Genomic DNA, 56,130 nt, shown 5'->3' with positions numbered 1-56,130 from the left:
CGACGAGATCGCCAGCGAGTTCGAGAAGTACCTGCGGCGCCGGGGCGGCTCGGCCGGCCCGACCGCCGGCTCCTGGTAGGCCCGAGGGGTCGCCGGCGTCATCGATGCCGGCGACCACGGTGAGCGTCAGGCCGCCGGCTCCGGACTGCCCGGCTCCTGGTCATCAGCCGCCGGGGGAACCTCGGCCGCAGGTCCGGCCAGAAGGCGCCGGCCGATATCCGTGGCCAGGGCGATCGCGGCCACTCCCGAGTGGCCGTAGGTGAGCACGGATTGCAGGACTCCCCGGCCGCCACGAGGTCCACAATGCTCCCGCCGGCGTGGACGAAACGCGGACAGGGATGCCGCAGGTCCCCTGCCGTCGCGGACCAGGACGGTGTCGCCGCACGGCGCGACCTCGACGCACGTGGCCGCTTCGCAGAACAAGCTCCGCCGCCGCTCCATCATGGTGTCGTTCATTCCCGACGACCCCTTCCTCTCGCTGTCTTCGACATGTGACGCGGGCAGCCTCCGATCACTCGCGTAGGCCCACCGCTCTCAGGAACCGCCGGCCCCTGCCGGACTCGGCTCGCGTGCGGCGGGCTCTCAGCCAGTGGGCGCGGGCCAGGATGAGCACCCGGCTCGCCTCCTCGGCCAGTGACCGCCGCCAATAACGCGCGAAGACCCGCTGGTGCACCGCAACCTCTCCCGGGCCCTCGACCAGCTCGTCACGGACGTAGATCTCGCGATGGAGGACCGCGTCCTCGCCCAGCTCGATGCATTACAGCTTGCAGAGGGACCAGGAGAGGTCTCATCTCGCGGGCTTGCGGAGCGCCAAGCGGACCCGTCGCCGCGAGACGGCGGGCGGTCCACCCTGCACAGCCGGCACGCGGCCCCCGACATCCGCGTCACCGGGTGCGACGGATGGGATGCAGGACCAACGTGGGGAGTCGTGTCGCCGGTTGCCACAGCGGCGTGTCGCGTTGTCCACGCCGCACCGTCCAGGTCATCCTAGGAACCTAGCTAGGGACTGCCCTTGGAGGTTGTCATGACGATCAATCCGGGCGCTGCCGAGTTTCCGCACCGGCAGATCGCGGCGCAGCTGCGGGAACGAATCCGGCGGGAGGAGTGGCAGCCCGGTGAGCGACTGCCCTCCATCCCGGCGATCGCGGAGATGTTCGGGGTCGCCAAGCAGACCGTGCAGCGGGCCGTCGACCAGTTACGGGTCGAGGGGGTCCTGATCACCAAACCCGGGTCCGGCACGTACGTCCGCGGCACCCGGCGCCGCCTGAACCGGCTGTCGCGGGGGCGGTACGGCGCCCACCGCGGGTATCACGCCGATCTGGCCGCCCGGTACCGTCAGCAGCTCGCCGGGGTCGGGCGGGAGGCCGCGCCGCCCGAGGTGGCCGACGCCTTCGGGGTCCGGGACGGCACCGAGCTGTTGGTCCGGCGGCACATCGTGCGCACCGACGACACCACTGTGGAGCTGGGTGCCTCGTGGTTCCGGGTGACCGACGTCAACGGCACCAGCCTGGAGCGGGCCGAGGCTTTCGGGCGGCCCCTCTACCAGGAGGCCGAGGAGGTGCTCGGCCGGCGCTACACCACCGCGACCGACACGATCACCGCGCGGCAGCCGAGCCGGGAGGAGGCGGAGATCCTCCAGATCCGGCCGGACACACCGGTGTTGCACCTGCTGCATGTCGCGTTCGACGAGGCCCGCAAGCCGATCGAGGTGGCCCAGGCGACCTGGCCCGGTCCGATGACGACACTCACCGAGGAGTACCGGATCCCGGCTCCGGCCCCGGAACCCGACCCGGATCCGGGCCTGGCCCTCGCCTGAACGAGCCGGAGGGCCCGAGTGCGCATCGGCCCTCTGGGAAACCACCGCCGGGAGCAAGACGCCACAGATGCCGCAGACCCGAGGAGCCTGTGGCTCCTCGGGTCTGCGGCTTTTATCGGCTGGCCCATGAGACCGGACGCGCCGCTCTCACCGGGCCGACTTCCCTCAGAAGCCGAACGGCCCGTCGTTGACGTTCACCAGACCGACCTGGCGGGTCGACGAGTAGAGGCGGTCGTTGCCGATACCGCCGTTGTAGAAACCGTTTCCGTAGCCGAGACCGCCACCGTAGCCGAGACCGCCACCGTAGCCCAGACCACTGCCGATACCGCCGATGCCGTCAATGGCCCCCGGGTACCACCCGCCGACACCAGGGCAGTAGGAGCCGGCAGCGGAAGCGGGAGCGGCGAGGGCGAGGCTCGCGCCGGTGGCCAGAAGAAGGCCGGCGAAGTACATAGCCGGACGACGCATGATAGTTCCTTTCGGACGTTGGTTTGACCTCCGAAATCATGTCGCGGCACCAACCACAATGCAGGGCGTTTGCTCCGAATAGCACCGCTCCGTGCGTTGTTTTGGCAAGTGACCTACAGGACCTCCGACCAGGGTCTAAGGTCCTGAACGGGAGGCCGCGTCCGCGCTGGTAGATCGGCGTCCGTACCCCGTCGTTCGGGCTGAAAAACTGCGCAATCGAATGCTTTTCCGGCCACCCGGGACGCCCCGGTAGAAAAGTCCGACAATTGACGCGTAAACGCCGGTAAAAAACAACTGGGCGGCCCCGGAAAGGGACCGCCCAGTATCAGAAGAACCAGCGACTAAAGGCGCACACCGAGAAGTGCGTCGACGGCCTGGGCCATCGTCGCCGGCGCCGAGGCGTCGTCACCCACGCCGGTCAGCGCCGCGTCCGCCCACGCGTCCACGACCGCCAGCGCGGCCGGCGCGTCGAGATCGCTGGTCAGCGCCTCCCGTACCGCCGCGAGCAGCCCGGCTCCGGACGGGCCGGACGGCGCGGCCGCGGCCTCCCGCCAGCGGGCCACGCGCTGCTCCCCCACCTTGCGCACCTCGTCGGTCCACTCCCGGTCGGCGCGGTAGTGCCCGGAGAGCAGCCCGAGCCGGACCGCCATCGGGTCCACCCCGTCCGCGCGCAGGCGGGACACGAAGACCAGGTTCCCCTTGGACTTCGACATCTTCTCGCCGTCCAGGCCGATCATGCCGGCGTGCACGTAGTGGCCGGCGAACGGCGCCACCCCGGTGAGCACCTCGGCGTGCGCCGCCGAGCACTCGTGGTGCGGGTAGAGCAGGTCGCTGCCGCCGCCCTGCACGTCGACGGTGTCACCGAGCAGGTTGAGCGCGATGGTCGCGCACTCGATGTGCCAGCCGGGCCGCCCGGGCCCGAGGTCGCCGCCGTCCCAGACCGGCTCCCCCTCGCGGGCCCCGCGCCACAGCAGCGGGTCCAGCGGGTCGCGCTTGCCCGCGCGGGACGGGTCACCGCCGCGCTCCGCGGAAAGCTCGGTCATCTCCGGCCGGGACAGGTTCGACTCGTATCCCCAGTTCGGCGCGGCGGTGATGTCGAAGTAGACGTCGCCGGTGCCGTCCTCCAGCCGGTACGCGGCACCGCGGGCCAGCAGCGCGGAGACGTGCTCGACGATCGACGGGATCGACTCGACGGCGCCCACGTAGTGGGCCGGCGGGATGATCCGCAGGGCCTCCATGTCCTCGCGGAACAGCGCGGTCTCGCGCATCGCCAGGACCACCCAGTCCTCGCCGTCACGCGCGGCGCGCTCCAGCAGCGGGTCGTCGATGTCTGTCACGTTCTGCACGTAGGTCACCTGGTGGCCGGCGTCCCGCCACAGACGGTTGACCAGGTCGAAGGCGATCATCGTGGCGGCGTGGCCGAGATGGGTCGCGTCGTACGGCGTGATGCCGCAGACGTACATCGTCGCGGTCTGCCCCGGCGTGACCGGATGCACCGACCGGCGCGCCGAGTCGTAGAGCTTCAGCGTGGGGGCGTCCCCCGGCAGAGTCGGCACGTCATGCCCGGTCCAAGCGTCCATGTCCGGAGCCTATCCAGCGTCCCCGGCGGATCCCTCGGCCGCGTGACCTAAACCTCTCGACGAGCCATCAGATCGGCGGCCACGGGATGGCTGGCCAGTCGGTGGGTGGCTTCGGGAAACACCCGGCCCGCAGCAGCCTTTTCACCCGCAACTGGACATGCTGCACCTCGGAGTGGGTGAGATGCTCCTCCAGCACCGCACCGAGCGGACCGGCCAGCTCGGCGCTGAGCCGCTCCAGGACGGTGACCGTGTCCGGCGGCAGCGGCTTGCCGGTCCAGCCCCACAGCACCGTACGCAGCTTGTTCTCGACGTGGAAGCTGACGCCGTGATCGACCCCGTGCACCGATCCGGTGGCCGGATAGAGCACGTGGCCGCCCTTGCGGTCGGCGTTGTTGATCACCGCGTCGAAGACCGCGAGCCGGGCCAGGCGGGGGTCGTCCGCGTGCGCGAGCGCGTACGCGTCACCGTCGTCGTCGCGGGCCGCCGCCACCGGGAACCAGCCCTGCGGAACGTCGTAGGCCGGGACGAAGCCGATCAGCCCCTCGGCCGCCTCCGGCTCCTCGATCCAGAGCTGCAGGGCGCCGGGACCGAGCGGCCCGTCCCGCAGGATCGTCGGCGGCACCAGGCCCCAGCCGGTGGCCCGGGACACCAGGTAGGCCGACACCTCCCGGCCGGCGAGCGTCCCGTCCGGGAAGTCCCAGAGCGGCCGCTCGCCCCGCACCGGCTTGTAGACGCAGCGCCGGGTCATCCCGTTCAGGCTGATCCCGGCGCGCAACGTGGTGTTGGAAGCGTCGACCAGGCGGCCCTCGATCTCGATCCGGCCGCGGCCCAGCAGCTCCAAGGCGTCAGCCTCGGTCAGCACCTCCGTCGGCTCGGCTGTCACCGGTGATAGCCGTTGTGCCGGGGGCAGAGATGACCGGCCGGGTCGAGCGGCTGGCCACAGAGCGGGCACGGTGGCCGGCCGGCGGCCACCACCCGGCGGGCCCGGTCGATGAACGCCCGGGTCGCCTCGGGCGTCAGCCGGACCCGCAGGCGGTCCAGGTCGTCGTCCGGCTCGTCGTCGTCATCGTCGTCATCGCCGTCGTCGGTGAGCGGGTCGCCGCTCAGGTCGGCCTCGGGCTCACCGGCCTCGATCGCCTCGATCACCACCGTGGCGGTGTCGACGTCGAAGGCCAGCCCCAGGGTGCCGACCCGGAACTCCTCGTCGACCGGGGTGTCGAGCGGCTCGTTGTCGTGCACGGCCAGCAGCGGGGCCTCCGGCAGGGTGACCCCGAAACGCTTGTTCGCCTCCAGGAGCAGCTCTTCGAGCTTCTCGGCGAGCAGCGAAACCTGGACCTTCTCCAGGGCGACACTGACCACCCGGCCGCCACCGCGCGCCTGGAGGAAGAACGTCCGGTCCCCGGGCTCGCCCACCGTCCCGGCGACGAACCGCTCGGGCGGCTCGAAGGCATGCACTTGGTGGGTCATGAAGACAACCCTATCCATCCCCGGGCCCGATCGCGCTGCCCGACAATCCCGGTTCGCCGAGGGCGCAATGAGGTGCACGCTGCGGCTATACACCCATCACGGAGGGTTGTCAGACGCCCCCTCCGGCACCACCGCCGACGGCCGCGTCGCTCTGCTCGGCGGGCCGCTCGCCATCGTGCTTCTTCGGTACGAGGGACCCCAGTTCACCGGTGTCGTTGACCCGGACCAGGAACGGCCGGGTCGGCGTGTACCGGATCGCGGTGATCGATGCCGGGTCGGCCACGATCCGCTGGAACTGATCGAGGTGCAGCCCCATCGCGTCGGCCACGATCGCCTTGATCACATCGCCGTGGCTGCACGCCAGCCAGATCGACTCCGGCCCGTGCTCGGCGTTGACCCGCTCGTCCCAGGCCCGGATCGCGGCGACCCCGCGCGCCGACATGGCCGCCATCGACTCACCGGCGGGGAAGGTGACCGCGCTCGGGTGGTGCTGCACCACGGGCCAGAGCGGCTCCTTGGCCAGCTCCTTGAGCGGGCGGCCCTCCCACTCGCCGTACCCGCACTCGATCAGGCCCTCGTCGAGCTCCGGGGTCACCCCGGGCAGCGCCAGCTCGACGGTCTGCCGGCAGCGGATCAGCGGGCTGGAGACCACCGCGGCCAGCGGGAGCCCGCGCAGCCGTTCGGCGACCCGGGCGGCCTGCCGGCGCCCGGTGTCGTCGAGCTCGACGGGGCGACGCCCGGCCAGCTCGCCGGTGGCGTTCGAGGTGGTACGGCCGTGCCTCAGCAGCAGAACGGTGGCCACTAGCGGGCCACGCCGGACTCTTCGTAAGCCTCGGCCACCACCCGGAGGGTGTCGATGCCGGATTGGAGATCACCCACGTACGGGCTGATCGACAGCGTGCCGACGCCGGCCGCCGCGTACTCCCTGATCCGCTTGGTGATCCGCTCCTTGGTCCCGATGATCGAGGTCCGCTCGATGAACTCCTGCGGCACCGCCTCGGCGGCCTCCGCGACCTGCCGGTTCAGGTACAGGTCCTGCACCTTCGCGGCGGCCTCGCCGTAGCCCATCCGGACCGCGAGCTGGTTGTAGAAGTTCTGCTCCCGGCTGCCCATGCCGCCGATGTAGAGCGCCGCGTACCAGCGGATCACGTCGGCACAGGCCGCGAGGTCGTCGCCGACCACCACCGGAACGGTCGGCGCGACGTCGAATCCGGCCAGCCCGAGCCCGTGCCGGGCCCGCCCGGCCGCGATGTGCCGCAGCTGGTCGTCGGCGGCGTCCGGGGCGAAGAAGATCGCCAGCCAGCCGTCCGCGACCTCGCCGGCCAGCTCCAGGTTCTTCGGGCCGACCGCGGCGAGGTAGAGCGGGATCTCGGTGCGCGGCGGGTGGAAGCCCAGCTTGATCGGCTTGCCGGCGCCGCCGGGCAGCGGCAGCTGGTAGTGCTCGCCGTCGTACTGCACCTTGTCGCGGCGCAGCGCCATCTTCACGATGTCGACGTACTCCCTGGTCCGGGCGAGCGGCTTGGCGAACTTGACGCCGTGCCAGCCCTCGGAGACCTGGGGGCCGGAGACACCGAGGCCGAGCCGGAACCGGCTGCCGGAGAGCGTGTCCAGGGTGGCCGCGGTCATCGCGGTCATCGCCGGGGTGCGTGCCGGGATCTGCAGCACGGCCGAGCCGATGTCGATCTTCTCCGTCTGGCCCGCGATCCAGGCCAGCATGCTCACCGTGTCGGAGCCGTAGGCCTCGGCGGCCCACACCACCGAATAACCGAGACGGTCGGCCTCCCGCGCCATGGCGAGATGGTCGGCCGGCGTGCTCCACGCCGTCTGATAACCGAGGCTGAGTCCGAGCCGCACTGCCCTACCCTTCCGAAACGAACGAGACCGAACGGGACCGAGATCTTGGGGGTACCGGGGGCAAGCCTACTGATGGGAACCAGTCAGGTTTCCGTCCGGTAACCGACGCACCCTGACGAGCTGGAGGATTTCCTTGCCGACCAGGTCTGAATAAAGTTCACTCATGCATCAGCGACCGCTCGGCCGAAGCGGGCTAGCGGTCTCGCGGCTCGCCCTCGGCACCATGACCTGGGGACGGGACACCGATCCCGACGACGCGGCCGAGCAGATGAAGCTCTTCCTCGAAGCGGGCGGCACCCTGATCGACACCGCCGACGTGTACGGCGCCGGCGACGCCGAGACGGTGATCGGCTCGCTGCTCGACCATCTGGTCCCCCGCGACGAGGTGGTGATCGCCACCAAGGCCGGTCTGACCCCGCACGGGTGGCGCGCCCGGGACGGCTCGCGCGGCAACCTGCTGCGCTCGCTGGACGCGTCGCTGCGCCGGCTCGGCACCGACTACGTCGACCTGTGGCAGGTGCACGGCTTCGACGGGCAGACCCCGTTCGAGGAGACGCTGTCCGCTCTCGATCACGCGGTCAACAGCGGCCGGGTGCGTTACGCCGGGGTCTCCAACTTCGCCGCCTGGCAGACCGCCCGCGCCGCCACCTGGCAGTCGGCCTACCCCACGCGCGCGCCGATCGTCGCCGCCCAGATGGAGTATTCGCTGCTCGAGCGCGGTATCGAGCGGGAACTGCTGCCCGCCGCCGCGGCGCTCGGCTTCGGCGTGCTCGCCTGGTCCCCGCTCGGTCGCGGCGTACTCACCGGCAAATACCGCAACGGCCGCCCATCGGACTCCAGGGCCGCTTCCGAACACTACGCGCCGTTCGTCCGGACGTACCTGGAGCCGCGCAGCTCCAGCATCGTCGAGGCGGTGGTCATCGCCGCCGGCGGCCTCGGCGTCTCCCCGCTCGAGGTCGCGCTGGCCTGGATCCGCGACCGCCCCGGCGTCGCCGCCCCGATCCTCGGCGCCCGCACCGCCGCCCAGCTCCAGGGCGCCCTGCGCAGCGAGGACCTGACCCTGCCGGCCGAGATCGCCCGCGCCCTCGAGGACGTCTCCGCGATCGACGTCGGATACCCCGAACGCGAGGGCACCGGAGATCCACACGGGACCCTGTGAGCGGTCCACATCGACCCCTCGTCCGCCGGCGCCGCCGCGGGTCGGTCTCAACCCTTTTCGCCGGTACGAACGATGGAGCCCCGTGCCCAGCCCTCGCGGGCCACGCCCCTGCCGATCCCGCGCGGCCGCCACCCTGGTCAGGGCCCCGGCGCGCTCCGGCGCCCGCGGCCGGCCCGGAGAACGGCGGCGCGGACCGAATAGCCGCTGGTCAGCGCTTGTCCTCCGCTATCCAGGAGGGGCATTCTAGTCGGCATGGACTACGAATACGCGCCGCTGCGGTTGCCTTCGAATGTCGATCGCCTGGCCGCAACGGCGCAACTCGCCATACAGGCCGAATTCTCCGGTTGGGAACTGGCCAGGGTCCAGCTGTTCGCGGACGGCACCCGCAAGGTGATGCTGCGCCGCCGGCTCCAGCCCAACCCCCAGCCCGGCCTCAGTTACTGAGGAGCCCGCCCGGCAGCAGCCGGACGGGCTCCTTTCATCGCTCAGTGGTTGTGACCCGCGTGGTCTTCCTCGTCGTCGGGGAGGAACGGGTGCTCGTCGAGGCGGCCGACCAGCTGGTCGCCCTCGGCCGGCGCGAACGGGCCGAAGCCGTCGGCGTCGTCGAACGCCTCCAGGTCGAGGGGCTCCTCGACCTCGGTCACCGTGAGCAGCCCGTCGAGCGGCTCGAGCTCGGGCACGTCCAGCGACGCGAGCGAGCCGTCGCCGGCCTGCAGCAGCTCCAGCACGGCCTCGCCGACCGACTCGACCGGGCCGACCTCCTCGTCCTCCGGCACCGAGCTGCGCCGGGCGGTCTCCGCGACCTTCAGCAGCGCGGCGACGCTGGGCACGCGGTAGTCGCGGCGCTGACGGACGGAGATGACCTGCGGGTACGGGTCACCGGCGCCGGCCTCGCCCGCCTCACCGGCCAGGAAGCGCTGGTCCGCCTCGTCCGGGTCGATCGACTCGACGTCCCACGGCGTGACTTCGCCGAACGCGTCGAGCAGCTTCTCGTCGTACGCGAAGGAGGCGTTGTTGAGATCGACGTACGCCTGCCAGACGTCGTCGTCGTCAATGCGGCCCGCAGCCGCCTTGACGGCCGCGAGATGCGCCCGCGCCGCCTCTACGACCCGCTCGAGGGCGGCGTCGAGCTCCGCGTTCTGGTCGCTCATCTGTTTGGGGGTCCTTCCGGATCTAGCTCTAGCTGTTTCGGAGCAGTCGGTCGAGCACACGCACGCCGAACTTTAGCCCCTCCACCGGCACTCTCTCGTCGATGCCGTGGAACAGGGCGGCAAAGTTCAGGTCGGGCGGCAGCTGCAACGGGGCGAACCCGAAGCACCTGATGCCGAGGGTGCTGAACGCTTTCGCGTCGGTTCCCCCGGACATCAGGTACGGCACGGTACGCGCTCCGGGATCCTCGGCGCGCAGCGCCGCCGCCATCGCCTCCACCAGCGGCCCGCCGAACTCGGTCTCCACGGCCGGCTGCCGGTGCACGTGCTCGATCTCCACGTCCGGCCCGATGATCGCCCGCAGGTCGGCGAGGAACGACTCCGCCTGACCGGGCAGGGTGCGGCAGTCGATCGTGGCGGACGCCCGGCCGGGGATGACGTTGTCCTTGTAGCCGGCCTCGAGGCGGGTCGGGTTCGCGGTGTTGCGGATGGTGGCGCCGATCAGGTTGGCGATCGGGCCGAGCTTGGCGATCGCCTGTTCCGGGTCGTCCGGGTTCAGCTCGATCCCCAGCGCCTCGCTCACCTGTTCCAGGAACGCCCGCACGGTCGGCGTGACGACCACCGGGAAGCGGTGCCGGCCGACCGCCGCAACCGCCTCGGCCAGGGCGGTGACCGCGTTGTCGTCGTGGATGAACGAGCCGTGGCCGGGCCGGCCGTGCGCGTGCAGGCGCAGCCAGTCCAGCCCCTTCTCGGCGGTCTGCACCAGGTAGAGCCGCAGATCGTCGTTGACGGTGTACGAGTAGCCGCCGACCTCGCCGATCGCCTCGGTGCAGCCTTCGAAGGCGTCGGGATGCTTGTCCACCAGCCACTGCGAGCCGAACTCCATCCCGGCCTCCTCGTCGGCGGTGTACGCCAGCACGATGTCCCGGGGCGGGGTGTAGCCGGTGCGCTGCCACTCGCGGACCACGGCGAGCACCATGGCGTCGAAGTCCTTCATGTCGACCGCGCCGCGGCCCCACAGGTAGCCGTCCTTGATCTCGCCTCCGAAGGGGTCCACCGACCATTCGCGGGCGTCGGCCGGCACCACGTCGAGGTGGCCGTGCACCAGCAGCGCGCCACGGGACCGGTCGGCGCCGGGGATCCGGGCGACCAGGTTGGTGCGCGTGGGCGCCGACTCCAGGATTCGGGACTCGATGCCGACGTCGGCGAGCTTCCCGGCGACGTACTCGGCGGCGACCCGTTCCCCGACGGTCGTCCGCGGGTCACCGGTGTTGGTGGTGTCGATGCGCAGCAGGTCCTGGCAGAGGCCGGTGACCTCGTCCACGGCGGAGGTGTTCATCCGCCTTTCTTACCAGCAAAGTGTTGCCGACCTTCACCCGCGCCCGCGGGGGTGGGTTTGGCTGGAGGGCCGGACGGGGTACCGGCGCGGACATGTCCGATCTGAATCTTCCCCCGCTGCCGCCGATCGGTGACACCATCTCCGGGCGCAGCGTCGTCGATGTCCTCAACGAGCAGCACCGGGAGATCACCCGCCTGGCCGAGCAGGTGACCGCCGAGGAGCCGGAGCGGGTCCGTTCCGCGCTGATCGCGACCCTCTCCCGGCACCTCTCCGCGGAGCACCAGTACCTGTACCCCGCGGTCCGCACGGCCGTGCCCGACGGTGACCGGATCGTGGACCGGGGGCTGGCCGAGGATCACGAGCTGCTCGAGCTGATGCGGTCCACGGACCGGACGCCGGAGCTCGTCGCCGCGGTCCGGCGGCACGTGCGGGCGGCCACCGGCGAGCTGTTGCCGATGCTGGAGCAGATGGCGCCGGTCGAGGACCTGATCAGGCTGGGCAATCGGGTGGAGACCGCCGAGGAGGCCGCGCCGACCCGGCCGCATCCGGCCACGCCGGCCACACCGCCGTGGAACAAGATCGTCGACCCGATCGTCGGTGTCGTCGACAAGGTCAGGGATGTGGCGACGGCCCGTACGACGTACGCCCGAGATATTTGAACTTATCCCGATTGTCACATTACTTAACAACTTTGTCACGTGTCGCAGGGCTAGCCTTCGATCCCGTTCTAGTCCTAACGTCACGCTATGAACCTGGAGCTGCGGCATCTGAAGGTGGTCTGCGCCATCGCGGAGACCGGCAGCGTCACCAAGGCCGCGTCACAACTCGGCCTTGCCCAACCGGCGCTAACCGCCCAACTGCAGCGGATCGAGCGCACGCTCGGCGGACCGCTGTTCGACCGGGACCGGCGTGGCGCCCGTCCCACGGCGCTCGGCGAACTCGTACTGTCCCGGGCCCGGGTGCTGCTACCGGCCATGAAGGGGCTGCAGGACGAGGCGGCCCGGCTGGCCGCCAGTGGCACGTCCCGCATGTCTAGGTACCGGATCGGAGCGATCGGCGGGCCGGTCTTCGCCCACCTGCTGCACCGGCTCTCCGCCGCGCAGCCGGAGTCGGCGATCTCCACCTACGCGTCGTACTCCGTCGACGAGCTGGCCACCATGGCGCTCAACGGCAAGCTGGACTTCGTGCAGGTCGGGGTCTGCGGCGACGCCCTGCCCTCCGCCGATTTCGGCCTGGTCTGGGACACCATCGCGGTCGACGCGGTGTGCGTGCTGATGACCGAGGACCATCCGCAGGCCAAGGGGACCGAGGTCGACCTGGCCGAACTGGCCACCGAGCAGTGGGCGGCGGCCCCCGGCGACGGCTGTTTCGAGACCTGCTTCGCCGCGTCCTGCGCCCGGGCCGGGTTCACCCCGCGCCGGGTTCTGGAGACCGACGTCCGCGCCTGCATCGACATGGTCGAGCTGGGCGTGGCGATCGGCCTCTGTCAGCCGACCTTCCGCCCACCGGCGGGGCTGACCACCCGACCACTCAAGGGGGCGCCGCTGCGGTGGCGCCTCATCCTCGGCTGGCATCCGGAGTCGCCGGCGGCGCGGTACGCGCCGAAGGTGACGGAGCTGGCCCGGGACGCCTACCACGACGTGATCGCCCGCAACGAGGGGTACGTGACCTGGACCCGCGACCACCCGACGCTCGGCGGCCAGCACCTCGCCGCGGCGTAGGCGAGCGGCGCCGGGCTCTCGTCCCGGCGCCCCCGCCCGCTCAGCTCATCTGGTGCTCAGTGACGCCGACTCGATCTCGAAGGTCAGCTCGCCGTCCCGGACGTCCACCCGGACGATCCGCCCCGGCGCCAGGTCCGCCGCGAGCAGCATCTTCGACAGCCGGTTGTCCAGCTCGCGCTGGATGGTCCGGCGCAGCGGCCGGGCGCCGAACTCGGGCTGGTAGCCCTTGTCCGCCAGCCAGTCCACCGCCGCCGTGGTGATCTCCATCCGGACGTCCTGGGCGTCCAACCGGCGCCGGGTGGACTCCAGCAGCATCTCGGTGATCTTCCGGAGCTGCTCCGTCTCCAGCTGCCGGAAGATGATGATCTCGTCGATCCGGTTGATGAACTCCGGCCGCAGCTGCTCCTTGAGCCGCCGGTCCAGCCGGTCCCGCAAATCGTCCTCCGGCGAGCGGCCGTTCTCGGCGCCGCCGAACCCGACGCTGCGGGAGCTTCCGTTGATCAGGTCCGACCCCAGGTTGCTGGTCATGATCAGGACGGTGTTCTTGAAGCTCACCGTCCGGCCCTGACTATCGGTCAGCCGCCCGTCGTCGAGCACTTGCAGCAGGATGTTGAACACATCGTGGTGCGCCTTCTCGAGCTCGTCCAGCAGCACCACGCTGTACGGCCGCCGCCGCACCGCCTCGGTGAGCTGACCGGCCTCGTCGTAGCCGACGTACCCGGGCGGGGCGCCGACCAGCCGGGACACCGCGTGCCGCTCCTGGAACTCGCTCATGTCCAGCCGCACCATCCGGTCCGCGTCGCCGAACAGCGCCTCCGCGAGCGAGCGGGCCAGCTCGGTCTTGCCGACCCCGGTGGGGCCGAGGAACAGGAAGCTGCCGACCGGCCGGCCCGGGTCGCCCAGCCCGGCGCGCGAGCGGCGGACCGCCTCGGCGACCGCGGTCACCGCGTCGTCCTGGCCGACCACGTGCTCGTGCAGGTGCTCCTCCAGCCCGAGCAGGCGGTCCCGCTCGGTCTCGGTCAGCTGCGCCACCGGGATGCCGGTGGCCCGGGCGACCATCTCGGCGATGTCGTCCGCGGTGACCCGCGGGACTCCGTCGGCGCCCGCGCCGGCCCCGGTGATCCGCGCCTTCAGCTCGTTGATCCGGTCCCGCAGCTGGGACGCGACCTCGTAGTTCTCCGCGGCCACGGCCTGGTCCCGGTCCCGGCTGAGCTGCTCGAGCTGCCGCTCCCGCTCGCGCAGGTCGGCGTCCGGCATCTTGGTGCGCAGCCGCACCCGGGCACCGGCCTGGTCGATCAGGTCGATCGCCTTGTCCGGCAGGAACCGGTCGGCGATGTAGCGGTCCGAGAGCAGCGCCGCCGCGTCCAGGGCCTCGTCGGTGATCCGTACCTGGTGGTGCGCCTCGTAGTTGTCCCGCAGCCCGCGCAGGATCGCCACGGCGTCCTCCACGCTCGGCTCGCCGACCTGCACCGGCTGGAAGCGCCGGGCCAGCGCGGCGTCCTTCTCGATGTGCTTGCGGTACTCGTCCAGGGTGGTCGCGCCGATCACCCGGAGCCGGCCCCGGGCCAGGGCCGGCTTGAGCATGTTGCCGGCGTCCATCCCGCCGCCCTCGCCACCACCGCCGGCGCCGACCAGGGTGTGGATCTCGTCCAGGAAGACGACCAGCCCGTCTCCGGACGCCTGGATCTCGTCGATGATCTTGCGCAGGCGCTCCTCGAAGTCGCCGCGGTACCGGGTGCCGGCCACCAGGCCGGCGAGGTCCAGCTGGACCACCCGCTTGTCCTGCAGGGTGAGCGGCACGTCGCCGTCCACGATCCGCTGGGCCAGGCCCTCCACGATCGCGGTCTTGCCGACGCCGGCCTCACCGATCAGGACCGGGTTGTTCTTGGTACGCCGGGACAGGATCTCCACGGCCTGCTCGATCTCGTCGGCCCGGCCGATCACCGGGTCGATCTCGCCGCGCCGGGCCATCTCGGTCAGATCCACGCCGAACTGCTCCAGCGTCGGCGTCGGCGTGGCCGGCGCGGCGCGCCCGGTGACGCGGGATCCGCCCTGGCCACCGGCGACCGGGCCGGTCGGCGTCTCCGAGTTCGGGATGGCCCGCGTGTCGAGCCGGCCGGCCAGCAGCCGCCCGGCCACCGAGTCGGTGTTCAGGCCGAGCGCCATCAGGATGTGCTCCGGCCCGATGTAGGAGGCGCCCATCGCGCGGGAGATCTGCAGGCTGTCCAGCAGCGCGCGCTTGGCCGCCGGCGTCAGCGACACCTGTTCCGGCTGGTCGAGGCCGACCGCGCCCATCTCGGCACGACGGTTGGCCGAGGCGATCCGCGCCGACTCGTCGCCCACCCGCAGCTCCAGTTCGCTGAGCAGGATCTGCGGGTCGGCGCCGGCGCGACGCACGGTCTGCTTCATCGGTTCCTGCTGCAGGACGGCCCAGAGCAGGTGATCGGTGTCGAGATCGGCGGGTCCGCCATCCCCCGGGCCGCTGTCGGCGGCCCGCCGGGCGGCGTCGGCCAGCACCCGCCGGGCGTCGTTGCTCATGTAACGGGCGATGTCGATCCGCTGCGCCGCCCGGCGCGGCTCGGCCGCACCGAAGAAACGCGCGAACAGGTCGTCCCACTGGCCGGGTCCACCCGGCCCCAACGGTCCGATGCTCATCAGTCTCTCTTCCCTGGTACTCCACCAGCGGCCACCTCCGGGGCTACCCGGGGTGGCGCGGGGCAAACGCCCACCGCTGACTGTTCGAAGCGCGTGAGACGGGACGGGGATTCCCAAATCTCGCGAAAAGTTGACTGGAGTACGCTCAACTTTATGCTCGAATCCCAGGAGCCCGCCTCAGGACCCCAGATGCCGCTGTTCCGGGAACCCGCGCTCCCCGAGCCCGCGCCCGCGTGTGCGAAGTCCCCGTCCCAGGGAGCCACATCACAGGCGGCCGTGTCCGGCGAACCTGCCGTTTCCATCACGGCGCCGCCACCGCTGGTCCCGCTGATCATCGTGGACGCGGCGAACGTGGTGGGCTCCGTTCCGGACGGCTGGTGGCGGGACCGGGCCGGGGCCGCGATCCGCCTTCGGGACCGCCTGGCGGCGGTACCCGCCACGGGGCTGAGCGGCATCCCGGCCCCGGTCGAGGTGACCCTGGTGGTCGAGGGCAAGGCGAAGGACATCCCGCAGGACCCGGACGGGGTACGGATCGAACGCGCCACCGGCTCCGGCGACGACAAGATCATCGATTTGGTACGCCGTGAGTGCGGCACCCGCCCGATCGTCGTCGTCACCGCCGACCGGGGCCTGTGCGAGCGCGCCCTCGCCCTGGGCGCCGAGAGCCGCGGCCCGTCCTCGGTGCCCCGCTGACCGCATCCGCCCGATCAGCGCCGGGCGCGGATCACCGGTTCCGGGCGTTTCGGGCACGCGGAAGCGGGGGCGCCGCGGGCCCGGTTCGCCACATGATCCACAATGGACTACGCTGGAAATCCAGTGCCACCAGGGCGATCATCCGCCTCGGTCGCCGGACTCGTGGTGCGTCTTTTGTCTCCGTGGTGTGCGAAAAGGCGCGGCCGAGGCGAACGCGAACGAGGCTGGGCGTTACGCTGGAGTCGCAAGTGGGTTGAGTTACAGGAGGCCGAACGAGTGGCCAGTGTCGCCGAGTTGAGAGCGGCCGTGGACGCCGCCGTCCAGCAGGTGAACGAGGGACAGGCGGCGATACAGGCGGCTCGGGAGAAGCTCGGCGAGGCACAGCAGAGCCTGGCCGCCGCGCTCGACGGGGGCGGACATGAGGCGGTCGGCACCGCCCATGCCTCGCTGTCCCAGGCCGACCAGCAGCTCGAGGAGTGCTTCAGCGCGACCCAGCTCGCGATCGAGGCCGCCCAGAACTACACGGCGATGCTCTGACGCGATGTCGGTGCTGCAGGAACTCGGCGCCCGGCTCCGGGCCGCCTCCGACGAGCTGCCCGACGGCCTCGTCGTCGTGGCGATGGAGAAACTCCGCACCGCGACCGAGCTGCTGAACTGGGTGCGCGAGGCGTCGGAGCAGAAGATGGGCGTGCCGGAGCTCGGCAACGCCACCGAGCACGCGGAGCGCGCCGCCGCGGCCCTGCGGCTCGCGGAGGACTCGATCGAGGCCTACCTGGCCGCCCTCGGCCTGGGTGGTGAGCCCGGCCGCGCGCACGGCCAGGAGTGGCGCACCGCGCTGAAACCGGAACCGGAGCGGCCCCGGCCCGCCCAACCGGGGCCGGCACAGCCTCCGACGGAGAAGCTCGGGCCGTGGTGGCAGGAGCGCGTCGCCCAGCTCACCGGCGAACCCGCCCCGCCGGACCGGAAGGCGAGCGAGACCAGCGACGCGGACACCGCCGAGCTGCTGAGGCGGATCGCCGCCGGGGTCCGGGCCGGTGACCGCGCCCGGCTCGGCCGCGAACTGCACGCGGTGAACGCGTCGACCGGCCTCGGGCTCTCCGCGGTCACCGCGCCGGTACTGCACCGGCTCGCCGGCGACCTGCTCGGGCACGAGCCCCGGCCGGAGGACGTGCCACGGCTGCGCACCGCCGCCGAGGGCCGGGTCCGGGCCCTGCTGCCGGGCACCACGCCGGCCGTGCTGGAGACGCTGATCGCCCGGATCTGCCGGGTGCCGGTGAAGCAGCGGGACGATCGGGCGGCCGAGGAGGCGGTGACGCATCCGGCCGACAACGCGGTGACCTCGAGCGTGCTCACCGGGATCCTGCTCGCCCGGCTGGGCCGGGATGCCGGGGCGCTCGACCCGGACGCGCCGGAACCGTTGCGGCCCCGCACCGAGGCCGGTGAGCAGCGCAGATGAGGCCCTCCCTCTCGATCCCCACCACTGCGACGATGCCGGCGGGTCATGGCTGAATCCACCAAACAGCAGGTCATGGAAGTCCGGGCCGGGCTGTCACACGCGCTCGGCGTCGCTGAGAACGCTCTCGAACGCGCCGAACGTGAGCGGGACACGGCGGTCGCGCACTGGGAACGGGTCCGGGCGGCCGCCGAGGGGCGCGAGCGCAAGCTGGCCGCGGCCCGCGACGAGCGGCTGCGCTCGATCGAGAAGTGGCACGCCACCGAGCTCGGCGCGCTCTCCGGGGCGGCGGCGGGCGCGGCCGACCGGGCGGCCCCCGGGGCGGCCGGCGAGCCGTGGCACAGCTGGGACACGACCCCCCTGCCGGCCGCCGCCGAGTTGCGGATCGGGCGGTTGCTGCTGCCCACGGCCCCGGGCGCGGCGGAGGAGACGCCCGGGCGGCCCTGGCAGTGGGACTCCCCCGAGCCCGCCGCTCCGGAGTCCCCGGAGGTCCCGGCCCTGGTGCGGCTGCTCGACCACGGGCACGTGGTGGTGCGGGGCGACCGGAGACTCGGCGACGACGTGGTGGCCGGGCTGCTGCTGCGCGCCCTGGGCACCAGCGCGCCGGGATCGGTGCAGGTGATCGGGTACGACCCGGAGCACCTCGGCGGTGGGCTGGCCGGGTTCGCCGCCCTCGCGCCGGCCCGGGTGCTCACCTTCGTCGCCCCGAACGGGCTGGCCGCGCTCCTCGACGAGCTGGTCGGGCACGTCCGGCGGATCAACGAGACCGTGCTGGCCGGGGAGTACTCGTCGCTGCGGGAGCTGCACACGGCGACCCGGCGGCGTCCGGAACCGTGGCGGGTCGCGGTGCTGCTCGGCGCCGGGGAGCTGAACCGGCACGAGCGCACCCAGCTGGACCGGCTGCTGCGCACCGGGGCGGCCTGCGGGGTGCACCTGATCGTGCACGGGCCGGAGGTGGAGCCGGCGGCCGGGATCGAGTTCGTCACCGCCGCCCCGGGTGCGGACGCCCGGATGAGCAGCGGCGGCGATCTGCCCGTACGGCTGGACCCCGGACCGCCGCCCGCGGTGCTCACCGCGACCTGCCGGCAGATCGCCGAGGCGGTCGCCGCAGGCCCGGCACCGGTGGCCCTGGACAGCCTGCTGCCGGACCCGGGCGAGGAGTGGCGGGAGAGCTCGGCGACCGGCCTCTCCGCGCCGCTGGGCGACAGCCCACAGGGCACCCGGGTGCTGGTGACGCTCAGCGACTACCCGCCGCACGCACTGATCGCCGGCCCTTCCGGCACCGGCAAGACCAACCTGATCTACGCCTGGATGGGCGCGCTCGCCGCCCGCTACTCCCCCGCCGAACTGGCTTTCTACCTGCTCGACTTCAAGGAGGGCGTGTCGTTCGCCCGGTTCGCGCCGGGCCGGCGCGACCAGAGCTGGCTGCCGCACGTGCGCCTGGTCGGCGTGAACGTCAACACCGACCGTGAGTTCGGCCTGGCCCTGCTCCGGTTCCTCGGCGCCGAGCTGCGGCGGCGGGCCGACGCGGCGAAACAGCACGAGGTCACCAACCTGGCCGAGCTGCGCGCCGAGGATCCGAGCGGTGTCTGGCCGCGGATCGTCGCCGTGGTCGACGAGTTCCAGGTGCTGCTCGCCGGCCGGGACTCGGTCACCACCGAGGCCGTCGACCTGCTCGAGGACCTCGCCCGGCGGGGCCGCTCGCAGGGCATCCACCTGGTCCTGGCCAGCCAGGACGTCTCCGGCATCGAGGCGCTGTGGGGCCGGCCCGCGCTGGTCGCGCAGTTCACCCTGCGGATCGCGCTGCCCCGGGCCCGCCGGGTGCTCGCCGAGCAGAACACCGCCGCCGACTCGCTGCCCCGCTACCACGCCGTGATCAACCCGGACTCCGGGGCGACCGACGCCAACCAGATCGTCCGGGTGCCCGCGGCCGGCGACCGCGAGCAGTGGAGCACGCTGCAGCACCGGCTGTGGCGCCGGCTGCCGCAGAACTCGCCGCCGCCCCGGCTCTTCGACGGTGACGTACAACCCCGGCTCGCGGACAGCCCCGACTTCCGGGCGCTGGCCCCGGAGGACTCACCCGCGCCGATGGCGCTGCTCGGCGAGACCATCGACGTGATGTCCCGGTCGGCCCGGACCGTGCTGCGCCGGGCCCCCGGCCGCAACCTGGCCGTGCTCGGCACCCGGGTCGAGGAGGCCTGCGCGGTGCTGGCCACCGCCGGGCGGTCGCTGGCCGCCCAGCACACCCGGGACGGCGCGCGCTTCTCGATCGCCTGCTTCGACCAGGACGCCCAGGCCGCCGCCGAGGCGCTGCACGCCCGGATCCCGGACTGCGGCTGGTACGACGCGTCGAACGTCGCCTGGCTCCTCGAGGACGCGGCGGCCGAGTCGACCGCGGCGCTGCCGGCCGACCGGCCGCACTTCATCCTGCTGTACGCGGCCGACGCGCTGCCCGGTGGCAAGGTCGCGGGCGATCAGCTGCGGACCGTGCTGCGGCAGGGGCCGGAACGGCGGCTGCACGTGCTCGGCTGGTGGCGTGGGGCCGGGCTGCTGCGCGACACGCTCGGCGGGCAGGCGTCCCGGACCGACCCGATCGGCGCCTGGGTGGCCCTGGACGTGCACGGCAGCGAGCTGGCGCCGTACTACCCGGGGGCCGGGGCGCCCAACTGGTACCCGCGGCCCTGGCGGGCGCTGCACTTCGACCGCTCGGTGCACCGTGGCGCCGAGGTGATCATCCCCTACGGTGCCTCATGACCGACTCGACCACCCACCCTCGCCGCATCGCTCAACCCGCCGCGATCTTGGCAACCTACGCCCACACGACAGCCACGACTCGCCAAGATCGCGTTCTTCGGCGGGGCGAAGCGGAGGGGGCGGGCATGAGCGAGCCTGCGAGCGCATCGGCTGGCTCAGTCCTGAACTCATGCCGACGCCGGAGCGAAGCGGAGGGGGCGGCATGAGCGACCTGCAACCGGTCGACTTCGAGCGGGCGGACTACCGGACCGTCCTGCGCCGGCTCACCACGCTGGATCAGCGCGCCGCCGGTCTGCGGGCCGAGGCGGTCGAGTGGCACGCGACGCAGCGCGCCTCGGCCGACGAGGCGGTCCAGGCGGCCGAGGAGCAGGTGCGCGTCGCCCGGCGGGCGGCCCGCGACGCCCGGCGCGAGCTGGAGGAGGTCGACGCGCGGGCGGCCGGGCTGTGGGCGGATTACGCGCACCGGGCCGGTCCGGTCGCGGAGCGGTTCGGAAGCCTGCCGCCGGCCAGCATCCCCCGGCAGCGCGACGATCAGCGGGCGGCCGAGGACTACCTCGCCGAGGTGGAGAAGCGGATCAAGTGGACCGACCCGGCCCGGCCGCTCACCTTCGGCGTCAAGGTGCTCTTCGGCGTCTTCGGAGTGGTCGGCGGGATCCTCGGCGCGATCGGGAACCAGGTCCTGCGGGGAGCCGGGGCGGCGTCGGCCGGTGACTGGCACGAGGCGGCCCCGGTGGTGGCGCTGCTGGTGCTCCTGGCCTGTCCCGTGCTGGCCGTGGTCCTGGCGAAGCTGGTGGCGGACCGGCGCAAGGTGGGGCTGGACACCGCCACCGTGGTCACCGTGCTGGTGACCGGGCTGGTCACGGCGATGCTGCTGTTCACCGCGACGCAGTACGCCGGTCACTGACCTCGGTCCGGCGACTCGCCCCGCGCCGATCGGTCGACGGCTTCCCGATCGCGGCGGAAGGGACCGGGGCCGGCGACCTCCGGGTGGTTCAGGCCGACCGGGGTGGGGCCATCGCGCGGCGGCGCTCGGCCTCCTCGGCCAGGGCGGCGGGCACGTCCAGGTGGGCGCCGGCGCCGTGGGCCTCGTCGTAGGCGAGGTCGCCGCCCGGATCGTACTCAGGCCCGCTCTGGTCGCCCGCCGGTGAGATTTCGTCGCCCGGCTGCGAGAGGCGGTCGGCCGGCTCATCGTGCACGTCGGTCATATCTCTGGTTCTACTCCCGCGCGACCGATGGCACCACTGTTCATCGCGGATTCCCTCTCGCCGGCGCGGTTGCCGGACCCGGCCGGAGGAATCAGGGATGTGCCCGCGCCGTACGGCGAGCGGATCGGTTGGGTGCGGAATTCCGCTGCGAGATAATCGCCGGCGGCAATTGTTCGGCGTCCATGGGTGTTCTTCGTCTCAACGGGGCCGGCCGCGAGAGCGCGCAGTTTTGGCACCCGGTCTGCAAATTCCCTCTCGAATTAGCGACAGCCCGGCGGATATTTCTTGCCGGATCCGCTCGGCAGAGCTGCCGGTGCCCGCTTCCGCCCCCACGGAAACGGGCACCGTCACGCCTCAGCTGGCCCGGCGCTCCCGGACCTGCTTGCAGTTGACACAAGTGGTGGCCGAGGGGAACACCTCGAGCCGCTCCACCGGGATCGGGTTGGAGCAACCCTCACAGTTGCCGTAGGTCCCGTCCTCGAGCCGCTGCATCGCGTACTCCGCCTGGGTGCGGCGGTCGAGCAGGGTCCGCAGCAGCGAACCGGCGGCGTCCCGCTCCGCCGTCTTGGATCCGCTGTCGGCCTGGTCGTCGCCGGCCGAGTCGCCGATCTCCACCAGACGCAGCCGATGGCTCTGCGCGACGGCCTCTTCGTACTCCGCGTCGAGCTCCTCGAACCTGGTCCGCAGGAGCACCCGGATCTGCTCGACCTCATCGGTCGAGCGCCCCTTCACCGCGTTAACGCCCTTGCCGGCAACAACCGCTCCGTTGACGAGCATGCAGTCCCCCTGCCCTTCCCTAAGCCCCAGCCGATGGGCGATCCGGCTCGATGTGTGGTGCCGCCTGATACCCACCGCCGGAGGTCCCAAACGGGGCCCCCGCGAAAAAGTAACCGGAGCATAACTGTCAGTGGTTGAATCCGCCACGGACTCAGCACACGGGTCTTGTGCCAGAGGTCACGCCACACCTCAACTCAAGGCCGTGACCAGGGCAGGATGCCGGGGATCGTCGAGCCGCACCACCACATCGGCGAAAGTTTCCGGGGCCACCTCGTCCACATAGCGAGCGAAGGCGGGCAGGGTCCAGCGCTCCCCCGGTTCGGTCCGCCGATCCAGCGCGGCGGCGGAGACCGCAAGGTGGACGGTGAAGTCGAAAGGCAGCCCGGAGCCGAGCAGCAAAGGGCCACTGACCAGCAGAACAGCGTTCTCCGGGAGCGTCTGGTAGGGCTCGCGGACCGCCCGGTCGACGGCCGCGGTCCGGAGCCGGGTGACGATCCGGCCGGTGCCGCCCGGCCCCGCCGGATCGAGCACCTCCCGGATCAACCCGGCCTCGTCGAACCAGCCAGTGTAGAACGAGTCCGGGTTGTTCCGCCCGAATTCCAGCCGCAACGACGCCGGACGAAGGAAATCTCCGGTATCGATGCGCACGGCCGGGCGACCGCGCACCCGCAGCGGGTCGACCAGGGCATCGGCGAGACGCCCCGGGCCGGCCGCGTCCGCCCCGTCCACAGCCACCCGGATCCTACTGTCGGATTCCCGACTCGCCAGCCGATCGGCGAGATCTTCGACGAGGACGGCGAACGAGACGGGACGCACACGCATGGCTCAATCGTGCGGCATGATCGTGATCCGGGCCTCGTCGGCCAGCCGGTAGCCCACCCCGTAGACGGTGGTGACGGCCGGCACGGCGGAGCCCAGCTTGAGGCGCAGCCGGCGAACGTGCACGTCGACCGTGCGCTCCCCGGCGCGCTCGTAGCCCCACACCCCGGCGAGCAGCTGGGCCCGGCTGAAGACCCGGCGCGGCCGCTCGGTGAGGTAGAGCAGGAGGTCGAACTCGAGACGGGTGAGCGGAACCGGCTCACCCTCCAACAGAACTTGACGTGAACCGGTGAGCAACCGAACCTCCGGGCCGGTCGGTTCCGGCTCCGGCTCCGGCTCGGGTGGCGGCGCGACCGACTCCACGGTCACCGTGCCCCGGCTCAATTCGACCAGTTCGCGGACGGCGGCAAGCAACCTGTGCGCCTGCGGCGAGACCGCGTCACCGGTGAGCGGAATAGCGAGCGTCACTGTCAGCGCCGGTTCGGGGCGCCGGCCGCCCGGGCCACGGCCCGGTCCGGCAGAACGACGATCGGCTCGCGGCGACAATGCGCTGACCGGCATTGATTGATCCCCCAGATTTTGCTGTCGCAAGCGAATATGAACGATCACTGCGCGTAAAGCGGGCCTGATATTTCCGGTCCGCGGCTTTGCGGGTCAAGTCGCCATCCACAGTGTGAGAAAGACGTTCCATATTGTTCCCGGTAACACGAATGCATTCTGGGAACGCTTTCTGTCGGCCTCATTAAACATTGCCGAACGACATGGGGCTGACCTGCGCGGGAACACAACGAAGGGGCGCCGCGGATCCGCGGCGCCCCTTCGTGTGAAACTTCAGTGAAACCCGAGTGAAATCAACCACCCGATGTGAGACGGCGGCCGACGGCCGCGATCAACCGGTCCAGCTCGGAGCCGAACGGGTTGTCGTGCACCAGGTACGTCCACGTCGCGTTCGGCCGGACGATCTCCGAGCGCTCCGGCTGCCAGCCGTCGCTGAGGTCGACCTCCTCGAACGCCTCGATGGTCCGCGCCTCGACCTGGATCAGCAGCTCCTGGAAGGCCGGCACCGCGGACCGGTGGAACTCGTCCAGCGGGTCCAGCTTGCCCAGCGCGCGCAGGTGCACACCCTCCCGCACTTCGGACAGGTACGCCAGATGGTCCGCCCAGAGCTTGTCCAGGTGGTACAGCGCGATCGCCCGGGCCGAGTCGGAGAGCACGTCCTCGTCGGTCTCCTTGGCCTTCTCCGGCGACTTCTCCAGCAGCATGATCGCGGCCACCTCGGAGGTGAGCAGCCGCTCCCGGCGCTCGGCCAGCAGCAGCCGCTGCTGCTCGATCACCACGCTGTAGCGCCAGGTGTTGCGGTGGATCTCGTGGTTGACGCCCTCCGCGACGCGCTGGGCGTGCTCGACCGCGTAGTCGACCTGCGAGTCGTGCACCACGCCGTCCATGTCCATCCGCGGCGAGCCCGGCAGGATGTCACCGGCGTGCCGGGAGACCAACTCGTCCTCGAGGCTCACGAAGAAGACCGAGGCACCCGGGTCGCCCTGCCGCCCGGCCCGGCCGCGCAGCTGGTCGTCGACCCGGCGGCTGTCGTGACGGCCGGCGCCGATCACGTAGAGCCCGCCGAGCTCGACCACCCGCTCACGGTCCTTCTCGTCGCTGCCGCCGAGGCGGATGTCGACGCCGCGACCGGCCATCTGGGTGGAGACGGTGACCGCGCCGACCGCGCCGGCCTCCGCGATGATCGACGCCTCCTCGGCGTCGTTCTTCGCGTTCAGCACCTGGCACGGCACGCCGACGGCCTTCAACTGCTCGGCCAGCCGCTCGGACGCCTGCACGTCCAGGGTGCCGATCAGCACCGGACGGCCCTTGTCGTGCGCGATCTTGATCTCTTCGACCAGAGCCTCGTCGCGGGTGTCATGCGCCGAGTAGATCCGGTCCGGGTCGTCCTCACGGATGTTCGGGGCGTTCGACGGCACCACCGCGACCTCGAGCTTGAAGTACTCCCGCAGCTGCTCGCCGACGTGCACCGCGGTCGCGGTCATGCCGCAGACGGTCTCGTAGAGCGCGATGTAGGCCTGCACGGTGATGGTGTTCAGCACCTCACCCTCCGCGGTCGCGGAGAGCCCCTCCTTGGCCTCCACAGCCGCCTGCAGGCCGTCCGGCCACCGGCGGCGCTGGGCCACCCGGCCGCGCATCTCGTCGATCAGCTCGACCGTGCCGTTGCGGACGATGTAGTCGACGTCGCGGCGCAGCAGGGCGTGCGCGTGCAGCGCGACGTTCACCGCCGACAGGTGCTCGACCTGGTCGTCGGCGTACAGATCGATGCCGCCGAGCTGCTCCTCGATGTTCTTCAGGCCGGCCTCGGTGAAGGCCACGCTGCGGCCGTCCTCCGCCACCTCGTAGTCCTTGCCCTTGCGCAGGCTCTTGACCAGGTCGGCGGCCTCGTGCACCGGGTCGCTCTCGACGGCGACCGAACCGGCCAGCACCATCGGCACCCGGGCCTCGTCGATCAGGATCGAGTCGGCCTCGTCCACGATCGCGGTGGCCAGCTCGCGCTGCACCCGGTCGGCGACGTCGGTGACCAGCTGGTCGCGCAGGTAGTCGAAGCCGGCCTCGGAGACCGACACGTAGGTGACGTCGGCCGCGTACGCCTCGCGGCGCTCCTCCTGGGTCGACGCCTCGGTCACCCAGCCCACGCTCAGGCCGAGCAGGTTGTAGACCGGCTCCATCCACTCGGCGTCACGGCGGGCCAGGTAGTCGTTGACGGTCAGCACGTGCACCGGGCCGTTGCCCAGGCGGGTGTGACCGTAGGCGGCGATGGTCGCGGTGAGCGTCTTGCCCTCACCGGTGGCCATCTCCGCGACCCGGCCGGAGAGCAGGGCCATCGCGCCGAGCAGCTGGACGTCGTACGGCCGCTGACCGATCGTGCGGCGCGCGGCCTCCCGCCCGACCGCGCAGATCTCGGTGAAGTCGGCCGTCTCCCGTGCGGCGTCGGTCAGAGCCGCGTCGTCCAGCTCCTTCAGCGCCTCCTCACGGGCCTCGATCGGACCCAGGCGCTCCGACAGCGGGCCCAGGTTCACGGTCGTCCCGGGACGCTGCAAAAACTTGCGGAAACGGTTCTTCAACCGCTGCGACACACCCATGGCGCGCAACGGTACTTTATTTCGCCGCCGTCCATTGGGCGGACTCCCGGCGCGGCGCCCACGGAAGATCCGCCCCGGCCGTTGGTTTGCCTCCCGCCAAGGCCGGGCACCTGCTCACTCGACCCATCTCACCAGCAAGGGAGGACCCGATGCCCAGCCAGCTCGTCTGTCGGCCGGAGCGGGATCTCCCGGTCGCGGTCCTGACCGTCAGCGGCACCCTGGACCAGCTCACCGGCGACGCGCTCGGCGTGGCGGTGCGCCGCAGCCTGGCCGTGCAACCGGTAAAACTTCTGCTCGACGTGAGCCGGTTGACGGTGAGCGACCCGGTCGCGTTCGGCACGTTCGGCTCGGTGGTCTGCCAGACCGCGGAATTCCCGAACGTACCGATCGTCGTCTGCGGGGCCGGCCCGGACATCTCGGAGGCGCTCGCTGCGGTCCCCGGATGCGCCGACGTCGAGATGGCCCGCGACTGCGCCACCGCCCTCGCCGAGGCGGACCGGCAGCCCGCCCCGGAGCGCGTCCGGGCCCGGCTGCGCCCGGTGCCGGAGGCCTGCCGTCAGGTCCGTCAGCTGGTCGACCAGGCCTGCGCCCGGTGGCACCACTCGGAGTTCGCCGCGACCGCCGCGCTGATCGCCACCGAACTGGTCGCCAACGTGGTGCGGCACGCCCACACCACCATGGAGTTCACCCTGAACCACGGCGACGGCCGGGTCACCATGGCGGTCCGCGACGGCAGCCGCCGGATGCCCGAGACCCTCGATCCGGGGTACGCCGACGCCGGCGGGCGCGGGTTGCGCCTGGTGAACGAGCTCTCGGCGGCCTGGGGAGTCCTCCCGGTCAGCGACGGCAAGGTCGTCTGGACCCGTCTCGTCCCCGGCCTCCCCTGACCCCGGTCCCGCCCCTACCCGACAAACCACCCCGCCCGGGTCCCCGGCCCGACAACCACCCCGCCCAGCTTCCCCGACCCGACAAATCACCCCACAAGGGTTATTCGAAACGCGGCACACCGACGCCCGACCACCCGGCGCCCGCTCCGAGCAGGCGCCGGCCTCGCGGACGACGCCGGGATCGCCCGGGTTGAAGCGGCCGTGACACCACCACCGGCCCCAGCCAGGTCACCACAGCTGGACCCGACGGACGCGACCCCAGCCACGACACCACCACCGAACCCAGCCAGGTCACCACAGCTTGACGCGGTGGTAACGCTGGTCCCGGCCGACCACGCCCAGGTGGCAACGACGTTCTAGCGACCGGGCAGGCCGCTGGGGGCGTCGGAATGGTCGTCCGGGTTCGCCTCGGCCGCGGGAGGATTCGGGCGCGTGGCCCGGCTGGGCAGCCCGGACGGCGTGCTGGGGTCGTCGGCTGATGCGCCCGCAGGCTCCTGCCGGCTCGGTGCCGCCGCGGGTGCGTCGTACTGGCCCAGGTCGGGTGCCTGCAAGCCGGGTCGCGGAGTAGCGGCCACGGCAGGCCCGCTCGGCTGGCCCAGGTCCGGCGCCTGCAGACCCGGACCAGAAGCCGCCCCAGCGGGCGGATTCTGCTGGCCCATGTCGGGCGCCTGTAGACCGGGACGAGACCCAGCCACAGCAGGCGGATTCTGCTGACCCAAATCCGGCGCCTGCAAACCCGGACGAGACCCAGCCACAGCAGGCGGATTCTGCTGACCCAAATCCGGCGCCTGCAAACCCGGACGAGACCCAGCCACAGCAGGCGGATTCTGCTGACCCAAATCCGGCGCCTGCAAACCCGGACGAGACCCAGCCACAGCAGGCGGATTCTGCTGACCCAAATCCGGCGCCTGCAAACCCGGACGAGACCCAGCCACAGCAGGCGGATTCTGCTGACCCAAATCCGGCGCCTGCAAACCCGGACGAGACCCAGCCACAGCAGGCGGATTCTGCTGACCCAAATCCGGCGCCTGCAAACCCGGACGCGGGGCGACCACGTCCGGAACGGCCGTGGGAGGGATCGGCGAAAGCCTGTCGGAAGCCTGCGGGCTCGGCCAGTCTGTGTCCGGCGCCGATCCAGCCGGAATCTGACCGCCTGGGGTCTGGCCTGCGGGGGTGTGCGCGGACGATGCTGCGTCGCCTCCGGTGCCGGGCGACGCCGTCTCCGGGCCGGGGGCGGGCTGGGTCGCCGGCGGATTGAACGCGGCGGGTCCGCTGCCGGCCGGTTGAACGGTTCGGGGCGCGGAACGGGTGAAGCGCGGCGCGTCCAGCGGACTGTTCTGCTGGCTGTACGCCGACGCGACAGGCGGCGTGACCTGCGACTGGGCAGCCGGTGCGGCAGGCCGCCCGGCGACCGGCGGCCCCGCGATAGGCGGCCCGGCGACAGGCGGTCCAGCGACAGGCGGGGCGGTGACAGGCGGGGCGGTGACAGGGGACCCAGCGACAGGCGGCCCGGCGACCGGCGGCCCAGCGACAGGTGGCCCGGCTACCGGTGGCCCGGCGACAGGCGGGACGGCAGCCGGCGGGTCGGCAGCCGGCCGCGCAGCACCTGGTGCAGCGGCAGGCAGCGCGGCGGCCGATGCAGTGGCAGGTGGCGCGGCAGGCGGTGTGCCAGGCGACGTGGCAAGGGGTCCAGCGAATGGCGCGGGAGTTGGTGCGGCCGTAGGCAGTGCGGCCGTAGGCGGTGTGGCCTCGGCGACCGGCTCAGATGCGACGGCCGCCCACGACAGCGGGGTTCTCTCACTCAGGCCGGTTGGCGCGGTCGGAGGTACACCCGGGGCCATCGTCCCGGCATCCGGAGCGGGCCCGGCCGGACTCGTCGAGGGCTCGGCCGGAGCGGCGGTCGCCCACGGCGGCGTGGTCGGCATCGACCCCACCGGCTGAGCTTTCCCGCCCTCGGCCGGGGCCAGCGGCGGCCAGGGGCGAGGCTCGGCGCTCGCCCCACCGCGCCCGGCCATACCGCCACCACCTAGACCGGACATGTCACCGCCAAGCACGGACGCGTCATCGCCGAGACCAGGGGTGCCGACACCGCGACCAGCAACGCCGCTGCCCGGACCAGCCACACCACCACCAAGACCAGCCGCGCCACCACCGCGACCAGAGGTGCCGACACCGCGGCCGGGCTCGCCGCTGCCGGGAACAGCCATTCCACCGCCGAGACCGGACATGTCACCGCCAGGACCGGGCACACCGCCGCCGAGACCGGACGCGTCACCACCGCGACCAACCACACCGCTGCCCGGACCAGCCACACCACCACCAAGACCGGACGCGTCACCACCGCGACCAGAGGTGCCGACACCGCGACCGGGCGCGCCGCTGCCCGGACCAGCCATTCCACCGCCGAGACCGGACATGTCACCGCCAGGACCGGGCACACCGCCGCCGAGACCGGACGCATCGCCACCACGACCAGCAACGCCGCTGCCCGGACCAGCCACACCACCACCAAGACCGGACGCGTCACCACCGCGACCGGGCGCGCCGCTGCCCGGACCAGCCATTCCACCGCCGAGGCCGGACGTGTCGCCGCTGAGAGCAGTGGCGCCGCTGGCGGGACCGGGTAAACCGCTGGTGGCGAGGCCGGCGGATCCGCTGGGCCCCGCTCCTGGTGAGGCCGGCCCGGCGTCCGGCGGAGGCCAGGACCGCAAACCGCTTCCCGGTACGGAATCGCCCCCGGTCGGCTCGACCGGGGGCCACGACCGGGGGCCGTCATCCGTCGCGGAACGCTTTCCCGCCGGCTTCGGCTCGGGCCAGGGGGTCGGGGTGGACGACGCGCCGGGTGCGGCCGGCGACGACGGAGCCGCGTGCGCGCCCCGGCCGGGTATCGCCGGGCCGGCGGTGGTCTTCGGCTCTTCGGGGGGACGCAGGGACGGCAGCACGATGGGCTCCGGGGTGAGGCCGCTCGAGCCGCTTCCGCTGACCGCACCGGGTTCGCCGTTCAACTCCGGTTCGGCGTGCCGACCGCGTCTCCGGCCCGTGTAGCCGGTGCCCGTGCGCGGCGTGGAGGCGGTGTCTGCCGGGACGCCACCGGGGCCGGCCAGGGTCGGTACACTCGCGTCGGGCGTCCTGTTCGCACCAATATTCGCGGTCTGCGAGAAAAGACCCGAACCGGCGTCGTCCCCGGGCCGCCCACCGACAGCGGGACCACCCGGACCGGCAGCGTCACCCAGCCGCCCACCCGTTGTGGCACCACCCGGACCCGCGGCGTCACCCAGCCGCCCACCCGTAGCGGGACCACCCGGACCCGCGGCGTCACCCAGCCGCTCACCGACGGCAGGACCGCCCGGACCGGCGGCACCGGTCGGCCGGTCACCGACGGACAAACCGCTCGGAGCGGCGTTGCCACTGGAAAGACCTCCGAGCCGCGCTTCGGTCCACGACTCCTCCGGCGAGGACCAGGGTCGTTCGAAAGCCCCGGTCGGTTCCGTCGCCCAACTGGGCGCCTCATCGGAAAGCGGACCACCGACCCGATCCTCGGAGTGCGAGCCACCCAACCGACCCTCGGAAAGCGGAGCACCAAGCCGATCCTCGGAGAGCGAGCCACCCAGCCGATCCCCGGAAAGCGGACCACCAAGCCGATCCTCGGAGAGCGAGCCACCCAGCCGATCCCCGGAAAGCGGACCACCAAGCCGATCCTCGGAGAGCGAGCCACCCAACCGACCCTCGGAAAGCGGACCACCAAGCCGATCCCCGGAGAGCGCGTCGCCCAGCCGATCATCCTCGGAGGGCGGAGCACCGAGCCGATCCTCGGCGGCGCCGGAACCCGCCCCGAGCCCGCCCAGCCCCCAGTCCGCCCCCGCCAACGACATGCCTCCCCCGGTCGTACCCTCAGCAGTCGATCCGGCACCCAGCGGCCCGGAACCGGACCCGCCGCCCGAGTACGCCGAAGGCGCCGAGGATTCCGCGGACCGGGAGGGCATGAACCCGGGCGAGGACGAATGCGGGGCGAACGCCACCCGGGTCGCCGCGATCAGACCGGACGCCTCCATCAATCCGGCCGCCGCGAGCACCTCCGCCGCCGCCTGTCCCGAACGGCAGGGCAGCGGCTCGCCGCAGGCGGGGCAGCGGGTGAGGCCCTCGCCTCCGGCATGCGCGGCGACCATCTCGACCGCGGTGCGCGCCAGGACACTCTCCGGGTTGACGTAGTTCGTCGGTGCCACCGGTCTCCCCCCGTCCGCGATTTCGCGCGATCCGTCGTCCAGTTCACCCCGGCGGACACCCCCGGAGGGCGAGTTTCCGCAGATCGGCGGGTCACCGGAGGGAATTGCCTGGTATCGGGCGCGGGTGGGGTGGCCCGTTGGTAAGAGAAGGAGATCAAGATTTCATCATTCACTCACGGTGCGTGGCCCAGACCACTCCGTAACATTGAGGAACATCCAGGAGGTGACCCCCCATGGACGACACCGAGCTGCACCGCGAGCGAATCCTCCGCCACGTCAGTCCGATCATCACCGGCCGGTTCATCGGCTATCAGGCGTCGTACACGCGGGAGGTGCGGGTCGGGCGCCCACTGGCGGTCTCCGTGTACGTCGCCGCCGGCATCGCTCAGCTGCTGGGCTCGCTGTTGCGGATGAAACCGGCCCGGCGCAGCCTGAAGGAGCTGCGCATGGGCCCGGAGTTCCTGGTCACCCCGGTCCGGCTGCGTGACGATCTCGGGCAGACCTACGAGATCGAGATGCACGGCCAGCTGCCGCAGTCCGCGCTGCACCGCGGCGACCTGGTGCAGGTGCGCACCGAGCCGCAGAAGGACCGGACCCTGCCGGTCAAGCTGATGCAGGTGGTGAACCTGACCACGATGCAGCCGCTCACCCCGCGCATCCCGACCCGGTGGTCGCACCTGGGCCCGGCGGTGCTGCTGCAGGCCGCCGCGGGCCTGATGGTCACCGGCCTGCTCGTGGCCGCGCTGCTGCGCTGAGGCGGCGTGAGAATTTCGACGATCGGGTACCGGATCGTCCATGTCCGACGAGCCGTTCGCCACCACCCGCCAATGCTGCCTCGCCGAGATGAGATCAGCCATCGACAGCGGTCATCATGATGCCGGGGGGACCGCTGCGATGACGCCCGCTCTCCCTCGTCGCTGACGGCTCGAAAGGTGGTGCCCGGTGGGCGAGAAGGTCGAGCAGACACAGTTTTCCCGGGAGGACCGGACCCGGTACCGGCAGAAGATCCGCCGCAGTCTGGACGTGTTCGCGACGATGTTGCGCGAGTCCCGTTTCGACTTCGAACGGCCGATGACCGGCATGGAGATCGAGCTGAACCTGATCGACGACGGTGCCGATCCGGCGATGCGCAACGCCGACGTGCTGGGCGCGATCGCCGATCCGGATTTCCAGACCGAGCTGGGCCAGTTCAACATCGAGATCAACCTGCCGCCGCGGCGGCTCGCCGGTGACGACATCGCCGACCTGGAGAGAGGGCTGCGGGCCAGCCTGAACCACGCGGAGGGCAAGGCCCGCACGGTCGGCGTGCACATGGTCACCGTCGGGATCCTGCCCACCCTGCGCCGGGAGCACCTGACCGGCGCGGCGCTCTCCGCGAACCCCCGGTACGAGCTGCTCAACGAGCAGATCTTCGCGGCCCGCGGTGAGGACCTGGACATCCGGATCGACGGCGTGGACCGGCTCGCGGTCACCACGGACACCATCGCCCCCGAGGCGGCGTGCACCAGCACCCAGTTCCACCTGCAGGTCAGTCCGGCGCAGTTCGCGGCGTACTGGAACGCCTCCGAGGTGATCTCCGGGATCCAGGTGGCGCTGGGCGCGAACTCGCCGCTGCTGTTCGGGCGGGAGCTGTGGCGGGAGACCCGGATCCCGCTCTTCGAGCAGGCCACCGACACCCGGTCGGAGGAGATCAGGGCCCAGGGCGTACGACCAAGGGTGTGGTTCGGGGAACGCTGGATCACCAGCGTCTTCGACCTGTTCGAGGAGAACGTCCGCTACTTCCCCGCGCTGCTGCCGATCTGCGACGAGGATGACCCCGCGGACATCCTGGAGCGCGGCGACATCCCCGAGCTGAGCGAGCTGCGCCTGCACAACGGCACGGTGTACCGCTGGAACCGGCCGATCTACGCGGTGGTCAACGGCCGCCCGCACCTGCGGGTGGAGAACCGGGTGATGCCGGCCGGACCGACGGTCGCCGACACCATCGCGAACGCGGCGTTCTACTACGGCCTGGCACGCAGTCTCGCGGAGGCGGAACGGCCGATCTGGACCCAGCTGAGTTTCCGCGCCGCGGAGGAGAACTTCCACACCTGCGCGCGGCACGGCATCGACGCCAGCGTGTTCTGGCCCGGGGTGGGGACCGTACCGGTGACCGAGTTGGTCCTGCGCCGCCTGCTGCCGCAGGCCGCGGACGGCCTGGACCGGTGGGGGGTCTCCGCGACGCAGCGCGACCGGCTGCTCGGGATCATCGAGCAGCGCTGCCTGCGCCAGCAGAACGGCGCGTCATGGCAGGTCGACACCCTGCATGAGCTGGAGAAGCAGGGCATGGACCGGCAGCGGGGATTGCACGAGATGCTACGGCGGTACCTGCCGCTGATGCACGAGAACATCCCGGTCCACGAATGGCCGGTCGGGGCCTGACCGATTCTGGTCATTGTCGCCACCGCCGCTCCCGGCCGGCGGTGGCGACAGGTCAACCCCTTGCGCCGGTACGGGCGACCGCCACCGTGACGCCCCGGAACCTCCGCTTGGGCAGCACGAGTCCGGCCGCCGGACCGGCCGCGAGCAGGGCGGCCGCCTCGGCGACGCTCGGCGTCCCGACCGCGGCGGCCACCACGCCGCTCGGGCCGGGCACCGGTTGCGCCGCGAGCCGCGCCACGGTGAAGGCGGCCAGCCGCCAGCCGGCGTCCCGGGCGAACGCGCGCACCCCCGGCTCGGCGGCCCGGCGGTCCACAGTGGCGAGCACGACCACCTCCGCCGGGTCCAGACCGGCCGCGTCCAGCGCGGCCGCTACCGCGGCGGCCAACTCGGCCGCTCCGGTGCCGGCGCGAGCCCCGAGCCCCACGACGAGCCGACCGGTCACGGCCGAAGCCTCACTCCGCCGCCGTGCGGACCAGGCGTTCGGCCAGGCCACGCCGGCCCGCCCAGTGCAGGTGCAGATAGGACGCGTGCACCCGGGGCGACGCGAAGCCCTCCGGATCCGCGCCCCGCCACGCCCAGGCGGCTCCCCCGGCCGGGGAGAGCAGCAGCCCGGACCGCGGATGCACGGTGGTCCGGTGGAACTCGTGCCCGGTGACCCGGGTGCCGGCGACCGCGAGCGGGCTGTCCGAGAGCGCGACCGCGTCCCGGTACCCCAGCGTCAGCGTCGGTGTCATCGTCGCGTCCGCGTCCAGCACGCCGCACATCGGTGCGCCGTCCAGGCCGCGGCAGAGCCACAGCAGGCCGGCGCACTCGGCGGTGATCGGACCGCCGGCCGCGGCCAGGTCCCGGACCGACTTGCGCAGCGGCTCGTTCGCGGTGAGCTCGGCGGCGTACACCTCGGGGAAGCCACCGCCCACCACCAGCGCGCGGGTGCCGTCCGGCAGCGCCTCGTCGCGCAGCGGATCCACGAAGACCACCTCGGCGCCGGCGCCGGCGAGCAGTTCGGCGGTCTCCGCGTACGCGAAGGAGAAGGCCGGACCACCGGCGAGCGCGACCGTCGGGCGGCCCGGCACCGGATCCGCCGAAGCCGGGGTCCACGGGGTCGCCGGCAGCGACGGCGCCGAGCGCGCGACCGCGGCCACCGCGTCCAGGTCGACCGAGCCGGCGATCAGCTCGGCGAGCGCGTCCACCGAGGCGAGGGCCTCGGCCCGGCGCTCGGCGGCGGGCACCAGCCCGAGATGGCGCGAGGGCGCGGCGACCGCGTCGGCCCGGCGCAGCGCGCCCAGCACCGGCGTGCCGACCTCCTCGCAGGCGTCCCGCAGGAGCTGCTCGTGCCGGTCCGAGCCGACCCGGTTGAGGATCACCCCGGCCAGCCGGACGGTGCCGAAGCTGCGGAACCCGTGCACCAGCGCGGCCACCGAGCGGCCCTGCGCGGCGGCGTCGACGACCAGGATGACCGGGGCCGCCAGCAGCGCGGCGACCTGCGCGGTGGAGCCGGTCTCGCCGGCCCCGGTGCGCCCGTCGTAGAGGCCCATCACGCCCTCGACGACGGCCAGTTCGGCGCCGCGCGAGCCGTGCGCGAAGAGCGGGCCGATCAGTTCCTCCCCGACCAGCACCGGATCCAGGTTGCGGCCCGGCCGGCCGGCCGCGAGGGCGTGGTAGCCCGGGTCGATGTAGTCCGGCCCGACCTTGAACGGGGCGACCGGCACACCGCGCCGGGCGAACGCCGCGAGCAGGCCGGTGGCGACGGTGGTCTTGCCGTGCCCGGAGGCCGGCGCGGCGATCACCACGCGCGGGATGGTCACCATTCGATGCCCTGCTGTCCCTTGCGGCCGGCGTCCATCGGATGCTTGACCTTGGTCATCTCGGTGACCAGGTCGGCGGCCGCGATCAGGTCGGGGTGCGCGTCCCGGCCGGTGATCACCACGTGCTGGTTGCCGGGCCGATCCGCCAGGGTGCCGATCACGTCGGCGACGTCCACCCAGCCCCACTTCATCGGGTAGGTGAACTCGTCGAGCACGTAGAAACGGTAGGTCTCGGCGGCCAGGTCGCGCTTGATCTGCGCCCAGCCCTCGGCGGCCTCGGCGGCGTGGTCCCGCTCGGTGCCCGGGCGCTGGATCCAGGACCAGCCCTCGCCCATCTTGTGCCAGGTCACCGGGGTGCCGTTGACGCCGTCGAGCGCCTTCAGCGCGGTCTCCTCGCCGACCTTCCACTTCTGCGACTTGACGAACTGGAAGACCCCGATCGGCCAGCCCGCGCTCCACGCCCGCAGCGCCATCCCGAACGCGGCGGTGGACTTCCCCTTGCCCGGCCCGGTGTGCACGGCGAAGACCGCCTGGCGCCGGCGCTGGCGCGTCGTCAACCCGTCGTCGGGCACGGTGGTCACTTTCCCCTGTGGCATCTCACGCCTTTCCGGTACGTGTGGCGGGCATCAGGCGGCCCGGCGGTAGGCGCGGTCCGCGGGATTCACGGGGCCGGCGGCCGGACGGTGCCCGGAGGTGGCGGCCTCCAGCCGGTCCAGGGGCATCACGTCGGCCCGCAGGGCGGTGGCGAGTCGCCGCGCCAGGCCGAGCCGGATCGGGCCGGACTCGCAGTCGACCACGACGGTCGTGACCCCGGACAGGGCCGTGGCCAGCGGCAGCGGGTCGGGTCCGCTGGTCGCGCGGCCGTCGGTGACCAGGACCAGGAGCGGGCGGCGGCGCGGGTCACGGCGGCGTTCGGTGGCAATCGTGCGCGCGGCGGCGCGCAGGCCGGCGGCGAGCGGGGTGCGGCCGCCGGTGCGCAGGGCGGCGAGGCGCAGGACGCCGACCTCGTGGCTGGACGTCGGGGGGAGCACGACGTCCGCCTCCGCGCCCCGGAACGTGATCATGCCGACCCGGTCCCGGCGCTGGTACGCGTCGCGTAGCAGGGAGAGCACGGCGGTCTTGACCAGGGTCATCCGCTTACGCGCGGCCATCGACCCGGACGCGTCCACGACGAACAGGACCAGGTTCGCCTCGCGCCCGACGTGGATCGCCTCCCGCAGATCCCGCGGCTGCACGTCCATGCCGCCGGTGGCCTGGAGAGCGCCCCGGTGCAGGGCGGCCCGCAGGGTGGCCGGGAGGTGCGGGGCGCCGGAGAGCTTGCCGGTCGGCCTGCGGGAACCGATCACGCGGCCGCGGCGGGCGTAGGCCGGGGACCGCCTGCCGGTGTGGCCGCCGTCGCCGCGGGCGGAGATTCGCAGCGTACGCGGGCGGAACGCGGCCCCGGGCCGAGCCGGCGGCGCGGCGGGGGTCTGGTGTCCCTGTCCCGTCGCGTCGTCCTGTTCCGTGCGGGCGGGGGCGCCGCCACCTTGCGGACCGCGATCGGGCCCGTTCTCCGGGCCGTCCCCCGGTCCGTTGTCCGAGCCGCCGTCGGGGTCGCTGTCCGGATCCGGGTCCGGGTCGTCCGGGGCCGCGTCCCGCTCGGCCTGGCGTTCGGCTTCGGCGAGGGCCTCGTCGAGCTTCTCCTCGTCGGTGCCGGGCGGGTCGAGCGGGTCGGTGCGGCGGCGGTGCGGCAGGGCCAGCCGGGCGGCGTCGCGGACGTCGTCGGCGGTGACCCGGACGCGGCCGTGCCAGGCGGCCATCGCCACGGCACAGCGGGCGACCACGATGTCGGCGCGCATCCCGTCGACGCCGTAGGCCAGGCAGACCCGGGCGATCCGGTCGAGTTCGGCGTCGGGCAGGACGACCGTGGGCAGGAGCGCGCGGGCGGCGGCGATGCGGGCCGCGTACTCCCGCTCGTCGGCGGCGAAGCGGGCCGCGAAGGCGGCCGGGTCGGCCTCGTAGGCGAGGCGGCGCCGGACCACTTCCGCGCGCAGGGTCGCGTCGCGGGGCGCGGCCACCGTGACGACCAGGCCGAACCGGTCGACCAGTTGTGGCCGTGGCTCGCCCTCCTCCGGGTTCATCGTGCCGACCAGCAGGAACCGGGCCGCGTGCTTGACCGAGACGCCGTCCCGCTCGACGTGCGCGCGACCCATCGCGGCCGCGTCCAGCAGCAGGTCGACCAGGTGGTCCGGGAGCAGGTTGACCTCATCGACGTAGAGCACCCCGCGGTGCGCGGCGGCGAGCAGGCCCGGCTCGTACGCCTTGACCCCGTCGGCGAGCGCCCGCTGGAGGTCCAGCGTGCCCACCACCCGGTCCTCGGTAGCCCCGACCGGCAACTCGACCAGCGCCGACGGCCGATGCTCCGCCGGGCTGTCCACGGCGTGCGGGCCGTCCGGGCACTGCGCGTCGGGTGCTGCCGGGTCGCAGGCGAACCGGCAGCCCCGCACCACGGTGACCGCGGGCAGCAGGCCGGCCAGGGCGCGCACCACGGTGCTTTTGGCGGTGCCCTTCTCGCCGCGGACCAGCACCCCGCCGACGGCCGGGGACACCGAGGTCAGCAACAGGGCCAGGCGCAGGTCGTCGAGGCCGACCACGGCCGAGAACGGGTATGGAGTCGTCACAGGGGTTCCCTCCCGGCGGGTGTCCACGCCCGCGCGTCGGTCGTCACGAGCGGCCGGAGTCTCCTGACTCCCGGATCGCCGTTCCCCGCTCGCCTTCCCGCCTGCCGGCAGTGGCGATGTGTCAGCGGGTCGCTCCCCGGTCACAGTGGCGGGACCGTCCCGGAATTACACCGGGTTCCTCCCTGCCGCTCGGAGGCAACTCTTTCCTACCGCCGGGCGTCCGTCAAACGGTGACCCGGAAGGATCACATCGACGACGGTTCCCGCGCCGCCGGCCCAACGGAAAACGCCCCACCGGAAAGCCCGGTGGGGCGCATTGTGACGTCTTCTCCGCCAGTTTCCGGCGCCGAACCCCGCCTCTGAGTCCGTGCCGGGTCTTTCCGATTTCTTCAGCGCTGCGACATCGGAACGAAGTCGCGCACCGGCGAGCCGGTGTAGATCTGCCGCGGACGGCCGATCTTGTTCGCCGGGTCGTGCATCATCTCGCGGTACTGGGCGATCCAGCCCGGCAGACGTCCGATGGCGAACAGCACCGTGAACATCTTCGTCGGGAAGCCCATGGCCTTGTAGATCAGGCCGGTGTAGAAGTCGACGTTCGGGTACAGCTTGCGGGAGACGAAGTAGTCGTCGTTGAGCGCGATCTCCTCGAGCTCGAACGCGATCTCCAGCAGCGGGTCCGGCGTCTCCAAGGTCGACAGCATCTCCTTGGCGGCCTTCTTGACGATGGCGGCGCGCGGGTCGTAGTTCTTGTAGACCCGGTGGCCGAAGCCCATCAACTTGACGCCCTTCTCCTTGTTCTTCACTCGCGTGACGAAGGAGTTGACGTCGCCGCCGTCCTTGCGGATCTGCTCGAGCATCTCGAGCACCGCCGCGTTGGCGCCGCCGTGCAGCGGGCCGGAGAGGGCGCCGATACCGGCCGAGATCGACGCGAACAGGTTGGCCTGCGCGGAGCCGACCAGCCGGACGCTCGAGGTGGAGCAGTTCTGCTCGTGGTCGGCGTGCAGGATGAACAGCATGTCGAGGATCTTGGCGACCTTGGGGTCGACGTCGTAGTTGACGGTCGGCAGGCCGAAGGTCAGACGCAGGAAGTTCTCGACGTAGTCGAGCGAGTTGTCCGGGTACGGCAGCGGGTGACCGATCGACTTCTTGTAGGCGTACGCCGCGATCGTCGGAAGTTTCGCCATCAGCCGGATTGCGGAGATATCAACCTGCTCGTCGTCCAGCGGGTCGAGCGCGTCCTGGTAGAACGTGGAGAGCGCGGTCACCGCGGAGGAGAGCACCGCCATCGGGTGCGCGTCCCGGGGGAAGCCGGAGAAGAACGTGCGCATCTCCTCCTGCAGGAGCGTGTGCACCCGAAGCTTGTCGGCGAAGTCGCGCAGCTGCGCCTCGGTCGGCAGCTCGCCGTTCATCAGGAGGTAGGACACCTCCAGGAACGTCGATTTCTCGGCCAGCTGCTCGATCGGGTAGCCCCGGTAGCGCAGAATGCCGGCGTCACCGTCGATGTAGGTGATCGCCGACGTGGTGGACGCGGTGTTCACGAAACCCTGGTCCAGGGTGACGTAACCGGTCTCCTTCAGCAGAGCACTGACGTCGATGCCGCCCGGCCCGTCGACGGCCTCGCGTACCGACATCGACAATTGGCCACCAGGGTGGTCGAGCTTGACATCCGTCATGTATTTCCCTCACTTCACCGGCAGATGTCCCAAAGATTTTGCCGTTCACCGTAAACCCTCAACCTGAATGGGTCATCAGGTGGCCACCTGTTGAGGCATTGGTCACCAGTCCGTATGGACCGTTGCGCCATAGATAACGATCGGTATATTGCGAGAACGTTACGGGGAGCGGAGGTCGGACCGATGCAGATCCCGAATCAACCGCCCGTGGTGGTCGGGGTCGATGGGACCGCGGCCGGCCTGGTCGCCGTGCGCCTGGCCGCCCGGGAGGCGGTCTCCCGGGGCACGCAACTGACGGTGGTACATGCTTTCACCTGGCCGGGAACCGGCGCCGAATGGGCTCCGGCCCGCCGTGCCGCCTCCCATGTCGTCGACGAGGCGGTCGCCACCGCCAAGCGTTCCACACCCGGCGCCGACGTGCGCGGTCAACTCGTGGATGGGCCCGCCGGACGGGTCCTGCGCAAGTTCAGCCGGACCGCGGCGCTGCTCGTCGTCGGCACCGACGACCTGGCCCGCACCGGCCGCGTACCGCCCGGATCCACCCTGCTGGAGGCGGCGACGCAGGCGTGGTGCCCGGTGCTGGTGGCGCGCGGGCCGCGGCCGCCCTCGGCCCGGGTGCTGGCCGCCGTCGACGGCTCCGGTCCGTCCGTTCTCGCCCTGCGGTTCGCCGCCGGGGAGGCCCGCCGCCGCGGCCTTCCGCTGGCGGTCGCGCTCGTGGTCGCCGAGGGCGGCGAGACCGCCGGTGAGCGGGTGCTGGACGAGGTGATCGCCGCGGTGCCGGACCTGCCGCCGCCGCACCGCGAGCTGTTGATCGGCACGCCGGCCACGGTCCTGGTGCGCGCCTCCCGGCGGGCCGGGCTGATCACGCTCGGGCCGCGCGGGGCCGGCGGCGCCGGACGATTCGGTTCGGTCGCGTACGAACTGCTGCGACGGGGTGGCTGCGCGACCGTTTTCGTGCATGGACGCCGGGACCCCGCCGGGAAGTCGAAACCCGGCCACTCAACCAACCACGCGTTGCTACGGTGAGCAAAAGATTAGTCTCAGGGCAAAACGGGAGGAATGGCCGGTGCCCTTCGCACTCCCGCCCGCCGTTGCTCGCCGCCAATGGCAGATCATGGCAGCATTCGGGATCCTCACGACCGCTGTCTACACGGCCTACTCGTCGACGAATCTCGGCTCGGCGAGCCTGGTTCTGCTCGGCGTACTCACCGTGGCCGCCTGCTATGTCGGCCCGCGGAGCTGGGGAGCCCAGCCACCGCGCGCGTGGCGGCTCATGGCCCTGGCCGCACTGCTCTTCCTGATCGGGCTGGTGATCCGGCCGTCGGTCACCGACATGCCGATGCCGATGCCGCTGCTCGCCGACCTCGCGAGCTTCAGCGGCTACCTGCTGCTGGGCATCTTCCTCTTCATGCTGCTGCGGGCCCGGGAGAGCCTGGAACGGCACGCGGTGCTGGACGGACTGATCGTCTTCGTGGCCGCCGGGTTGACCAGCACGCTGCTGCTGGCCGCCCCGGCCGCGGCGTTCCCCGATCGGCCCGCGCTGCTCTCCATCATCCAGGCCACCTATCCGCTCCTGGACGTGGTGCTCGCCCTGCTCGTGATCAACCTGGCCTTCACCACCAATGTCTGGCCGGTCAGCATGATCGCGCTGCTGGTGATGATGGTCGGGCTGTTCATCGGCGACACCGCCTACGCGATCGTCGGCGTGAAAGGCCACATCTACGCGTCGCCGCTGCTCAACCTGCCGTACGTGCCGGCGTACACAGCGCTGGGCGTGGCCGCCCTGCACCCCTCCGTGGTGGAGATGAGCCACGCCGACCGGCCGCCGGTGCAAGCCTGGTCCTGGCAGCGCCTGGCGGTCCTGCTGCCCGCCCTGCTGGTGCCGTTCGCCCTGCTGCTGACGACCCGCGCCGGCACGGCCTCACAACGCCTGCTGATCGCGATCGGTGGCGCGCTGATGGACGTACTGCTGATCGCCCGGGCGGCCTCCGCGGTGCACGGGCAGGTCGCCGCCCAGTTGCACTTCGAGCACCAGGCCGCCCACGACCCGCTCACCTCGCTGCCGAACCGGCAGTCCATCGGCCTCGCGATCGAGCGGCTGGTTGCCGCCGTGGACCCGGAGGGGCCGGAACGGGTCTGGGTCTACCTGCTCGACCTGGACGGATTCAAGTGGGTCAACGACTCGTGGGGCCACGACGCCGGCGACGAGCTGGTGATGGAGGTCGCCCGGCGGCTGCGCGCCACGGCGCCGGAGAGCGTGCCGGTGGCCCGGGTCGGCGGCGACGAGTTCCTGCTCGCCTACGTCGGTGACAAGGCCGGCGCGCTGCGCATGGTGGACGACATCCGCAGCTGCTTCGTCCGGGCCCTGCCGGTACGCGAGACCGAGGTCGTGATCACCGCCTCGATCGGCATCGCGCACGCCAGCGGCGACCTGGAGCGCGCCACGCTGACCGCCGAGGCGCTGATGCGCGACGCGGACACCGCCATGTACCGCGCCAAACGGGAGGGCCCCGGCCGGTCCACCATGTTCGACACCTCGATGCACGACCAGGCGCGCCAGCGCATCGAGCTCGAGGTGGCGCTGCGCCAGGCGCTCGGCCAGAACCAGCTGCACGTGGTGTACCAGCCACTGGTGCGCCTGGAGACCGGGATGCCGGTGGGCGCCGAGGCGCTGGTGCGCTGGGAGCATCCGGAGCGCGGCTCGATCCCGCCGGGGCTCTTCATCCCGATCGCCGAGGACTCCGGACTGATCTCCCAGATCGGCGGATTCGTCCGCGCCGAGGCGCTCCGGCAGCTCGGCGAGTGGCGCGCGCAGGGCATCGTCTCGGACAGCTTCTACATGTCCGTCAACGTGTCACCCCGCCAGCTCAACGAGCCGGAACTGCCGCTGGTGATCTCCGGAGAGCTGGCCCGGTACAACGTCCCACCGCAGTGTGTGGCGCTGGAGATGACCGAGTCGGTGATGGTGGACGGCTCCAGCGTCACCGCCCAGGTGCTCTTCGAGCTCCGCCAGCTCGGCGCGAAACTGCTGGTCGACGACTTCGGGACGGGCTTCTCCTCGCTCGGCTACCTACGCCGTTTCCCGGTCACCGGGGTCAAGATCGACCGCTCGTTCGTGACCGGCCTGGGCAAGAACGAGCAGGACGACGAGATCGTCCGCGCGGTGGTCGCGATGAGCCACGCGCTCGGCCTGTTCGTAATCGCCGAGGGCGTCGAGACACCCTTGCAACGCGACGCGCTCTTCCACCTCGGGGTGGTCAACGGGCAGGGCTGGCTCTGGGGCAAGGCGGTCCCGCCAGGGGAATTCGCCGAGCACTGGCACCTGGCGGCGACGCTTCCCGACGTGCCGCCGATCGCCGCGGTCACCGAAAACAGGCAGCATCATCACTCGAGTGCCGGGGAGTAGCGGTTCGTCCCCCGTGAAGTTGCCTTGCTTCCGACAAACCTCTCCGTTCCACTGGTGCCACGCGGGCAAGTCGGGCATTATCGCTCACGGGTTTGCCGGGTGAGTCAGATCACCGTTGGGAGGCGAGATGACCGACCTGATCGGCACCGAAGGGCGGGCGCTCTGGCTCGCCGCCCTGCTGCTGGTGCTCGCCGCGGGCCTCGCCGCGGCCCTGATCGCCGCGACGCGCGGCGGCCTCCCGCCACGCCGCTGAACCGCGGACGCCACGGGGACGAGCCACGCCGCGCCGCTGAAACGCGGGCGCAGCCAGGACGGGTCGAACCGCCGGGCCGCAGGGGCGGGCCGCGACAACGAGCCGCAGGCACGCCGCTGAAACGCGCCGCCACGAGGACGAGCCACACCGCCGAGCCGCAGGCACCGCAAGGCCGAGCCGCGACAACAAGCCGCAGGCACACCGCTGAAACGCGGGCGCGGCCAGGACGGGTCGTACCGCTGGACCGCAGGCACCGCAGGGCCGAGCCGCGCCACTAAATCGCGGACCCGCAAGGGCGAACCGCGCCTACGAGCCGCAGGCGTGCCACGGAACGTGGCGCCGCGAAAATGAGCCGCGCCGATTGGTTGCGGCATCGGGAAGATGAACCGCACCGCCGGGCCCGCTGCTGAACAACGGGCGTGGCGAGGATGAGCCACGCCGATGGAACGCCCGGGCGGGACGAACCGCGCTGGATGGGGCAGGCTGGGCAGATGCGCTTCGCCACGTGGAACGTCAACTCCGTCAAGGCCCGGCTCCCCCGCCTCCTCGAATGGCTGGAGAACACCGCCCCGGACGTGGTCTGCCTCCAGGAGACCAAGGTCGGCGAGGACGGCTTCCCCACCGACGAGGTCGGCGAGCTGGGTTACCAGACCGCGGCGTACGGCCAGGGCCGCTGGAACGGCGTCGCCCTTCTCTCGCGCGCCGGCCTCGCCGACGTCCGCCGGGGTTTCCCCGGCGAGCCGGGCTTCCCTGACCCGGAGGCCCGCGCGATCAGCGCGGTCTGCGACGGGATCAAATTCATGTCCGTGTACGTCCCCAACGGCCGCACCCCGGACGACCCGCACTACGTCTACAAGCTGGAATGGCTGCGCGCGCTACGCCTCGTGCTCGCCGAGGACCTCGCCGCCGGGCCTCTGGTCGTGGCCGGCGACTTCAACGTCGCGCCCACCGACGCGGACGTCTGGGATCCGGCGGTCTTCGTCGGATCGACGCATGTCACGCCGCCGGAGCGGGAGGCGATCACCGCGCTGCGCGACCTCGGGCTGACCGATGTGCCGGCCCGGGCGATGAAGGGCGACCATCCGTACACGTACTGGGACTACCGCGCCGGGATGTTCCATCAGAACAAAGGCATGCGGATCGACCACGTCTACGCCAGCGCCGACCTGGCCTCCGCGGTGACGGACGCCGTGGTGGATCGGGAGGCCCGCAAGGGCAAGGGCCCGTCAGATCACGCCCCGGTCGTCGTCGACGTGAAGCGCTGATCGCCCGTTCCAGGGACACCACCGCCGCAGACCCGGCAGAACCGGTCGCAACGCCGTTCAACTGAGTTGATCTTGGGCGAAAGTGGCGGGTGGAAGCCACGGCCTCCCTGGAGATTGCTCGCGGCGGGCGGCGGCTGGTCACCAGGCGGCGTGGCCGATGGGTTGTGCCAGCAAGGCGGCCAGCAAGACGGCCAGCAAGACGGCCAGCAAGACGGCCAGCAAGACGGCCAGCAAGACGGCCAGCAAGACGGCCAGCAAGACGGCCAGCAAGACGGCCACCGGGCGCTGTCGCGCCGGTGGCCGCCGTTGCCTGTCAGCTGCGACGGAAGGCGTAGCTGCGGCTACCGGCCGCCGCGGCGGCGCGCCCCGCGTGGGCGCGGTCCGAATGACGCCGGGCCGTCTGACGGCTGTCGTCCGCACCGTGATGGGCGGCACCGCTGGCGCCGTTCTCATCGCCGGTGGTCGCCGGCCGGGCCAGCGCCGCGGCGATGTCCTGGCGGGCGAGTTCGTCGGGGTCGAGGCGTACTGAGAAAGGCCGCACGGGCATGTCGTTACCTCCTGAGGATGCGAGTCCGATGCCGCTTCGGGGAGCGGGCGGGAGCCGGCGGCCGGCGCGACGCGTGAGGAGGTAGTCGTGATCGGAAGGGCCGCGGAACTCGTCCACGGAACCCGCACCCCGGGCACGACCCCTCGGTCGACAGACCAGGGGACCGGCGCGGAAGGCACAAACCCCGAATCACCGGGGGTGCCTGGTGCGGATCACAGCATGCGGCCACCCTATGTCCCCGGATTCGCGACGCACCACCGAATTTCGGCGGGCTTCCGGCGTACCGGAAATCGGCTCTTCGCCAGGGCCTGGAGCGGCTGGGCCGGAGGGCGGGCAGGAAGGGTGAGCCGAAGGAAGCGACCCGAGCCTGGACGGCGGGCAGAAAGAACCAGGCCGACCGGAAAACCGGGCCGGGCGCGCCCGCAAGGAAACCGGCCTGCCCTGGGGCGGGCAACAAGAAGCAGGCCGACCGAAAGACCAGGCCGAGGGCACCCACAAGGAAACCTGCCAGCCCGGAGGGCGGACAGAAGGAAGCGGCCGACCCGGAAGGCCGGGCCGGGAGGGCTCATACGGAAGCGGGCCGGCCCGAAGGCCGGCCCGCGGTAACGAGAAATCCTCAGCCGACCTGGATGTAGACGTCGTCGAGCTGACCGTGGAACATGTCGCTGCTCGCACCGAAGTTCGGCCCGCCGATGCGCAGCGGCATCGCGTTCTCCACCGCGAGGGTCGCCGGGACCGTCGCGCGCGTCCCGGGAACGCCGTCCACGGAGATGCTCAGGTTGGTCCCAGCGCGCTCACAGACGACCTTGTGCCACTCACCGTCAGCGACCGGGCGCGCTGAGGTGGCGCTGAAGGACTCGGTGGCGCCCTTGCCCGTCATCACGCACTGCGCGCGGCCGGTCTTGCCGGTGAGCTGCAGCTTCCAGACGCTGTCCGCGCCGGACAGGCCCTTCTGCATGATGTTGGACTTGCCCTTCATCTGCTCCGCGGTGAGCCGGACGCTGGCCGCCCACCGGAACGGGCGGACGCCCGGGTTCAGGTCGGGGGCGTTCGGGGCCTCCAGGATCGCGCGGGCGCAGATGTCGCTGGCGCACGGCGCCGGGAACGCGGCGTACCGTCCGGCGCCCTCGGTGTTGATCGTGATGGTGCCGTTGTCCTCACCGCGGACGGTGAGGTGGGAGCCCTTGCCGGAGAGATCGGAGATCTTGTTGCCGACGGCGCCGCCGTCGAAGTTGTAGCGGGCCACCAGCGTGGGAGCACTGGGGGCCGGTTCCTCGACGGGGGCGGCGACCGCGGGGGTGGCCAGGACCGGAACCGTCAGAAGAACCAGAGCGGAGAGTTTGAACATCCTCATGCATAAGAAGATGCCTGATAAATCCGATTTAGCCGGTAAAAACCCGTCTAAGTAGATCGTACGGTTTACAAGAGCCCTGCGGACTCCGCGATCAGGCAGACCGCGAGCAGGCGCAACAGCGGCCACCCGGCACCGCTCCAGCCGGCGACCGTGGTCGGCGCGGCCCCCTCCCCGGGCAGCGGGCTACCCATCCGGGCCGCCGCGAAAGCGACGCTCCGGGCGTACGCCACGAGGCCCGCCGCGCCGATCGGGCGGCCCGCGTCGCGCAGCGACTCCCGGACGGCGGCCGCGTGCTGGTCGACGACGGCCAGCAGTCCCGGCTCGGCGAACGCGGCCGCGAGGCCGTCGACACCCACCCAGGCCATCAACCCGTCGAGGTACGCGTCCGCGGAAACGGCGGTGGTCGGGGCGAAGGCGAGGTTCTCGTTCGTCATGCCGAGACCATATGAGCCGCCGTCCGGCCACGACAGGGACGTGACCGAACGGCACCACGGACGAACCGACCTGCAACCTGGCGACCACTACAGCGGCAGGGCGTCCATCGCCTTGAAGATGCGCTTGTCGGAGACCGGGTAGGCGGTCCCGAGAGTCTGCGCGAAGAAGCTGATCCGCAGCTCCTCGATCATCCAGCGGATCTCCCGCAGCCCCTCGGCGGCCGGCCCGCCCGGCGGCGCCTCCGCCTTCAGCTCCCGGTACTCCGCCTCGATCTCGTGGATCTGGGTGGTCAGCTGCCGGTCCCGCCCGGCGGCGCCGCCGAGCCGGTCCAGCCGGTGGACGACGCCGCGCAGGTAGCGGGGCAGGTGGTGCAGCTGCCGCCACCCGGTCTCGGTCACGAACCCCGGGTACACCAGGCCCTTGAGCTGCTGCCGGATGTCGGCGAGCGCGGGCAGCAGGGCCGGGTCCTTGACCAGGCGGATCCGCTGGTCCACGTCGTACGTGGTGGCCAGCACGGCCTGGACCTGGGTGACGACGTTGGCGACCGCGTCCACCAGGTCCTCGCGGACCGTGTCGCGCAGCGACGCGAACTCGACCGACGACCAGACCGGTCCCCCGGCGTCCGCGACCAGCTTGTCCACGGCCGCGCCCGCGCAGTCGTCCAGCAGGTCCGCGATCGACCGGTACGGGTTCGACCGGGACAGCTCCAGCTTCGCCCGGTTGTCCAGCCGCCCCTGCAGGAAGCGGGCCGCGGGCGGCAGCGTGAGCAGCAGCAGCCGCCGGGTGCCGGCGCGCATCGCGACCCGTTGCTCGGCCTCGGTCTCGAACACCTTCACGCCGACGGAGGCGCCCTCGTCGACCAGCGCCGGCCAGACGTTCACCTCGTAACCGCCGCGGTTCTGCGCGACGCGGTGCGGGATCGCGCCGAAGTCGTTGGTGGTGATGCCGGTGCGTTCCAGGTTCCCGGCCGCCCGGGAGATGGTGGCCCGTACCTTCGGGGCCAGTTCGCGGCGCAGCACGTCGAGCTCACGGCCCTCGGCGACGACCTCGCCGGCCTCGTTGACGACGCGGAAGTTCATCCGCAGGTACTCCGGCACCTGGTCGGGCCGCCACGCGTCGCGGGGCACGATGGTGCCGGTGAGCCGGCGCAGCTCGTTGCCGATCGCGTCGGGCAGCGGCCCGCGCCGCACCGGCACCCGGTCGAGCACCGCCTCGGCCCAGTCCGGGACCGGGACGAAGCTGGTCCGCAGCGCCTTGGGCAGGGCCCGGATCAGCGCGATGACCACGTCCTTGCGGAACCCCGGCACGGACCAGCCGAAGTCGTCGGCGTCGATCTTGTTGATCAGGTCGAGCGGGACCTTGACGGTCACGCCGTCGGCGTGCGAGTTCGGCTCGAACTCGTACAGCAGCGGCAGCTTCACGCCCGAGGCGAGCCAGGCGTCCGGGAACGCGTTCGGGTCGACGGTGTCCCGGCCCGCGTTGACCAGGTCGTCGCGGGTGAACGTCAGCAGCTCCGGGGTCTCCCGCTGGGCGCGCTTCCACCAGCCGTCGAAGTGCCGGGAGGAGACCACCTCGGCCGGTATCCGGGCGTCGTACAGCGCGTACACGGTCTCGTCGTCGACCGCGATGTCCCGCCGCCTCGCCCGGTTCTCGATCTCGGTGATCTGCCGCAGCAGCCGCCGGTTGGCGTCGAAGAACTTGTGGTGGGTCTCCCAGTCGCCCTCGACCAGGGCGTGCTGGATGAACAGCTCGCGGGAGACGACCGGGTCGACCTTGCTGTACCCGACCCGGCGCCGCGGCACGATCGGCAGGCCGTACAGCGTGACCTTCTCGAAGGCCATCACCGCGCCCATCTTCCGATCCCAGTGCGGCTCGCTGTAGGAGTGCTTGACCAGATGCGGGGCCAGCTTCTCGGCCCACTCGGGCTCGATCCGGGCGTTCACCCGGCCCCAGAGGCGGCTGGTCTCGACCAGCTCGGCCGACATCACCCAGCGCGGCTGCCGCTTGAACAGCGCCGACCCCGGGAAGACGGCGAACTTGGCGCCGCGGGCGCCCAGGTATTCCCGCTTGTCGGTGTCCTTCAGCCCGATGTGGCTGAGCAGGCCCGCGAGCAGGGCGGTGTGCACCGGCTGCGGCGCGACTCCCGCTTCCCAGTCCTCCTTGAAAGACAGATTGAGGGTACGGACGACCTGCCGCAGCTGCGCGTAGATGTCCTGCCACTCGCGCACCCGCAGGTAGTTCAGGAACTCGGAGCGGCAGAGCCGGCGGAACTGGTTGCCGGAGAGCTCCTCCTGCTTCACCCGCAGGTAGCGCCAGAGATTCAGGTAGCTGAAGAAGTCCGATTCCTTGTCGGTGAACCGGGCGTGCTTCTCGTCGGCCTGCTGCTGCTTGTCGGCCGGCCGCTCGCGCGGGTCCTGGATCGACAGCGCCGCCGCGATCACCATCACCTCGGCGACGCACTCCTGCTTGCCCGCCTCGATGACCATCCGGGCCAGCCGGGGGTCGACCGGGAGCTGGGCCAGCTGCCGGCCCAGCGGCGTGAGCCCCCGCTCCTTCAGCGCGCCGAGCTCCTCCAGGAGCTTCACCCCGTCGGCGACGTTGCGCTTGTCCGGCGGGTCGATGAACGGGAACCTGCCCAGGTCGCCGAGGCCCAGGTTGGTCATCTGGAGGATGACCGAGGCCAGGTTCGTCCGGAGGATCTCCGGCTCGGTGAACTCCGGCCGCCCCTCGAAGTCCTCCTCCGAGTACAGCCGGATGCAGATGCCGTCCGAGGTGCGCCCGCAGCGGCCCTTGCGCTGGTTGGCGCTGGCCTGCGAGACCGCCTCGATCGGCAGCCGCTGCACCTTGAGCCGGTGCGAGTACCGGCTGACCCGGGCGGTGCCGGGGTCGATCACGTAGCGGATGCCGGGCACGGTCAGCGAGGTCTCGGCGACGTTGGTGGCCAGCACGATCCGGCGGCCGGTGTGCCGTTCGAAGACCCGGTGCTGCTCGGCGGCGGAGAGCCGGCCGTAGAGCGGGACGACCTCGGTGTTGCGCAGGTCCTTGCGGTTGAGCGCGTCCGCGGTGTCCCGGATCTCCCGCTCGCCGGAGAGGAAGACCAGGATGTCGCCGTCGCGCGGCAGCTCGTCCACGGCGGCGGCGATGCCCTCGATCTGGTCGATCGGCTCCTCGCGCACCTCGTCGTCGTCGATCACCGTGGTGGTCACCAGCGGCCGGTAACGGACCTCGACCGGGTACGTCCGGCCGGACACCTCGATCACCGGCGCCGGCTTCCCGGCGGCGTCGGCGAAGTGCTCGGCGAACCGCTGGGTCTCGATCGTCGCCGAGGTGATCACGAGCTTGAGGTCGGATCGCTTGCGGAGCAGGTCCCGGAGGTAGCCCAGGATGAAGTCGATGTTGAGGCTGCGCTCGTGCGCCTCGTCGATGATCAGCGTGTCGTACCGGCTCAGCATCCGGTCGTTCTGGATCTCGGCCAGCAGGATGCCGTCGGTCATCACCTTGATCATGGTGTCGTCGCTCACCTGATCGGTGAACCGGACCTTGTAGCCGACGGTCGAGCCGAGCGGCCGGTCCAGCTCCTCGGCGACGCGCTCGGCGACCGTGCGGGCCGCGATCCGGCGGGGCTGGGTGTGCCCGATCTGGCCGCGCACGCCGCGGCCCAGCTCCAGACAGATCTTGGGGATCTGGGTGGTCTTGCCGGAGCCGGTCTCCCCCGCCACGACCACGACCTGATGGTCCCGGATCGCCGCGGCGATGTCGTCCCTGCGGGCGCTGACCGGCAGCGACTCCGGGTACGAGATCGGGGGAACGGCGGCGAGCCGGCCGGCCAGCCGCGACTGGGCCCGCTCCACCTCCCCGGCGATCTCGGCGAGGGCGGCGGAGCGCGCGTCGGCGTCCCGGATCCGCCTGGTCCCCTCGAGGCGGCGCCCGAGCCGGTGCGCGTCACGGGGAAGGAGCTGTGAGATCCGGTCGCGGAGTTCGTGCACGGCGGCCGGCGGGGCGGAGGGCGATGTCGACATGGCGGGCCAAGGATAGGCGTAACGGGCCCGGATCGCCTGGTGATTAACACCGCCCTCGGCCGCGCTCAGCTTCCCGGCTCGCGCGGCGGGTTCTCCGCCAGCCAGCGGTCGATGGTGTCGTCCCTGACCGCGGCGAACATCTCGGCCGCCGCCTGGTCGTCGAGCTTCACCGCGCTCCCGGCCGGGGTCTTCAGACCCGCCGAGGTGTACGGCACGGTGGCGTAGGTGATGTTCCGCGGCCGGATGTCACGCACCGCGAAGACCAGATCGCGCAGGTCGAGGCTCTGGTCGACGGTGAGCGAGTCGGCCGCGATGCCGAGCAGGGTGTCCAGCTCCAGCGGCTTGTAGAGCAGGTTGTTCCTGGCCACCTTGCTGATCACCGCCTGCACCACCAGCTGCTGGTTGCGGATCCGGCCGAAGTCACCGCCGGGCACGTTGTAGCGCTGCCGCATGAACTCCTCGGCGATGGCGCCGTCCATGGCGTGGCAACCCTGCTTCCACTCCCGGTCGGAGAAGGTGGACTTGACGTCGTACGGGACGCAGACCTCGACGCCGCCGACCGCGTCGACCAGATCCCGGATGCTGGCGAAGTTGGCGATCATCGCGCCGTCCAGCGGGATGCCGGTCAGCTTCTGCACCGTCGTGGCGGTGAGCGCCGCCCCGCCGAACGCGAACGCCGCGTTGATCTTGTTCTTGCCGCCCTTCCAGCTCCCGCCGGCCGGCACCTCGACGTAGCTGTCCCGGGGGATCGAGATGATTGTCGCCTTGTCCCGGTCACGCGCGATGTGCACCAGCATGATGGTGTCGGAGCGCTCGCCGATCGGGCTCGTCCCGCCGGGCTCGGTGGCCCGCGAGTCGGAGCCGAGCAGCAGCAGGTTCAGCGCGCCGGACTCCCAGTTCTGCTTACTCCGGGCGGCCTCCTCGGCCGGGGCGGACGGCAGCAGCGCGGCCCGGTCCACCTTGTTCTCGTACCGGCTGACCAAAAGGTAGGCGCCACCGGCCACCCCGGAGGACACCAGCACCACGAGCACCCCGAGCATGATCAGCGCCTTCACCCAGCCCGACCGCCGGCCGAACCACCCGCGGCGCTTCGGCGGGACGTCGGCGGTGGTCGTGGGCTCGTCCGGCGCGATCGGAGCATCGTGGGGTTCTGCATTCACGCGCCTCACTGTGCCGAACGGTCAAGATGGACAGATCATCCGTTCGGACCATTCGCACCGGGCGAGATGGACGGTGACAACCCCGTGTCTTCGGGATGGCCTGACTCGATATCCCGGATGACGGGGTACCGCAAGACCGAATCGAGGCCGAGGGTGATCGTTGTCGCGGAGGACCACGACGACATCCGGTACGTGTTGCAGCGTTCGCTGGAACGCGCCGGTCACCGGGTGGTGACCGCCGCCGACGGGGCGGCCGCCCTGGCCGCGGTCCGCCTGCACTGCCCGGATCTGGTGGTCACCGACATCGACATGCCGTACCTGAGCGGCCTGGACCTGTGCCGGGCGATCCGGGCGGACGACGACCTGCGGCACATCCCCGTGGTGGTGGCCAGCGGATCACTGGTGCCCGGGGACGAGCGAGCCAGCGCCGCCGGCGCGTCGGCGACGCTGCTCAAACCGTTCGTGCCGGCCCAGCTGCTGGCCCTGGTCACGGCACTGCTGCCGCGGGCCGCCGCGGACGGCGTGTCGTGACCGACCGGTCAGTAATGGTGCTGGTGGTCCGGCACCGGGGCGCGCAGGCGGGCCGCCCCCGGGTGGTGCGCGGACGGCTCGGCGGCCGGCAGCGCCACCAGCCCGGGCAGCCGGCTGTCCATGATCGCGGCCCGCTCGGCCAGGGCCCGCTCCAGCGCGGCGCGGATCTCGGCGTCTTCTTCTTCCGCAGGTTCGGGTGGGATGTGCCTCATGTCGGATTTCTCCTTCCCCTTCACCACGGAGAGCGTAAGCCGCGAAACGCCCCCGTCGGCCGGACTTCGGCCAACGGGGGCGGACGGTTACTTCCAGGTGTCGTACTGGTAGAGGTTGTGCGCCGCCATGATCCCGGTGACCTTGGTGTAGTAGTTCGGATCGGTGGCGTACCCGGCCTTCCAGACCTGCCAGATGAAGTTGTTGGCGTCCCGGGTGTAGGCGAACGCCGGCGTGTACCGCTTGTTCACCTTCAGGAAGTACCCGTGGTCGCGGAACGAGTCGGCCATCGTGGCGTACGTCCGGAACGCGTCCGACGTCGGGAAGCACTTGCCGGCCTTGTCGCACTCGGTGGTCGGGTAGACGTGACACCCGTTGGCGATCGTCCCGAAGCTGCCGCCCTGACACTTGATCCCGAAGTAGTTCTTGTCCACCGACGCCAGGCCACTGCGGCCCCAGCCGGACTCCAGGACCGCCTGGGCGATGGTCACCGACGGCGGCACACCGAACTGACGCCAGCCGAGCTGGGCCCCCGGCACCGCGGCCGAGATGAACTCGGACTGGCTCACGGTCGGCGTCACCGGTGCGGTGTCCGGCGCGCCCGCGCAGACCTTCAGCGCGGCGGAGACGACGTACGCGTGCGAGATGTACCGCCCGTCGGTCAGCCGGTCCCACTGTTTGGTGGTCCGCACGGTGCCCCGGACGGTGGGACCCGGCACGGAGCAGACCAGCTGCAGGGTGCCGCCGTTGGGGACCTTGCGCACCGGCACGCCCTGCGACGACGGCGTGGTCCGCACGTTCACCGCGCCGTCCCCGCTGCGCACCTTCCCCGTGACGTACTGCGGCGTGGTGCCGGTCTCCTTCGGCTTGGCCTTGGCCTTGTCGCCCACCGGGGCACTGCCGCAGGACGGGGCCCGCTTCGCGGTTCTGAGGTACGAGTCGGACACGTAGTAGCCGTTGCCGAGCCTGGCCCAGACCGCGGTGGTGCGCAGCTTGCCGCGGACGTTCTGACCGGTCACCGTGCAGGCCACCGTGATCTTCTGGCCGTCGCGCAGGGTTCCCTTGATCGGGGACGCCAGTGACGGCTTGGCCCGTATCTTGAGCTGACTGTTCACGTCGACGGTGGCGGTGACCCCGGTAGCCAGGGCGGCCGACGGGGCGACGCCCAGCCCGGCTCCTGCGGCGAGCACCAGCAGAGCGCTGGTGAGCAATCGTCGGGAGCTGTGCCTCATGAAAAGGTCCCCTTCGTTCCGGCCGATTCCGTACGAAGATCCGGTCTTGCCGTTGCGCTCCCGGGCCGCGCGCGGGTGCGGAACGGTTGTGATCCCCGGCGCGCTTGGAAATCACCGAGACTGGGAATTGCGTGACCACGTTTCCACCGCTGAGGACCAGGGAGAGTCGATGACGGCGGTCGCATCACGGCAGGCACACGCGGACACCACCAGGACCGTCTCCGCGGGCGGGTGGCACTCGATATCGCCGCTGCTGGTCGCGGTGCTCTCGGCCACGGGCGCCTACCTGGTCCACCGCGTCTTCATCCGGACCACCCTGGGCCAGAGCGTGGACACCGCCGCGATGCGGGGCGGCGACGTGCGGCACGAGCAGGTGACCGAGGTGCTCAGCCGGACGCTCGGGGCCACCCAGCTCGCCGTGCTCGCGGTGGTCTGCCTGGTCGCCGCTGTCGTCGGCGCGCTGCGCCGGCGGTTCGACCTCTCGATCGGGGCCGCCCTGCTGGTGGTCGCCGCGAACGTCGCGTGCCAGCAGTTCAAGGCCCACCTGGACCGGCCCGACCTGGACGGCTCCGGGATGCCCAACTCGTTCCCCAGCGGGCACACGGCGGCCGCCGCGTCGGTCGCGTTCGTGCTGATCCTGGCGTTCCCCCGGGCGCTGCGCGGCGCGATGGGGCTGATCGGCGCCGCCTACGTCACGCTCGTCGCGGTGGCCACCGTGTGGGCCGAGTGGCACCGCCCGAGCGACACCGTCGCGGCCCTGCTGATCGTGCTGGCCTGCGGTGCGCTGATCACCTGGGTGATCCGGCTGCGCCGCTGGGGTGGCCCGCGCCCGTCCAGCACGCCGGCCCGGGTCGCCACCCTGCCGCTCGCCCTGGTCGGCGCGGTCTCCGCCGCGGCGTTCACGATCGGTCTGGCCGCCCTGGTGCTCTCCGAGCGGGTGCTGCCCGACCTGGTCACCGGCCGATTCGCGTTCTTCACCGGCGTGGCGGGGATCGTCGCCGCCGTCGCCGTGACCTTCCATCTGTGGGTTCGGGTCACCGCGGGTGACCCGTTGTCCGGTTCCGATAACGGAGGAAATGCCCGATGAGTGCACCAGATGATCACACCATCAACATCACTCCGGCCACAGGCGTCTCACCCAACCCGGGCACTGGAGTCCCGCCTGTGGATGACCCCCGGACGACCCCGCCGCAGGCAACCGGTGGCCTCCCGCCGGGCCCGGCCGGGGTGCCGCACCTGCCCGGCGAGACGCCGGACCAGGCGGCGCGGAGCGGCCCCACCGTGGTGGTCGGCACCTACTCCGAGTACGCGCAGGCCCAGCAGGCCGTCGATCACCTCGCCGACAACAAGTTCCCGGTCGAGCGCACGTCGATCATCGGTACCGACCTGCGTCTGGTCGAGACCGTGCTGGGCCGCCTGACGACGGGCCGGGCGGCGGCGGCCGGCGCGGGCGGCGGCGCCTGGTTCGGCCTCTTCATCGGCGTGCTGTTCGGCCTGTTCGGCAAGTCGAACTGGTTCGCGGTGATCCTGACGACGGTGCTGGTCGGCGCGGTCTGGGGCGCGATCTTCGGCGCCATCGCGCACGCCGCGACCGGCGGCCGCCGCGACTTCACGTCGCGCAGCTCGCTACAGGCGGCACAGTACGCGGTTCTGGCCGACGCCGAGGTCGCCGACGAGGCGAAGGCGCTGCTGATCCGCCTGAACTGGCAGGTCAGCGGCGCTCAGTGACGCTTGCGGCCGGCAGCGGCGCGGGACGACCCGCACCGCTGCCACGAGGGCCGGCCGGCGGAGCTCAGATCTCGCTGTGCAGCTGGTTGCGCAGCTTGGCGAGGGCCTTGGTGAGCAGGCGGGAGACGTGCATCTGGGAGATGCCGATCTGGTCGGCGATCTGCGACTGGGTGAGATTGCCGTAGAAGCGCAGGGTCAGGATGCGCTGTTCGCGCTCGTTGAGGGTGGCGAGGGCGGGGCCGAGGGCGACGCGGGTCTCGGCGAGTTCGAA

The 56,130-nt window shown here is 71.8% G+C and carries 53 protein-coding genes and 1 riboswitch (1 of these 54 only partly in view); of the genes, 22 read left to right on the top strand and 31 right to left on the bottom strand.

Annotated elements, in window-relative coordinates:
- Positions 1–79 carry the 3' end of a PAC2 family protein gene (locus CHC09_RS12635; protein ID WP_089293263.1) on the top strand. The gene continues 791 nt to the left of window position 1, outside the view, so only the last 79 of its 870 coding nucleotides appear in the window; the start codon falls outside the window, past its left edge; it ends in the stop codon at positions 77–79.
- A 47-nt stretch (positions 80–126) separates the two neighbouring features.
- Here CHC09_RS12635 and CHC09_RS12630 read toward each other — a convergent pair whose 3' ends face one another.
- A complete protein-coding gene (locus CHC09_RS12630; protein WP_089293262.1) occupies positions 127–456 on the bottom strand; it encodes a DUF397 domain-containing protein in 330 nt (109 codons plus the stop codon).
- Between the two features lie 568 nt (positions 457–1,024).
- On the opposite strand from CHC09_RS12630, the gene CHC09_RS12625 reads away from it, so the two are divergent.
- Positions 1,025–1,816: a GntR family transcriptional regulator gene (locus CHC09_RS12625; RefSeq protein WP_089293261.1), complete on the top strand. Its 792-nt coding sequence runs from the start codon at positions 1,025–1,027 to the stop codon at positions 1,814–1,816.
- A 165-nt stretch (positions 1,817–1,981) separates the two neighbouring features.
- On the opposite strand, the gene CHC09_RS46245 is transcribed toward CHC09_RS12625, so the two are convergent.
- From CHC09_RS46245 to CHC09_RS12595, 6 genes are all read right to left on the bottom strand, one after another.
- Complete coding sequence (locus CHC09_RS46245) at positions 1,982–2,284, bottom strand: hypothetical protein (protein ID WP_179277067.1); 303 nt, start codon at positions 2,282–2,284, stop codon at positions 1,982–1,984.
- Between the two features lie 341 nt (positions 2,285–2,625).
- Positions 2,626–3,864 (bottom strand): cysteine--1-D-myo-inosityl 2-amino-2-deoxy-alpha-D-glucopyranoside ligase, encoded by a 1,239-nt coding sequence (gene mshC / locus CHC09_RS12615; RefSeq protein WP_089293259.1) that lies wholly within the window; start codon positions 3,862–3,864, stop codon positions 2,626–2,628.
- A 67-nt stretch (positions 3,865–3,931) separates the two neighbouring features.
- Positions 3,932–4,747, bottom strand: coding sequence for an SCO1664 family protein (locus tag CHC09_RS12610; RefSeq protein ID WP_089293258.1), 816 nt, complete (start codon positions 4,745–4,747; stop codon positions 3,932–3,934).
- A complete protein-coding gene (locus CHC09_RS12605) occupies positions 4,744–5,331 on the bottom strand; it encodes a DUF3090 domain-containing protein (RefSeq protein ID WP_089293257.1) in 588 nt (195 codons plus the stop codon). Before CHC09_RS12605 ends, CHC09_RS12610 begins: the two co-directional genes overlap by 4 nt.
- A 109-nt stretch (positions 5,332–5,440) precedes the next feature.
- Positions 5,441–6,133: a histidine phosphatase family protein gene (locus CHC09_RS12600; protein WP_089293256.1), complete on the bottom strand. Its 693-nt coding sequence runs from the start codon at positions 6,131–6,133 to the stop codon at positions 5,441–5,443.
- On the bottom strand, positions 6,133–7,185 hold the full coding sequence (locus tag CHC09_RS12595) for an LLM class F420-dependent oxidoreductase (RefSeq protein ID WP_089293255.1): 1,053 nt from the start codon (positions 7,183–7,185) through the stop codon (positions 6,133–6,135). Before CHC09_RS12595 ends, CHC09_RS12600 begins: the two co-directional genes overlap by 1 nt.
- A gap of 163 nt (positions 7,186–7,348) precedes the next feature.
- Between CHC09_RS12595 and CHC09_RS12590 the strand changes: the two genes are divergently transcribed.
- A complete protein-coding gene (locus tag CHC09_RS12590; protein WP_089293254.1) occupies positions 7,349–8,344 on the top strand; it encodes an aldo/keto reductase in 996 nt (331 codons plus the stop codon).
- Positions 8,345–8,596: 252 nt separating this feature from the next.
- The gene (locus CHC09_RS12585; protein WP_089293253.1) at positions 8,597–8,788 is read left to right on the top strand and encodes a DUF5703 family protein; all 192 of its coding nucleotides are present in this window, start codon (positions 8,597–8,599) and stop codon (positions 8,786–8,788) included.
- A gap of 41 nt (positions 8,789–8,829) precedes the next feature.
- Here the strand turns inward: CHC09_RS12585 and CHC09_RS12580 are convergent, their stop codons facing one another.
- On the bottom strand, positions 8,830–9,495 hold the full coding sequence (locus CHC09_RS12580) for a hypothetical protein (RefSeq protein WP_089293252.1): 666 nt from the start codon (positions 9,493–9,495) through the stop codon (positions 8,830–8,832).
- A 28-nt stretch (positions 9,496–9,523) separates the two neighbouring features.
- Entirely contained in the window at positions 9,524–10,831 is a 1,308-nt protein-coding gene (locus CHC09_RS12575) for a M20/M25/M40 family metallo-hydrolase (RefSeq protein WP_089293251.1), read from the bottom strand.
- Positions 10,832–10,923: 92 nt separating this feature from the next.
- On the opposite strand from CHC09_RS12575, the gene CHC09_RS12570 reads away from it, so the two are divergent.
- Both CHC09_RS12570 and CHC09_RS12565 read left to right on the top strand, forming a co-directional pair.
- A complete protein-coding gene (locus tag CHC09_RS12570) occupies positions 10,924–11,490 on the top strand; it encodes a hemerythrin domain-containing protein (RefSeq protein ID WP_089293250.1) in 567 nt (188 codons plus the stop codon).
- 87 nt (positions 11,491–11,577) lie between these two features.
- Positions 11,578–12,552, top strand: coding sequence for a LysR family transcriptional regulator (locus CHC09_RS12565; protein ID WP_089293249.1), 975 nt, complete (start codon positions 11,578–11,580; stop codon positions 12,550–12,552).
- A 45-nt stretch (positions 12,553–12,597) separates the two neighbouring features.
- Here the strand turns inward: CHC09_RS12565 and CHC09_RS12560 are convergent, their stop codons facing one another.
- On the bottom strand, positions 12,598–15,207 hold the full coding sequence (locus CHC09_RS12560) for an ATP-dependent Clp protease ATP-binding subunit (protein ID WP_089293248.1): 2,610 nt from the start codon (positions 15,205–15,207) through the stop codon (positions 12,598–12,600).
- A gap of 276 nt (positions 15,208–15,483) precedes the next feature.
- On the opposite strand from CHC09_RS12560, the gene CHC09_RS12555 reads away from it, so the two are divergent.
- The 5 genes from CHC09_RS12555 (at position 15,484) to CHC09_RS12535 (ending at position 21,011) form a co-directional block, all read left to right on the top strand.
- A complete protein-coding gene (locus tag CHC09_RS12555; protein WP_089293247.1) occupies positions 15,484–15,900 on the top strand; it encodes a hypothetical protein in 417 nt (138 codons plus the stop codon).
- A gap of 276 nt (positions 15,901–16,176) precedes the next feature.
- The gene (locus tag CHC09_RS12550; protein ID WP_089293246.1) at positions 16,177–16,437 is read left to right on the top strand and encodes a hypothetical protein; all 261 of its coding nucleotides are present in this window, start codon (positions 16,177–16,179) and stop codon (positions 16,435–16,437) included.
- A gap of 4 nt (positions 16,438–16,441) precedes the next feature.
- The gene (locus tag CHC09_RS12545) at positions 16,442–17,356 is read left to right on the top strand and encodes a hypothetical protein (protein ID WP_089293245.1); all 915 of its coding nucleotides are present in this window, start codon (positions 16,442–16,444) and stop codon (positions 17,354–17,356) included.
- A 45-nt stretch (positions 17,357–17,401) separates the two neighbouring features.
- The gene (locus tag CHC09_RS12540) at positions 17,402–20,107 is read left to right on the top strand and encodes an FtsK/SpoIIIE domain-containing protein (protein ID WP_089293244.1); all 2,706 of its coding nucleotides are present in this window, start codon (positions 17,402–17,404) and stop codon (positions 20,105–20,107) included.
- A 202-nt stretch (positions 20,108–20,309) separates the two neighbouring features.
- On the top strand, positions 20,310–21,011 hold the full coding sequence (locus tag CHC09_RS12535; RefSeq protein ID WP_089293243.1) for a hypothetical protein: 702 nt from the start codon (positions 20,310–20,312) through the stop codon (positions 21,009–21,011).
- An 88-nt stretch (positions 21,012–21,099) separates the two neighbouring features.
- Here CHC09_RS12535 and CHC09_RS12530 read toward each other — a convergent pair whose 3' ends face one another.
- From CHC09_RS12530 to secA2, 5 genes are all read right to left on the bottom strand, one after another.
- Positions 21,100–21,312, bottom strand: coding sequence for a hypothetical protein (locus CHC09_RS12530; RefSeq protein ID WP_089293242.1), 213 nt, complete (start codon positions 21,310–21,312; stop codon positions 21,100–21,102).
- Between the two features lie 354 nt (positions 21,313–21,666).
- The gene (locus CHC09_RS12525) at positions 21,667–22,089 is read right to left on the bottom strand and encodes a TraR/DksA family transcriptional regulator (RefSeq protein WP_089293241.1); all 423 of its coding nucleotides are present in this window, start codon (positions 22,087–22,089) and stop codon (positions 21,667–21,669) included.
- Positions 22,090–22,278: 189 nt separating this feature from the next.
- A complete protein-coding gene (locus CHC09_RS12520; RefSeq protein WP_089293240.1) occupies positions 22,279–22,911 on the bottom strand; it encodes a nucleoside/nucleotide kinase family protein in 633 nt (210 codons plus the stop codon).
- Between the two features lie 3 nt (positions 22,912–22,914).
- Complete coding sequence (locus tag CHC09_RS12515) at positions 22,915–23,469, bottom strand: winged helix-turn-helix domain-containing protein (protein ID WP_089293239.1); 555 nt, start codon at positions 23,467–23,469, stop codon at positions 22,915–22,917.
- 290 nt (positions 23,470–23,759) lie between these two features.
- Positions 23,760–26,051 carry an accessory Sec system translocase SecA2 gene (gene secA2, locus CHC09_RS12510; RefSeq protein WP_089293238.1) on the bottom strand — a complete coding sequence of 764 codons (2,292 nt, stop codon included), beginning with the start codon at positions 26,049–26,051 and terminating at the stop codon, positions 23,760–23,762.
- A gap of 149 nt (positions 26,052–26,200) precedes the next feature.
- Here secA2 and CHC09_RS12505 point away from each other — a divergent pair, with 149 nt between their 5' ends.
- The gene (locus CHC09_RS12505) at positions 26,201–26,938 is read left to right on the top strand and encodes an ATP-binding protein (RefSeq protein ID WP_089293237.1); all 738 of its coding nucleotides are present in this window, start codon (positions 26,201–26,203) and stop codon (positions 26,936–26,938) included.
- A 1,543-nt stretch (positions 26,939–28,481) separates the two neighbouring features.
- Here the strand turns inward: CHC09_RS12505 and CHC09_RS46240 are convergent.
- Both CHC09_RS46240 and CHC09_RS12495 read right to left on the bottom strand, forming a co-directional pair.
- Positions 28,482–28,622: a hypothetical protein gene (locus CHC09_RS46240; protein WP_179277066.1), complete on the bottom strand. Its 141-nt coding sequence runs from the start codon at positions 28,620–28,622 to the stop codon at positions 28,482–28,484.
- A gap of 342 nt (positions 28,623–28,964) precedes the next feature.
- Positions 28,965–29,465, bottom strand: coding sequence for a hypothetical protein (locus CHC09_RS12495; RefSeq protein WP_143232303.1), 501 nt, complete (start codon positions 29,463–29,465; stop codon positions 28,965–28,967).
- Between the two features lie 1,454 nt (positions 29,466–30,919).
- On the opposite strand from CHC09_RS12495, the gene CHC09_RS12490 reads away from it, so the two are divergent.
- From CHC09_RS12490 to CHC09_RS12480, 3 genes are all read left to right on the top strand, one after another.
- A complete protein-coding gene (locus tag CHC09_RS12490; RefSeq protein WP_089293235.1) occupies positions 30,920–31,147 on the top strand; it encodes a hypothetical protein in 228 nt (75 codons plus the stop codon).
- 247 nt (positions 31,148–31,394) lie between these two features.
- The gene (locus tag CHC09_RS12485) at positions 31,395–31,916 is read left to right on the top strand and encodes a hypothetical protein (protein WP_089293234.1); all 522 of its coding nucleotides are present in this window, start codon (positions 31,395–31,397) and stop codon (positions 31,914–31,916) included.
- 187 nt (positions 31,917–32,103) lie between these two features.
- Positions 32,104–33,582 (top strand): glutamate-cysteine ligase family protein, encoded by a 1,479-nt coding sequence (locus CHC09_RS12480; protein ID WP_089293233.1) that lies wholly within the window; start codon positions 32,104–32,106, stop codon positions 33,580–33,582.
- Between the two features lie 52 nt (positions 33,583–33,634).
- On the opposite strand, the gene CHC09_RS12475 is transcribed toward CHC09_RS12480, so the two are convergent.
- The 5 genes from CHC09_RS12475 to CHC09_RS12455 form a co-directional block, all read right to left on the bottom strand.
- Positions 33,635–34,024: a cobalamin biosynthesis protein gene (locus CHC09_RS12475; RefSeq protein ID WP_089293232.1), complete on the bottom strand. Its 390-nt coding sequence runs from the start codon at positions 34,022–34,024 to the stop codon at positions 33,635–33,637.
- Positions 34,025–34,034: 10 nt separating this feature from the next.
- Positions 34,035–35,390 (bottom strand): cobyrinic acid a,c-diamide synthase CobB, encoded by a 1,356-nt coding sequence (locus tag CHC09_RS12470; protein ID WP_089293231.1) that lies wholly within the window; start codon positions 35,388–35,390, stop codon positions 34,035–34,037.
- The gene (gene cobO, locus CHC09_RS12465; RefSeq protein WP_089293230.1) at positions 35,384–35,983 is read right to left on the bottom strand and encodes a cob(I)yrinic acid a,c-diamide adenosyltransferase; all 600 of its coding nucleotides are present in this window, start codon (positions 35,981–35,983) and stop codon (positions 35,384–35,386) included. The genes CHC09_RS12470 and cobO overlap by 7 nt, the downstream gene beginning before the upstream one ends.
- A gap of 30 nt (positions 35,984–36,013) precedes the next feature.
- Positions 36,014–38,047: a VWA domain-containing protein gene (locus CHC09_RS12460; protein WP_089293229.1), complete on the bottom strand. Its 2,034-nt coding sequence runs from the start codon at positions 38,045–38,047 to the stop codon at positions 36,014–36,016.
- A gap of 56 nt (positions 38,048–38,103) precedes the next feature.
- A riboswitch (cobalamin riboswitch) is annotated at positions 38,104–38,228 on the bottom strand.
- 207 nt (positions 38,229–38,435) lie between these two features.
- Complete coding sequence (locus CHC09_RS12455) at positions 38,436–39,719, bottom strand: citrate synthase (protein WP_089293228.1); 1,284 nt, start codon at positions 39,717–39,719, stop codon at positions 38,436–38,438.
- Between the two features lie 183 nt (positions 39,720–39,902).
- Between CHC09_RS12455 and CHC09_RS12450 the strand changes: the two genes are divergently transcribed.
- The 4 genes from CHC09_RS12450 to CHC09_RS12440 all read left to right on the top strand — a co-directional run bounded on the left by CHC09_RS12450 (position 39,903) and on the right by CHC09_RS12440 (position 44,643).
- Positions 39,903–40,745 carry a universal stress protein gene (locus CHC09_RS12450; protein WP_179277065.1) on the top strand — a complete coding sequence of 281 codons (843 nt, stop codon included), beginning with the start codon at positions 39,903–39,905 and terminating at the stop codon, positions 40,743–40,745.
- 40 nt (positions 40,746–40,785) lie between these two features.
- A complete protein-coding gene (locus CHC09_RS12445) occupies positions 40,786–43,125 on the top strand; it encodes a putative bifunctional diguanylate cyclase/phosphodiesterase (protein ID WP_089293226.1) in 2,340 nt (779 codons plus the stop codon).
- A 127-nt stretch (positions 43,126–43,252) separates the two neighbouring features.
- Positions 43,253–43,378, top strand: a complete 126-nt coding sequence (locus CHC09_RS48375; protein ID WP_275407882.1) for a hypothetical protein — start codon at positions 43,253–43,255, stop codon at positions 43,376–43,378.
- Between the two features lie 491 nt (positions 43,379–43,869).
- Complete coding sequence (locus CHC09_RS12440; RefSeq protein ID WP_089293225.1) at positions 43,870–44,643, top strand: exodeoxyribonuclease III; 774 nt, start codon at positions 43,870–43,872, stop codon at positions 44,641–44,643.
- Positions 44,644–44,781: 138 nt separating this feature from the next.
- Here the strand turns inward: CHC09_RS12440 and CHC09_RS48370 are convergent, their stop codons facing one another.
- The 6 genes from CHC09_RS48370 to CHC09_RS12415 all read right to left on the bottom strand — a co-directional run bounded on the left by CHC09_RS48370 (position 44,782) and on the right by CHC09_RS12415 (position 52,158).
- Positions 44,782–44,913 carry a hypothetical protein gene (locus tag CHC09_RS48370; RefSeq protein ID WP_280523922.1) on the bottom strand — a complete coding sequence of 44 codons (132 nt, stop codon included), beginning with the start codon at positions 44,911–44,913 and terminating at the stop codon, positions 44,782–44,784.
- A 43-nt stretch (positions 44,914–44,956) separates the two neighbouring features.
- Positions 44,957–45,190 carry a hypothetical protein gene (locus CHC09_RS12435; protein WP_089293224.1) on the bottom strand — a complete coding sequence of 78 codons (234 nt, stop codon included), beginning with the start codon at positions 45,188–45,190 and terminating at the stop codon, positions 44,957–44,959.
- A gap of 616 nt (positions 45,191–45,806) precedes the next feature.
- On the bottom strand, positions 45,807–46,544 hold the full coding sequence (locus CHC09_RS12430) for a LamG-like jellyroll fold domain-containing protein (RefSeq protein WP_089293223.1): 738 nt from the start codon (positions 46,542–46,544) through the stop codon (positions 45,807–45,809).
- A 65-nt stretch (positions 46,545–46,609) separates the two neighbouring features.
- The gene (locus CHC09_RS12425; RefSeq protein ID WP_089293222.1) at positions 46,610–46,978 is read right to left on the bottom strand and encodes a DUF6401 family natural product biosynthesis protein; all 369 of its coding nucleotides are present in this window, start codon (positions 46,976–46,978) and stop codon (positions 46,610–46,612) included.
- An 87-nt stretch (positions 46,979–47,065) separates the two neighbouring features.
- Complete coding sequence (gene hrpA / locus CHC09_RS12420) at positions 47,066–50,998, bottom strand: ATP-dependent RNA helicase HrpA (protein ID WP_089293221.1); 3,933 nt, start codon at positions 50,996–50,998, stop codon at positions 47,066–47,068.
- A gap of 65 nt (positions 50,999–51,063) precedes the next feature.
- Positions 51,064–52,158: an LCP family protein gene (locus tag CHC09_RS12415; RefSeq protein WP_239138456.1), complete on the bottom strand. Its 1,095-nt coding sequence runs from the start codon at positions 52,156–52,158 to the stop codon at positions 51,064–51,066.
- A gap of 153 nt (positions 52,159–52,311) precedes the next feature.
- On the opposite strand from CHC09_RS12415, the gene CHC09_RS12410 reads away from it, so the two are divergent.
- Positions 52,312–52,689, top strand: coding sequence for a response regulator (locus CHC09_RS12410; RefSeq protein ID WP_239138455.1), 378 nt, complete (start codon positions 52,312–52,314; stop codon positions 52,687–52,689).
- A gap of 8 nt (positions 52,690–52,697) precedes the next feature.
- Here the strand turns inward: CHC09_RS12410 and CHC09_RS12405 are convergent, their stop codons facing one another.
- Together CHC09_RS12405 and gsmA are read right to left on the bottom strand one after the other, a co-directional pair.
- Positions 52,698–52,901: a hypothetical protein gene (locus tag CHC09_RS12405; RefSeq protein ID WP_239138454.1), complete on the bottom strand. Its 204-nt coding sequence runs from the start codon at positions 52,899–52,901 to the stop codon at positions 52,698–52,700.
- Between the two features lie 87 nt (positions 52,902–52,988).
- On the bottom strand, positions 52,989–54,131 hold the full coding sequence (gene gsmA / locus CHC09_RS12400) for a sporangiospore maturation cell wall hydrolase GsmA (RefSeq protein WP_089293219.1): 1,143 nt from the start codon (positions 54,129–54,131) through the stop codon (positions 52,989–52,991).
- A 169-nt stretch (positions 54,132–54,300) separates the two neighbouring features.
- On the opposite strand from gsmA, the gene CHC09_RS12395 reads away from it, so the two are divergent.
- Positions 54,301–55,218 (top strand): phosphatase PAP2 family protein, encoded by a 918-nt coding sequence (locus tag CHC09_RS12395; protein ID WP_089293218.1) that lies wholly within the window; start codon positions 54,301–54,303, stop codon positions 55,216–55,218.
- A 77-nt stretch (positions 55,219–55,295) separates the two neighbouring features.
- Positions 55,296–55,859, top strand: coding sequence for a YflT domain-containing protein (locus CHC09_RS12390; protein ID WP_089293217.1), 564 nt, complete (start codon positions 55,296–55,298; stop codon positions 55,857–55,859).
- Between the two features lie 64 nt (positions 55,860–55,923).
- On the opposite strand, the gene CHC09_RS12385 is transcribed toward CHC09_RS12390, so the two are convergent.
- Positions 55,924–56,130, bottom strand: a 207-nt coding sequence (locus CHC09_RS12385) for a sigma-70 family RNA polymerase sigma factor (RefSeq protein WP_143232302.1), incomplete at its 5' end; no start/stop codon positions are given.

This window comes from Actinoplanes regularis (genome assembly GCF_900188005.1).
Lineage (GTDB): Bacteria > Actinomycetota > Actinomycetes > Mycobacteriales > Micromonosporaceae > Actinoplanes > Actinoplanes regularis.
This window is presented reverse-complemented; position numbering and strand designations above follow the sequence as displayed.

What these genes read in the sequence shown, in the direction of transcription:
- CHC09_RS12630 (WP_089293262.1), bottom strand. Translation starts at nt 456, where the DNA reads ATGAACGACACCATGATGGAGCGGCGGCGGAGCTTGTTCTGCGAAGCG.
- CHC09_RS12625 (WP_089293261.1), top strand. Translation starts at nt 1,025, where the DNA reads ATGACGATCAATCCGGGCGCTGCCGAGTTTCCGCACCGGCAGATCGCG.
- CHC09_RS46245 (WP_179277067.1), bottom strand. Translation starts at nt 2,284, where the DNA reads ATGCGTCGTCCGGCTATGTACTTCGCCGGCCTTCTTCTGGCCACCGGC.
- mshC (WP_089293259.1), bottom strand. Translation starts at nt 3,864, where the DNA reads ATGGACGCTTGGACCGGGCATGACGTGCCGACTCTGCCGGGGGACGCC.
- CHC09_RS12605 (WP_089293257.1), bottom strand. Translation starts at nt 5,331, where the DNA reads ATGACCCACCAAGTGCATGCCTTCGAGCCGCCCGAGCGGTTCGTCGCC.
- CHC09_RS12590 (WP_089293254.1), top strand. Translation starts at nt 7,349, where the DNA reads ATGCATCAGCGACCGCTCGGCCGAAGCGGGCTAGCGGTCTCGCGGCTC.
- CHC09_RS12585 (WP_089293253.1), top strand. Translation starts at nt 8,597, where the DNA reads ATGGACTACGAATACGCGCCGCTGCGGTTGCCTTCGAATGTCGATCGC.
- CHC09_RS12580 (WP_089293252.1), bottom strand. Translation starts at nt 9,495, where the DNA reads ATGAGCGACCAGAACGCGGAGCTCGACGCCGCCCTCGAGCGGGTCGTA.
- CHC09_RS12575 (WP_089293251.1), bottom strand. Translation starts at nt 10,831, where the DNA reads ATGAACACCTCCGCCGTGGACGAGGTCACCGGCCTCTGCCAGGACCTG.
- CHC09_RS12570 (WP_089293250.1), top strand. Translation starts at nt 10,924, where the DNA reads ATGTCCGATCTGAATCTTCCCCCGCTGCCGCCGATCGGTGACACCATC.
- CHC09_RS12565 (WP_089293249.1), top strand. Translation starts at nt 11,578, where the DNA reads ATGAACCTGGAGCTGCGGCATCTGAAGGTGGTCTGCGCCATCGCGGAG.
- CHC09_RS12560 (WP_089293248.1), bottom strand. Translation starts at nt 15,207, where the DNA reads ATGAGCATCGGACCGTTGGGGCCGGGTGGACCCGGCCAGTGGGACGAC.
- CHC09_RS12545 (WP_089293245.1), top strand. Translation starts at nt 16,442, where the DNA reads ATGTCGGTGCTGCAGGAACTCGGCGCCCGGCTCCGGGCCGCCTCCGAC.
- CHC09_RS12540 (WP_089293244.1), top strand. Translation starts at nt 17,402, where the DNA reads ATGGCTGAATCCACCAAACAGCAGGTCATGGAAGTCCGGGCCGGGCTG.
- CHC09_RS12535 (WP_089293243.1), top strand. Translation starts at nt 20,310, where the DNA reads ATGAGCGACCTGCAACCGGTCGACTTCGAGCGGGCGGACTACCGGACC.
- CHC09_RS12530 (WP_089293242.1), bottom strand. Translation starts at nt 21,312, where the DNA reads ATGACCGACGTGCACGATGAGCCGGCCGACCGCCTCTCGCAGCCGGGC.
- CHC09_RS12525 (WP_089293241.1), bottom strand. Translation starts at nt 22,089, where the DNA reads ATGCTCGTCAACGGAGCGGTTGTTGCCGGCAAGGGCGTTAACGCGGTG.
- CHC09_RS12520 (WP_089293240.1), bottom strand. Translation starts at nt 22,911, where the DNA reads ATGCGTGTGCGTCCCGTCTCGTTCGCCGTCCTCGTCGAAGATCTCGCC.
- CHC09_RS12515 (WP_089293239.1), bottom strand. Translation starts at nt 23,469, where the DNA reads ATGCCGGTCAGCGCATTGTCGCCGCGAGCCGATCGTCGTTCTGCCGGA.
- secA2 (WP_089293238.1), bottom strand. Translation starts at nt 26,051, where the DNA reads ATGGGTGTGTCGCAGCGGTTGAAGAACCGTTTCCGCAAGTTTTTGCAG.
- CHC09_RS12505 (WP_089293237.1), top strand. Translation starts at nt 26,201, where the DNA reads ATGCCCAGCCAGCTCGTCTGTCGGCCGGAGCGGGATCTCCCGGTCGCG.
- CHC09_RS12490 (WP_089293235.1), top strand. Translation starts at nt 30,920, where the DNA reads ATGAACCCGGGCGAGGACGAATGCGGGGCGAACGCCACCCGGGTCGCC.
- CHC09_RS12485 (WP_089293234.1), top strand. Translation starts at nt 31,395, where the DNA reads ATGGACGACACCGAGCTGCACCGCGAGCGAATCCTCCGCCACGTCAGT.
- CHC09_RS12470 (WP_089293231.1), bottom strand. Translation starts at nt 35,390, where the DNA reads ATGGTGACCATCCCGCGCGTGGTGATCGCCGCGCCGGCCTCCGGGCAC.
- cobO (WP_089293230.1), bottom strand. Translation starts at nt 35,983, where the DNA reads ATGCCACAGGGGAAAGTGACCACCGTGCCCGACGACGGGTTGACGACG.
- CHC09_RS12455 (WP_089293228.1), bottom strand. Translation starts at nt 39,719, where the DNA reads ATGACGGATGTCAAGCTCGACCACCCTGGTGGCCAATTGTCGATGTCG.
- CHC09_RS12450 (WP_179277065.1), top strand. Translation starts at nt 39,903, where the DNA reads ATGCAGATCCCGAATCAACCGCCCGTGGTGGTCGGGGTCGATGGGACC.
- CHC09_RS48375 (WP_275407882.1), top strand. Translation starts at nt 43,253, where the DNA reads ATGACCGACCTGATCGGCACCGAAGGGCGGGCGCTCTGGCTCGCCGCC.
- CHC09_RS12440 (WP_089293225.1), top strand. Translation starts at nt 43,870, where the DNA reads ATGCGCTTCGCCACGTGGAACGTCAACTCCGTCAAGGCCCGGCTCCCC.
- CHC09_RS12435 (WP_089293224.1), bottom strand. Translation starts at nt 45,190, where the DNA reads ATGCCCGTGCGGCCTTTCTCAGTACGCCTCGACCCCGACGAACTCGCC.
- CHC09_RS12430 (WP_089293223.1), bottom strand. Translation starts at nt 46,544, where the DNA reads ATGAGGATGTTCAAACTCTCCGCTCTGGTTCTTCTGACGGTTCCGGTC.
- CHC09_RS12425 (WP_089293222.1), bottom strand. Translation starts at nt 46,978, where the DNA reads ATGACGAACGAGAACCTCGCCTTCGCCCCGACCACCGCCGTTTCCGCG.
- hrpA (WP_089293221.1), bottom strand. Translation starts at nt 50,998, where the DNA reads ATGTCGACATCGCCCTCCGCCCCGCCGGCCGCCGTGCACGAACTCCGC.
- CHC09_RS12405 (WP_239138454.1), bottom strand. Translation starts at nt 52,901, where the DNA reads ATGAGGCACATCCCACCCGAACCTGCGGAAGAAGAAGACGCCGAGATC.
- gsmA (WP_089293219.1), bottom strand. Translation starts at nt 54,131, where the DNA reads ATGAGGCACAGCTCCCGACGATTGCTCACCAGCGCTCTGCTGGTGCTC.
- CHC09_RS12395 (WP_089293218.1), top strand. Translation starts at nt 54,301, where the DNA reads ATGACGGCGGTCGCATCACGGCAGGCACACGCGGACACCACCAGGACC.